This window comes from Corynebacterium sp. HMSC073H12, from assembly GCF_001837775.1.
Taxonomy (GTDB): domain Bacteria; phylum Actinomycetota; class Actinomycetes; order Mycobacteriales; family Mycobacteriaceae; genus Corynebacterium; species Corynebacterium amycolatum.
The window spans coordinates 88,282-145,952 of the sequence record NZ_KV834038.1 but is presented as its reverse complement, the minus strand read 5'-3'; the positions used below and the strand labels follow the sequence as shown (position 1 = coordinate 145,952).

Here is a 57,671-nt window from a genome sequence, read left to right as displayed (position 1 = left end):
CCGGTCACCGAGCTGACCCTGGACGATGTTGCTGCTGAGGCGGAGCAGGTTGGTCTCGAGAACGCTGCTACCGGCGTCACTGGCTCCACTCCGAAGCCGGCTAAGACCGCTGGTGAGCGCATTAACGATGAGGGTGACGGCGGCACCAAGCTGGCCGAGTACCTCAAGGCCCAGAAGTTCATCTAAGGCGCTTGACGCGAATAGAAGACTAATAGAGATACAAGTAGGAGAAAGATCACTATGACCGACGTCCTCGTTCTCGTCGAGCACGCAAATGGCGAGCTGAAGAACACCACCGCTGAACTGCTGACTGCTGCTTCCGCATTCGGCACCCCGGCTGCAGTTGTCGTGGGTACCCCGGGCACCGCTGCTGGCTTTGCAGACACCCTGGCTTCCTACGGCGCTGGCGAGATTCTCGCTGCTGAGTCCGACGATGCCGCTAAGTACCTGATCACCCCTGAGGTTGACGTTCTCGTCGGCCTGGCCTCCGAGCGTGAGGTTCCGGTGCTGGTTTCCGCTTCCGCAACCGGCAAGGAAATCGCTGGCCGCGTTGCAGCACTGACCGGTTCCGGTCTGCTGTCCGACGTTATTGCCATCAACGACGACGCTTCCGTTAAGTACTCCATCTTCGGTGGCGAGTACATCGTCGACGGTGTCGGCTACGGCGCATCCCCGGTCTACGCTCTGCGCCCGGGTTCCGTTGACCCGGAGGAGAAGTCCGGTTCCGCTGACGTTACCGAGATTGCATTCCCGGAGATTGGCAACAACGCTGTCGAGATTGTTTCCTTCGCACCGGCTGAGGGCGGCGACCGTCCGGAGCTGACCGAGGCTAAGCTGGTTGTTTCCGGTGGCCGCGGTGTCGCTTCGGAGGATGGCTTCAAGAACGTTGTGGAGCCGCTGGCAGACGTTCTCGGCGCGGCGGTTGGCGCATCTCGTGCCGCTGTTGACGCTGGCTACTACCCGGGTCAGTTCCAGGTCGGCCAGACCGGTAAGACCGTTTCCCCGGACCTCTACCTTGCTCTGGGTATCTCCGGTGCAATTCAGCACAAGGCTGGTATGCAGACCTCCAAGACCATCGTTGTGGTCAACAAGGACGAAGAGGCTCCGCTGTTCGAAATTGCTGACTTCGGTGTCGTCGGTGACCTGTTCGACGTTGTCCCGCAGGCTATCGAGAACCTGAAGTAATACGCACTTGTTGCAAGGCCGTAAGGCTGCTAGCAACTACCTGCTCGGGGTGGGCACAGATTTCCATGTCTGTTCCCGCCCCGAGCGTTTTTGTATGGGGCGGTTATTATTCGCCACTGATCTCACCCCATGTGGTGAGAGGACCTCGGTGATGGTGCGTAGTGAATTTTAGGCGTGCCCGGCGTTATACTGCCTGCATGTCTAATGACCGCAATGTAGCCGTTCCGCGTAAAAAGAGTGACGTGAAGTCTTCCGCGAAGCCACGCCACTTTGTGGATCATGCTGCGACTACGCCATTGCGTCCAGAAGCACGCACAGCGATGGTCGATAACCTAGATGTGGCCAACCCTTCGGGGCAGTACGCTACCGCTCGCGTTGCTAAGAAAGTTCTGGAGGAGTCTCGCGAGGAGATTGCGGAGCTGCTTGGTGCCGACCCCATCGAGGTAGTTTTTACCTCTGGTGGCACGGAGGCTGACAATCTGGCAGTTTCCGGTTTGTACTTCAAGGCGGCAGGTTCAGACATTGTGGTTCCGCCCATTGAACACGACGCCGTGTTGAAGACGTGTCGTCATTTGGAAAAGGAACACTGGGCTCGGATTGTCCCAGCCCCGGTGGATGCCTCTGGAAGAGTGGATTTAGAGGCCTTTCCCACGCTGGACAGGAGCTCCACTGCACTGGTCACTTGTATGTGGGCCAATAACGAAACGGGGGCTGTACAGCCAATCAGTGAAATTTCAGCACTCGCTAGAAAAGCGCGGGTTCCTTTCCATATTGACGCTGTGCAGGCCGCAGGTCATGTGCCCATCGATTTCCATGCCTCGGGTGCTGCGACGATGGCTATCTCAGCACATAAGTTTGGTGGACCTCGCGGTATCGGGGCGTTGTTAGTGCGTCGCGACATTACGCTTTGCCCACACAACAATGGTGGTGGACAGGAACGCGGTTTGCGGTCCGGTACTCAGGATGTCGCGTCGGCCGCGGGGATGGCGGCCGGTTTGCGCGCGGCGGTCTCGGACATGCAAGCCGAACATGACCGGGTTAAGAATCTCACTGAACAGCTGACTCATGCGATTGCCGGCATTGACGGTGCAATCGTGCACACAACTCAGCCGGCATTAGCGGGTCACGTATATGCCAGTTTCCCCGGTGCAGAAGCAGATAGCCTCATTATGCTTTTCGATGCCGCCGGTATTGATTGCTCGACTGGTTCGGCATGTAATGCGGGTGTTAATCGTCCTTCTCATGTGCTCTCTGCCATGGGCGTGGGCGAGCATGAGGCGCGTTCTGCTATCCGTTTTACCTTGGGGTGGACGTCGACACAGGATGATGTCGATGCAGTTATCGCAGCACTGCCCGAAACAGTGATGCGAGCACGCAAGGCCGGCATGGCGTAGTAGTTGTTTGGTCTCACGGGCGCGGGGCCACTACGGCGGATCACTACAGGTCCGCTCAACGATGGTACGGTGACACGAGCTTTCCAACAGTGGCAAAGCTAGGTGTACAGATCACAGAAAGGATTCACTATGCGTGTTTTGGCGGCTATGAGCGGTGGCGTCGATTCTTCGGTGGCAGCTGCTCGCGCATTGGCAGCAGGACACGAGGTTGTGGGTGTGCACTTAGCGCTGTCGAAGGATCCGCAGTCCGTCCGCGCGGGCTCACGAGGGTGCTGTTCCCTGGAAGACTCCGGTGATGCACGACGGGTATGTGATGAACTGGGAATTCCTTTCTATGTGTGGGATTTCTCCGAGCGCTTCAAAGAAGAAGTCATGGATGACTTCTACGACTCATACGAACGCGGCGAAACTCCCAACCCCTGTCTGCGCTGCAACGAACGGATTAAGTTCGCAGCCCTGTTGGAACGCGGTCTGGCGCTCGGCTTCGACGCGGTGGTGACTGGTCACTACGCTTTGCTTGGCGACGATGGTCTGTTGCGCCGTGGCCGCGATATGAAAAAGGATCAGTCCTACGTCCTTGGAGTGCTCGACCGTGAGCAACTCAACCACTCCCTTTTCCCGGTCGGCGATACCGAAAAGCCCGAGATCCGCGAAGAAGCGCGCGATATGGGGCTGGGCACGGCAAATAAGCCAGATTCTTACGATATTTGTTTCATTCCGGATGGGAATACCCAGGCTTTTCTGGGCGCTAAAATTGGGCGTCGGCCGGGCCTTATCGTTGATAAGGAGAGCGGCGATACCGTCGCTGAGCACGATGGTGTTTATGGGTTCACCATCGGCCAGCGCAAAGGCATTGGCCTGCCCGGGCCTATGGCTGACGGCAAGCCACGCTATGTCACTGGAATCGATGCGGATACCGCAACGGTGACCATTGGCACTGCCGAAGATCTGAAGGTCAATGTGCTGCAGGCGGACCGCGCTATTTGGTTGGTTGAGCCTTCGGAGGTTGTGGCAGCGGCTGAGGCAGGGAAACTGCAGGTGCAGGTGCGTGCGCACGGTCGACCTGTGGGCTGTACCATCGATGTGAAGGCCGGTCCCGAAGATGCTCTCACCGGCCGAGGTGGGTCTTTTGAGCTAAAGCTCTCCGAGCCGCTTCGCGGTATCGCTCCAGGCCAGGCGGCGGTGCTGTATCACGCTGATCCGGCTGGAGACTATGTGCTCGGTTCTGGCACGATTATTGCTACTGTTTAATCCCTCGTTATAGGAGACCGCGCTTTCCGTGACATCCTTTGTCGGCTTAGGCCCCATGCCGGGTACCAATCCCCGCGCGGCAGCAGAGATTATCATTGGCGAATGCCTCGATGGGCATGTAACACTGCCAACGCTTCCAGGGCGAGGCCTCGGTGCTGATTTAGTAGGCCGCACGGCTGTGCTCATGGCCGACCTAAACGTGGATAGGGGAGCGCGGAGCTGGAAGATAGCCGACAGAGCCGGCCGGCTTCAATCCCGGGCACGTGATTTTCTCGCCCGAGACATTGATGCCTGCGAAGAACTGTGGGAAACGGCGCCGCAGCTGGTTCGCCTGGTAGTAGCTGGTCCGTGGACTATGGCAGCTTCCGTGGAAACTGCCGGTGGCAGGTTAGTGGCAACAGACCCTGGCGCAGTTTCCTACTTCGCCGAATCTCTGGCTGCTGGCCTCATCGACCAGGCTGCCGATGTGCGACGTCGCTTTGATTGCGCCGTGGAAGTCCTTCTCGTTGAGCCGATGCTCAGTGCAGTTGCCAGCGGGACAGTGCACGCCCCTTCGATGATGCTTGGTGTCAACGGCTATCTCCCAGCTGTAGGTTCGCGTGAGATCGCCGAAGAGTACCGCCGTATCACGTCCGAATTGCTTAACGACGGAATTGAGACCGCAATCGCCGTGGAGAAAATTGAGGGTCTTGAGCTCAGCGCAATTGCAGACTCCGGTGTTACCGGGCTGTGGATTCCGCATACTGAACTCTCGACGAATCAGAACCTGGACTTTGTTGCTGCGGCGGTCGATAAGGGAATAGAGCTGCAGCTTGGCATCGTTCCCGTGCATGTAGCGGAGCGCGATGAATTTACCGGAGCAGCCATCGGTAGCTCTCCGCGTGGAGTAGCTGAGCAGGCTGCACGGTTGTGGGAGGAATTGGGGTATTCCCACCAGAACCGCGCAAGCAAGCTCTCCATTGCCCCTGTGTCGGGATTCGAACACAGCGACGTCGACGAAACTATTGCCCAGCTTCGCGCGGGGCGAGAAGCGGCTGAGTTGATGCGTCGCGCTGCGGGGGATTTGTAGCCCGAGTGGAGGCGGAGACCAATATCGCTTCCACGGCTTCTTCATGCCACGCAATGTAGGTATCCAACTGTTCGTCGTTAAGCGAAAGCGTCTCTACGGCGGTGACGGCAGAGTTGACGATGTTTTGAATCGTGCGTGCGACGAGATATCCCTGAGACTCTGCGAGGCTGTCGAGTTCCGTGATTGCGACGACGAGAATGTCGTGCAGTTCGGCGTGAATCGCACCGATTTCGCGCTGAGCATCGTGGTGAAAGTGGTAGGAAAAGACAGCCGTCCGCCAAGCGTGCTTCGAGTCGCTAGCCATGCAGATGTTGGCGCGGACGAATGCGCGAACTGCAGAAACAGGGTCTTTTGCCTCTTTCACCGACGTGGCGACGGAAGCTTTCCATTCGGGGAAGTCTCGCAGGACGAGCGCTGCAACCAGATCATCGACGGTGTTGTAGTAGCGATAAAAACTGGATCGAGCAATTCCGGCCTCCTTTGCGATCTCACCCACCTTAAGGGGTGCCTCGATGTCGCTAACTGTTTGACGTGCGAGCAGGCTGCTAGCGGCATCCATCAGCTTTTCATTGACTTGTCGACGGTGTTCGACAACGGTGGCTGCGGAAATTCTAGGCATGGCGAAATCCTTGGATTCTGAGAAAGAACGGAGCATTCGTTCCGCTGATTTTATAAGTCACGATGTTCTCATAATCTCAGGAACTGGAGATAATCCACAAGAAAAATGCAGATATCCACCTAGAAAGGACACCCGCGTCATGTATCGGCGATTCAACGCCGCTTTATTTGGCACAAAACGACGCATGTGGCTCACCATCGTTGTTTCGTTGCTGGTAGTGGGGCTTCTGTCAGCCATCGCGCCCTCCGTAGACGACGTTAAGACGAATTCCGGCGATGGTCCGTCGGAAACTGCTCAGTCTATGGAAGCGAAGAAGCGTCTCCAAGAGGCGTTTCCCACAGAACCAAATCTTCTGCCTGCCGTCGTAGTGTTGACGTCAGACTCTGCGAAGACCACTGAGAAGGCCGCGCACGATGTCCTCGCTGACCTGGCTGAGCGGGATGGCGGTTTTACGCGGGCACCGATTAGTCCCGTGTGTACCAGCCTGGAAAGCCAGGTGCTTCGTGACGGCAAGTGCATCCCGGGTTCACCGGAAGGAACCCGGAGCGAGGACGGAAAGACCGTAACCATCGTTGTTCCCATCGTGGGCGACGCTACAGAGAAGTCCTACCGCGATGACATTGATGCACTGCGCGAGGATATTGCCGCAATCGCTGATGATGCCGATAAAAACGGTAACGTGGAAACGCACCTCACCGGCCCAGCGGGCATCGTCACCGATACCGTCAAGGTCTTTTCCTCTGGTGACCGAGTGCTCATGCTCGGAACCATTCTTTTGGTACTGGTTATTCTGCTGCTGGTCTATCGCTCGCCAGTACTCGCCATCCTGCCACTGTTGGCCGTTGGCGTCGCAATGCGGCTGGCACAGAGCGTCGGCGCGTTGCTCGCAGATGCCGGTGCCATTGAGATCAGCTCGCAGACCGCATCGATTATGACAGTGTTGCTCTTCGGCGTCGGTACTGACTATGCACTGATTATCAATGCCCGCTACCGAGAAGCACTGGCTACCCAGCGAGAAAGGGGACAAGAGCTAGACCGTAATGCTGCCATGGTGGATGCAATGGGGCGTACTGGCGAGGTCCTCGCGAGCTCCGCAGGCACCATCATCCTGGCAATGATGGCGCTGCTGTTCACCAAGTCGCCAGCGTTGCAAGGCTTCGGTCCGTACCTCGCTATTGGTGTGGCCTCAATGGCCGTCGTCGCTGCCGTGTTCCTGCCGGCGTTGTTCATTGCGGTGGGCAAGGCTGCATTCTGGCCGGGCGGATATGACAAGGCACTCCAGCGGGTCGACTCGAAGATGTGGACGAAGGTCGCCAATACCGTCGATAAAAAGCCGAAGGCCGTTTTGGCCGCAGGACTGGCGCTGCTAATTGTGATGTCCCTGGGAGCCTTGAATTACAAGGAGTCTTTCAACTTCCTCACTGGCTTCCGCGTGGACACCGACTCGGCGGCAGGGCAGGAGATTGCTGCCCGCGATATTGGTGCGGGCGAAATCGCTCCGACTACCTTGCTTATCGAAGGCAAGGAGCTAAACCTGCCACAGGTGCAGCAAGCTGCTGAAGACGTGGCAAAGAAGGATTCTGCGGATATCGCCAGAATCAGCGTGACTTCCCGAGATGTCACCGATGACGGTGAGACAGCACGCATGACGGTTGTCCTCAACCAGGATCCATACGTCACAGAGTCCATGGAAGCTCTGGAACCCATCAGCAATGATGTGCGCGATGCGCTGAAGACAGCTGGCGCTTCCGCAGACACCGAAGTGACTGCCACGGGCGAAACCGCTGAGCTTAGCGACGTCCGCGCCGACCTCGATCGCGATATCAAGATGCTGGTACCAGTGATGATTGCCATCGTCGCAATCGTGCTGGCAGTGCTACTCAAATCCCTGCTGGCACCGCTGTACTTGGCGGCAACGCTGTTGCTGTCGTTTGCTGCCACGATGGGTCTGACTGTCCTCATTGCACTGAATATTCAGGGAGATGAGGGCATTGGTAACCGCGTGACTGCCTACATTCTGGTGTTCTTGATTGCGCTGGGGGTGGACTACACCATCTTTGTGATGAGCAGACTGCGGCAGGAGCTGAAGCACCACGATGTGCGTGCGGCAATGAAAATTGCTGTTGCCCGTACCGGTGGCGTGGTTTCTTCGGCGGGCCTGATTCTCGCGGCTACCTTCGCGGTACTCATGACTCAGCCAATCCGTGAGCTCTACCAGTTCGGTTTGGGCCTGGCACTTGGTATCTTGCTGGATACCTTCGTGGTTCGCCCTTTCATTGTCCCAGCCATTGTCCGACTGATTGGCGACAATGCACTGTGGCCGACAAAGCCGAGCAAGTTGCTCGCCGAATCAAAGGAACAGCCGCAGGAAGAAATAGTGTCAGCCGAACACTAGTGAGCAGTGGCTAACCAGCCCGTCCATGTGCAAGTACGGTGAGCCGACCTTACGCGTCAGTAACGTCGGTCGGCCATCCGAAAGTAAAGTCGGATACGTCACGGCCCTTATCCGCCAGATAGAGCTGCAGGTTCTTCTTGTACTGGTAGTACGCGACGGCCTGCAGCTCCATCAGCTCTTCTCCCGATTTTTCGGTTAGCTCCCGGTAGTGGCGCGCCATCACCCATGCGATGCGCGCGGCCGCCAGGGCATCTTCGGTGGCATCATGTGCCCCGTCCAGGCGTACCTGATAATGGCGGGAGACATCAGTCAAAGTGCGCTTTTCACGACGTTCCGGGTCGAAGTAATTATCCAGCACAAAGGGATCGACGACGAGGCCGTCAACAGTAAAACTGGGATCCTGCGAGCGCAGTACCGTCAGATCATAGGCCGCGTTATAGGCCACTACGGTCAGACCATCGCGCCAGGCAGCTTGAAGACCCGCAATGGTATCCGCTAGCACTTCATCATGCGGACGCCCCTCCGCGCGAGCTTTTTCAGTGGTGATGCCATGCACGTCAGACGCAGCTTGCGGAATTTCGACACCGGGATCAGCGAGCATGATGGTGGAATCTTTGCCCTGCTCAGTCAGCCGGACCAATGCGGAAGTGACAATCTTGCAGGTGCGAGGATCCGTGCCGGTAGTCTCCAGATCAAACGCGAGCATGCGTCGCGGATCGAAATTATGCATGTCTCAACTGTAGCGGAGAGCGCGGATTCTCTGACGTGACAGGAACGGATTAAGAGAATTTCAGTTCGACCGGCGCATCCGGGCAATGACATAGAATGAGCGACGTGACTTCCTCGACCGATGAGAACTCCGACCTGTCAACCTCCGATTTGTCTTCGTTTTCCAGCGCCCCCGCCTCCGAACCAGCGCCGGCGGACGTCCGGGAGAATTGGCAAGATCTAGCAACTCGCATTCGTGAAAACGCTGCGCTGTACTACACCGCACAGCCGGTTATCTCCGATGCTGAGTATGACGAGATGTTCCGTCAATTGCAGCACTTAGAGGAGAAGTGGCCCGACCTGGTGGTGCCGGACAGTCCCACCCAGCAGGTCGGCGCACAGGTCGAAGCGCCTGCCGACGGGGAAGTTTTCGAGCCCGTTGAGCACCTCGAGCGCCTCTACAGCTTGGACAATGTTTTCGATGAGCAGGAGTTGCGCGGCTGGCTGGCCCGCACCCCGGCCAGCACGTATCTGACCGAGCTGAAAATCGATGGCCTGTCAATCGATCTGGTCTATGAGAAAGGCCGCCTTGTCCGGGCGGCCACCCGCGGAGACGGCCGCGTGGGGGAGAACGTCACCGCTAATGCGCGCACCATCGAAGATATTCCGCATGAAATCAGCGGCGAGAGTATCCCCGACGTGCTCGAGGTACGTGGTGAAGTCTTTATCTCGTTGGAAGAGTTCGAACGCATCAACGCCGATCGCGTCGAAGCGGGTCAGAAACCGTTTGCCAACCCTCGTAACGCCGCCGCTGGTTCCCTGCGACAGAAGGACGTAGCAGAAGTGGCCAAGCGTCGCTTGTCCATGATTTGCCATGGAATTGGTCATATCGAGGGCTGGCGTCCACAGTCTCAGCACGAGGCCTACCGTGCTTTGGACGAGTGGGGTTTCCACGTGTCGCCGTATACAAAGCAGGTTCATTCCGCGGACGACGTCGTCAAGCAGATGCAGTACTGGGGCGAGCACCGCCACGATGCTATCCACGAGATGGACGGGCTTGTGGTCAAGGTTGACTCCCTTTCCGAGCAGCGCGCGCTGGGCGCGACCTCGCGGGCGCCGCGCTGGGCGATCGCGTATAAGTACCCGCCAGAAGAGGTCACGACAGACCTGCTGGACATTCGAGTCTCCATTGGCCGAACTGGTCGTGCGACGCCTTATGCCGTGATGAAGCCGGTCTTCGTGGCCGGGTCAACCGTCGAGATGGCGACGCTACACAACCCTTCCGAGGTGCACCGAAAGGGGGTGCTCATCGGGGACCGCGTGACCATCCGCAAGGCCGGTGACGTGATTCCAGAGGTGCTCGGCCCCGTGGCCGATCTCCGAGATGGCAGTGAGCGAAAGTACATTTACCCGACTCTCTGCCCCGAGTGCGGTACTCGTTTGGCTCCGGCAAAGGACAGCGATGCCGATTGGCGTTGCCCCAATACCCGCTACTGTCCAGGTCAGCTGCGTCGTCGAATTGAATTCCTCGCCTCCCGATCCGGGTTTGATATCGAAAACCTGGGGGAGAGGGGTGCTGCCGATTTAATTCATCGCGGCGTGCTTGACGACGAGTCCCGCCTCTTCGACCTCACCGAGGAAGATTTGCTCGGCACTGAGGTCTACACCACGGCTTCGCGCAAAACGCTGAATGCCAATGGTAAGAAGCTGTTGGCCAATATCGAGGCAGCCAAGGATAAAGAGCTGTGGCGTGTATTGGTCAGTCTGTCTATTCGCCATGTGGGCCCGACGGTGGCGCGGACCTTGGCGCAGAAGTTCGGCTCGATGGAGGCGCTGCGCGCTGCGAGCCGCGAAGAGATTTCGGCCATCGACGGTATCGGCGAGATTATCGGCGATTCCGTGGCTGACTGGTTCGAAGTGGACTGGCACCGCGAGGTTGTCGAGCGCTGGGAAGCTGCGGGTGTGCGCATGGCCGATGAGGTCACCAATCGCCCAGATCAGGTGCTAGAGGGATTGACCGTGGTAGTCACCGGCTCTTTGGAAGACTTCACACGCGATAGCGCGAAGGAGGCCATTATCTCCCGTGGTGGTAAGGCCGCGGGGTCGGTGTCGAAGAAGACCGACTACGTGGTGGTTGGCGAAAACGCCGGCTCCAAGGCCACAAAGGCCGAGGAACTGGGCTTGCCCATCCTCGATGAGGATGGGTTCAAGCGGTTGCTGGAAACTGGTCAGGCCTAAATCTTGGTCTCTTCCAGCTTCCAGACCTCATTGGCGTAATCGCGGATGGTGCGGTCGGAGGAGAAGCGACCCGAACGGATGATGTTCAGGAAGCACTTCTTGGCCCACGCCAGCTCGTCGCGGTAGTCCTCCGCCATGCGGTCGCGGGTTTCGCGGTAGTCAGCGAAGTCGCCGAGGACGTAGTAGACATCGGCCGGCTCGTACCCGTTGGACTCCAGTAGCGAGAAGTGCAGGTCGTGGAACATTCCGCTGCCACCGTCAGCAAAAGTGCCGTCGATAAGCGAATCGACAGCGCGCTTGAGCCCCGGCACCGTTTCGTAAGTTCCACGCGGGCTGTAGGTGCGGCGTAGCTCCGGCAGTTCCTCTTCCAGCGCACCGAAGATGTAGGCGTTCTCTTCGCCGGCGGCGTCGACGATTTCGACGTTTGCGCCGTCCATGGTGCCCAGCGTCAGTGCGCCGTTCATCATGAACTTCATGTTCGAGGTACCCGAAGCCTCCTTACCGGCAGTGGAAATCTGCTCGGAGATGTCGGTGGCTGGGATGATGTGCTCTGCCGGGGTGACGTTGTAGTTCTCAACGAAGGCGACCTGCAGGCGACCGTCCATGTCCGGATCGTTGTTGACCTTGTCCGCGATAGCGTTGATGAACTTAATGATGGCCTTCGCGCGAACGTAGCCTGGGGCGGCCTTGGCACCGAAGATGAACACGCGCGGTGGCACGTCCAGCGCTGGGTCTTCCTTGATGCGGTAGTAGAGATCCAGGATGTAGAGCGCGTTGAGAAGCTGGCGCTTGTACTCGTGCAGACGCTTAATCTGGGTATCGAAGATGGCGTCCGGGTTCACCGAAATACCCTGGCGGTGCTCCAGCCAGGTGGCGAAGTCCTTCTTGTTCTCGTGCTTGATGTCGAGAATCTCACGCAACACGGCCTCGTCGTCAGCAAACTTTTCGAGCTCAGTGAGCTTGTCCAGGTCGGTGACCCAGGCATCCGAACCCGACAGGCGAGTCAGCAGTGCGGACAGACGCGGATTGCACTGGTTGAGCCAGCGGCGCGGGGTGACTCCGTTGGTCTTGTTGTTGAAGCGCTCCGGCCAGATATCGTGCCAGTCCTTCAACGTTTCGCGCTTAATGATTTCCGTGTGCAGGGCAGCCACACCGTTGATGGAGTACGCGGCGTAGCAGGCGATCCACGCCATGTGGATGCGGCCGTGGGAAATCGGCGCCATGTAGTCAATCTTGCCCTGGTCGAAGCCGCGCTCCGCCAGATCTTCGCGGAAGCGGCGGTCGATCTCACGGGTGATCTCCAGAACGCGGCCGAAGAGACGGTCAAAAATGGAGTATTCCCAGGTCTCCAACGCTTCTGCCAGAACGGTGTGGTTGGTGTAGGCGAAGGTGTTGGACACGACGTTCCAGGCGTCGTCCCAGCTCATATCGTGCTCATCCAGGAGCAGACGCATCAGCTCTGGGATCGCGAGCACCGGGTGGGTGTCATTGAGCTGAATGGAGTTGTACTTGTGGAAATCGCGCAGGTCCTCGCCGTGATTCTCGATGTAAGAATCAATCATCGTCTGCAGCGAAGCCGAGACGAAGAAGTACTGCTGGCGAACGCGCAGCACCTTGCCGTCATAAGTCGAGTCATTCGGGTAGAGCACGCGGCACAGGTCATGGACGCGTTCGCGTTCGACAATGGCGTCGGTGAAACGCTGCGAGTTGAAGGCGTCATAGTCGAACTCACGCATTGGCTCCGAGTGCCACAGGCGCAGCGTGCCGACGTTATCGGTGCCGTAGCCGGTAATTGGCATGTCATATGGAACAGCGCGCACGACCAGGTCATCAAAGGTGACAATCTTGGACAGTTCCTCGCGACGAATGACGAAGGGGTAGCCCTCTTCCATCCACGGATCCGGGTGCTCATCCTGGAAACCATCTTCGAAGGTCTGCTTGAACAGGCCGTAGCGGTAGAGGATGCCATAACCGGTCACCGGCAGATTCTGCGTGGCACAGGAATCCAGGAAGCAGGCGGCCAGACGACCCAGGCCACCGTTACCGAGAGCCGCGTCGTGTTCGGCCTCGAGCACGTCTGTCAGATTCTTGCCGTACTTTTCCACCGCAGCGGAGGCCTCATCCACCAGGCCTGCATTGAGCAGGTTGTTCAGCAGGGCGCGACCCATGAGGAACTCCGCGGAGAAGTAGTGCTGCTGGCGGGTAGCAGCGTATGCCTCCGTGGTGCGCTGCCAGTTGTCCGCTAGGTCATCGACAACAACCCGTGACAGACCGGACCAGAATTCCATCTCAGTGGACGACTGGGGGACACGGCCGGATTCGGCACGAATGTGGGATCCGACGAGGTCACTCAAGTTCGACATCAAAGAAGCTCCTTATTGACTGGTATCATTTCCAGACTTTACCGCTAAGCGTGAATCACTGCGCTCCATAGGGGCGGAGCCATAGGGTGAGAGCTTCGAGCAGAAGGGGGCAGCCCGCAGAAGGGAGCAGCCCACTAGTCGCTGCTAGTCGATAATCGCCCCGACAATCGTGCCAATACGTCCCAAGTGCTCAACCTCACTTGGAAGGAAGTCCGGCCCGCCGGGCCGGCCAATAACGAGAACCAGACCCTCGCCCATTGGAGTAGCGGCAATGGATGAGTCCATAACCGTCCAGTCCTCCGGGAGCCACGTTTCTTCGTCCGGATCCAGGTTTCGCGGCGAGTTAATCGGGGCTTCCGGCAGAGTCCGGCCGTTATCCTCTGGAGCAGCGGTAGAGGAAGCGCGACGTACCCACCGGCCATCGCTCTGTTCGCCGAGGACGATAGCCCAGCCGGCAGTCATAGTCTGAGGCAGGCCGTCGACGACATCTCCGAGGGCACGATCCAAGTTCTTCGTGTGCTGTGAGAACTTGGCCAGCAGCGCAATCTGTCCGCGGCGGTCGACCGAGCCGGAAAAAGGCCTAATTGAATCGACTTCCACTCCGCTAATGGACTGAGCCGCCGTAATCAGTGTGTCTGGTAGCAGGCCCATGGGCAGATCAACCACGATGTCGTCGACAACAACGCCATTAGCGCCGTAATCTACGACATCGACACTGCGAATATCACCTTCTACTTCGCCCAGGGCAGCCGCGACGTAGCCAAGTGCGCCTGGTTCGTCGGGAAGCTGGATGCGAAGTAGGTAACTCATGGCTGTGTGCACAACCTTTCGAATAATTGATAGTGATTCTTGCGGTGTAACTATAGAAGTAGTGATTTAGGCTACAGGGTAAACCTTTGAAATGTAAGACCCTGCGGACAACTGCTTGGCGACAACGACTACTGTTGGCAAGTACAGCCCGCTCGCGCGGTTCAAAATCAGTTTCAACTAAACTTCTGTGCACTAGCTTCGTACGAAGAAATGAAAGGGGTACTAGCGTGCCAGCTATCTCACGCGATGAGGTCGCACACCTAGCGCGATTGTCCCGTCTGGCTCTGACTGACGCGGAACTCGACGAGTTCGCCGGTCAGATCGACGGCATTATTAACCACGTCCAGGCCGTTCAAAAGGTGGCTGCGGATGATGTGGAACCGATGAGTCACCCCTCTTCGCTGTCCGGTGTGATGCGCGAGGACGTCGTCAAGCCGACGCTGACTGCGGAGCAGGCGCTGGACCAGGCGCCGTCGCAGGACCGCCAGCGCTTTGAAGTTCCCCAGATTCTCGGCGAGTAGGAGTACGTGGAAGAAATGACTGCAGCTAACCCGAATCTGCATGCCGCTGTTGCTGAGGACCCGATTCTGGGGCTGAGCGCTTTCGAGCTCGCACAGAAGATTCACGCTCGTGAGCTGACCTCGGTAGAGGTCACCCAGGCGTTCCTCGACCGTATCGCGGCAATTGATGAGGACATTCACGCATTCCTGCACGTCGGTGCCGAAGAGGCCCTGGCTGCAGCTCGCAAGGTCGATGAGTCGCTGGATGCTGGCGAGGAGCCAGCCTCCGCGCTGGCCGGTGTTCCGCTGGCGCTGAAGGATGTCTTCACTACCACCGATGCGCCTACCACCTGCGCTTCCAAGATGCTCGAGGGTTACATGAGCCCTTACGACGCAACGGTTACTGCCAAGCTGCGTGCAGCTGGCATCCCAATCCTGGGTAAGACCAACATGGATGAGTTCGCCATGGGCTCGTCGACTGAAAACTCCGCTTACGGCCCGACTCACAACCCGTGGGATGTTGAGCGCACCGCAGGCGGTTCCGGCGGTGGCTCTTCTGCGGCGCTGGCCTCCGGTATGGCTCCGCTGGCTATCGGTACTGACACCGGTGGCTCGATTCGTCAGCCAGCAGCTCTGACCGCAACGGTCGGTGTGAAGCCGACCTATGGTACGGTATCCCGCTACGGCCTGGTCGCTTGTGCCTCCTCGTTGGACCAGGGTGGGCCGACCGCGCGAACCGTTCTGGACACCGCGCTGCTGCACGAAATCATTGCTGGTCACGACGAGAATGACTCGACTTCCACGGAGCAGCCGATTGCTGATGTGGTTGCTGCCGCCAAGGAAGGTGCTACCGGTGACCTCACGGGGGTTAAGGTCGGCATCGTCAAGCAGTTCGACCGCACCGAGGGGTACCAGGCCGGCGTACTGGACAGCTTCCACGAGGCCGTCGACAAGCTTAAGGAAGCTGGCGCAGAGGTGGTCGAGGTCGATTGCCCGAACTTCGACCACGCACTGAGCGCGTACTACCTGATTCTGCCGTGTGAGGTCAGCTCCAACCTGGCTCGTTTCGACGGCATGCGTTACGGCCAGCGTGTTGGTGATGACGGTTCGCACTCGGCCGATGAGGTCATGGCTATGACCCGTGCCGCTGGTTTCGGCGATGAGGTTAAGCGACGCATCATCATCGGTACCTACGCGCTATCGGTCGGTTACTACGACGCCTACTACATCCAGGCACAGCGCGTCCGTACCCTGATTCAGCAGGACTTCGAGCGGGCCTTCGAACAGGTGGATGTCCTGATCTCGCCGACCACTCCGACCACTGCGTTCAAGTTGGGCGAGAAGGTTGACGACCCGCTGAGCATGTACATGTTCGACCTGTGTACGCTGCCACTCAACCTGGCCGGCATGTGTGGCATGTCCGTGCCGTCGGGCCTGGCTGAAGACTCCGGCCTGCCGGTAGGCCTGCAGATTATGGCTCCGCGCCACGGTGATGATCGTCTGTACAAAGTCGGCGCTGCCTACGAAAAGGTTCGCGGCTCGATTGCATAAAAGCGCTCAATAAGCGTTAGTCGGTTTTCTTCAACCGCTGTTTTCTCACTGAAGTGGGAGAGCGGCGGTTGTTGTCATGCCGGGGGAAGTTTCATACATGCGCAGGAACGCAAACATGGAGAGAGTCAGAATTAAAAACCCACCGCGATTAATGCCTTGGATCTATGGGCTGGTCATTGTCATAGCCATTGCCGTCAGTCTGGTCGCTGCGGTGGTCTTCGGCTCGGCGGATATCACCTGGTCCACCACGACACAGGTCATTTCGCATCACATCTTCGGCACTGAGCTCGATGAATCTGTGCCCGCCAGTTCGGACACCATCATCTGGAACCTCCGCGCTCCCCGGGGAATTCTCGCAGCGATTGTAGGGGCGGGGCTAGCTGTCTCCGGTGTGGCTATGCAGACATTGGTCCGTAACCCGTTGGCAGACCCGTATCTGCTAGGTATTTCCGCCGGCGCCGGCGCCGGTGCGACCGCGGTGATCATCTTTGGTGCTTTCTCCGGTAGCCCCATCGCGCCGCTGACATTCGGCGCACTCCTCGGTGCAGCCATGGCGACCCTCGCAGTCGGTGCTTTCGCCACTGCAGGCGGTGGGCTGACTCCGCTGCGCTTGGTGCTCTCTGGCGTTGTGCTCTCCGCTGCGTTTTCCGCGCTGAGTAGCTTCATGGTCTTCGCTGGGCCAGACCCGAGGGCCGCGCAGTCCGTGATGTTTTGGATGCTGGGCTCTGTTGCCGGTGCGACATGGGTGAAGACACTCTTCCCGCTCGTCGTCCTCATCGCAGTCCTGTTGTTTTTCCTGGTCAAAGCCCGTCATCTGGATGCGCTGGCAACTGGTGAGAGCACCGCAGCGGCCGTAGGTATTGACGTTTCTCGGCTACGCACACAGGTATTTGTGCTCCAGGCTGTCCTCGTTGGCACGCTTGTTGCGGTCTCGGGCGGCATCGGGTTTGTCGGCCTGGTGATTCCACACTTGACCCGCATCTTGGTAGGGGCCACGCACCGCGTTGTCCTACCGGTTGCTGCACTCATGGGTGGACTGTTTCTCATCTGGGTGGACATCATCGCGCGCGTAGTGGGCGGAAGCCAGGAAATGCCGCTGGGAGTAGTCACGGGATTGGTTGGTGCACCACTTTTCCTCTACCTCATGAGCCGCTCGCACTACAGCTACGGAGGTGCCGAGTAAATGAGCGCCCCACAAAAATCTGTACTCGCCGCTAAAGATGTGCGCTGTGATATCGCTGGGCGCACCATTGTCAGCGGAGTCAACCTCAACTTCGGTGCAGAACCCATGACCGCCATCATTGGTGTTAACGGCGCGGGCAAATCTACGTTGCTGCGTGCGCTCGGTGGAATCACGAAACCGGCCACGGGCGAGGTTGAGATTAACGGCAAATCAATGAGCTCAATAAGCTCGAAGCACCGCGCCCGCGATCTGGCTTTCGTCGCGCAAAACGAGGTTCCACCCGCCGAAATGCGCGTGCGCGACTTTGTCTCCCTCGGTCGCTTGCCCTACCAGCGCCTTTTTGGTGGCAACACTGCCGAGGACAATTCCCACGTCGACCGTGCGCTGGAGCTCGTGGGGTTGGAAGCGGTTGCGCAACGCCTGTGTGGGCAACTCTCGGGTGGGCAACGTCGTCGCGTATGTTTGGCGCGCGCCATCGCCCAGGACTCGCCGATTATGCTTCTCGACGAGCCCACTAACCACCTCGACGTGCGCCATCAACAATCCGTCCTCCGACTGGCCCGCTCCAGCGGAGCGTGTGTCATTGCCGCGATCCACGACTTGGACCTGGTAATGAACCACTTCGACCGCGTCATCGTGGTCGCGGACGGCGGTATCGCGGCCGACGGCATTCCCGCAGAAGTGCTTACCCGCGACTTTGTCGCCCAAATCTTTCAGGTTGAATCCTGTCAGCTCAATTCCCCCTCTGGCCGCCGCCACCTCGCAATCGATAGCGAGCTGGATGCTGCCACCATCAACTAGGAGTACTCCCTTGAATAACGCACATGCTTTCCGACGTCCCCTGCGTGCCTCAGCAGCTGGTATCGCTGTGGCTGCACTGGCATTCGGAGCCGCCGCCTGTGGCTCTGATGAGGGAACGCAGGCCTCGTCGTCAGGCCTTACCCTCACCAACTGCGGTAAAGAAGTCAGCTACCCGGGTGTAGCTAAAAAGCTGCTGATTAATGACGGCAATATTGCTTCGCTGGCGCTGGCTGTCGGTGCTGCGGATGAGATCACAGCGGTGAGCTCTATGGCCTCGCATCTGCCGGTGTTGACCGCAGCTTATGGTGATGCAATTGCGCAGAAGCCAGAAGTTGCGAAGGAATACCCGAATCTGGAGCAGGTCATTGCGGCCGAACCGGATGTGATGCTGGCGGGCTGGGGCTATGGCTTTAGTGAAGACAAGGGCATTACCCCGGAATCGCTTTCCGAGCACGGTATCGGTGCCTACACCCTGACGGAATCTTGCCGCACTGGTGACGCAGCCTCGGCGGGCAAGGAAGGCAGTGGCGACCCGGGGCACACTCGTGGTCTGGTGGATCCGTGGGAAGCTGTCAAAATTGATTTGAAGAATATCGCTACCTTGACCGGACACGACGGTGAGGGCGACAAGGTTATTGCAGATATTGATAACCGACTGCAAGCCCTGGATGCCGCGCCAAAGGGAGATAAGAAGCCAGTGGGCTTCCTCTTTGATTCTGTCGGTGAAGCACCATTTACCTCGGGTTCCTTTGGCGCACCGCAGGGCATCCTGGAAAAGGCCGGTGCAATCAATGCGGCCGAGTCGATTAAGGACACTTGGACTACGACCTCCTGGGAGCATGTCGCGGAGATGAATCCTGACTTCATCGCGCTGGTGGACTACCCGGGCCAGACCTTCGAAGAGAAAATCAAGGTTCTGCGCACTAACCCGGCAACGAAGGATCTCGAGGCGGTCAAGGAGAACCGCTTTATTAACCTGCCGATTGCATTGTGGACGGAGTCTCCGCTGAACGTCGATGCCGCAGAGTACGTGCGCAAGGCGCTCGAGGAATATGGTCTTCTGCCGGCGTCGGAGGTGACGACGAAGATGGAGCTACCGTCTGAGCTACCAGGGCAGGAGTACCTGCAGAAGTAGTTTCGACCAAGGCCGTCAAGCACGAACTGACTAACGCGACTAAGGTAGGCATCATGCGAATTGCGACCCTTACTTCCGGTGGAGATTGCCCCGGTCTGAATGCCGTTATCCGTGCAATTGTCCGTACCAGCTCGAGCGAGTACGGCTCAACCGTCGTCGGTTTTGAGGACGGTTGGATTGGTCTTATGGAAGACCGTAGGGTTCAGCTTTACGACGATGAGCGGATTGACCGCATGCTGCTGCGTGGTGGCACGATGCTGGGCACCGGCCGCGTGCATCCGGACATTCTCATGTCTAACCTCGACCGCATCAAGGAAAATCTCGCTGATGCGGGCATCGATGCCCTGATCCCAATCGGTGGCGAGGGCACGCTGAAGGCCGGCAAGTGGCTTTCGGACAATGGGGTGCCGGTCGTCGGTGTTCCGAAGACTATTGATAATGACGTCAACGGTACGGACTACACCTTCGGTTTCGACACGGCTGTGGCTGTTGCCACCGACGCGGTTGACCGTCTGCACACCACTGCGGAATCCCACCAGCGCGTGATGATCGTTGAGGTCATGGGTCGACACGTGGGCTGGATTGCTTTGCATGCGGGTATGGCCGGCGGTGCTCACCACATTGTCATTCCGGAAAAGCCATTCGACATCAACGAGATTGTGAAGTCGATGGAGCGCCGTTTCCAGATGGGTGAGAAGTACGGCATTATCGTCGTCGCTGAGGGCGCCACCCCGAAGCCGGGCACCATGGAGTACGAAGAGGGCGGTGTTGACCAGTTCGGCCACCAAACCTTCAACGGCATTGGTCAGGTTATTGGTGCGGAGATTAAGAAGCGCACCGGGTACGACGTTCGCACCACGGTTCTGGGCCACATTCAGCGTGGCGGTACGCCGACTGCGTACGACCGCGTGCTGGCTACCCGCTACGGTATCCATGCGACCCGTGCAGTACACGAGGGGGACTTCGGCAAGATCGTCGCTCTGCACGGTGAGAACATCGAGCGTATCGACATCGACGATGCGGTTGCTGAGTTGAAGGTTGTGCCGGATGGCCGTTACCGTGCCGCTGCTGCGCTGTTTGGTTAAACGCGTCGGTTAAGCACGCGTTGCTAAACATTTAGGCACATCTTCGTAACAAAATAGGCATACTGCCCGAGCTGGTGCATCAATCACCAGCTCGGGCAGTATGCTTTATAAGGTTCCGGTTTTTGAAAAATAGACTTATATTTAGGATTTTCTCGTTATGTGGAAAAGAGCCACAACAATCGCGATGGCCTTTGTCGGCCTAACTGTCGGTGCCGGATTCGCATCCGGCCAGGAAATGATGCAGTACTTCGTGGCATTTGGCACTAACGGCTTGTGGGGCGTTGTACTCGCTTCCGTCGTGATGATTGCCAGTGGTTTGGCGGTACTGTCAATTGCCAGTTACTTGCAGGCTGATGAGCACTCCGAGGTCTTCGACGTAATCACCCGCAATTGGGTTTCGAAGATTCTGGACATCGCCGTGATGATCACGCTGTTCTGTACCGGCTTCGTCATGTTCGCCGGTGCCGGTGCGAACCTGAATCAGCAATTCGGACTTGAGGTGTGGATCGGCGCCGTCATCATGGTTGCCCTGACTTTGGGTGTCGGCATGCTGGACGCCGACAAGGTCAGCCGCGTGATTGGCATGATCACTCCATTCATTATCGTGTTCCTGCTCGGAGCCGGTATCTACACTTTGTTCACCACCGATACTTCGATGTCGGAGGCCGCGCAGTACACCACTGAACTGTCGACCTCGCTGCCGCACTGGTCTGTTTCTGCCCTGAACTATGTTGGTTTCTGCGTGATGGTGGCCGTATCGATGTCCATCGTCATTGGCGGTAGCTACCTGAACCCGCGTGAAGCTGGCATCGGTGGTCTCATGGGCGGCACCATTTACGCAGGTCTGCTGACGTTGGTGACCTTTGCCCTCTTCTTCAAGGTCGAGTCCGTTGGCCACGAGGATATGCCGACTCTGGCAATTGTCAATGAAATCCACCCGGTTCTGGGTACGGTGATGGCGATCATTATCTACGCGATGATCTTCAACACCGCCATCGGCATGTTTTACGCGCTGGGTCGCCGTCTGACGCGCAATACCCCGCACCGCTTCCGCCTGGTATTCATCGTGACGGTGCTGATTGGTTTTGGCCTGAGCTTTTTCGGATTCAAGGCCCTGGTTGGCTCCATCTACCCGGCTCTTGGCTACGTCGGTATCGCTCTTATCGTGATTCTGTGTGGTGCGTACTTGGCTGGACGTAACAAGCTGATGGAGGAGTCGAAGCGTCGCGGCCGTATCCGTAAGCTCGCACGCCGGAAGATGCATCCGAACAAGAAGTTCACCACCGCCGATCAGAAGAAGCTCGACCGCGCTTTGGCCAACTCCAACATTTCCAACGTCGATCTTCAGGAAAGCGTTCGCGACGACATCGTCGAGGAACTGGTTAGCGACGATAATGTTGAATTCACTGAGGATGATGCCGAGCGCATCGTAGAAAAGGATAATGAGCGCCTGGAGAAGCTCTCCGAAATTGAAGAAGCCTCCGATGATGACAATCCTCGCGAGACCGCGAAAGACTCCTTCCCAGGCGAGACCACGGCTACTGCGCCGAAGAAGCTTGCCGGACAGACTAAGAACGCATTGAAGCGTGTGGCTCGCCCTAAGCCGAAGAAAGAAAAGTAACTAGCGCGACTAGGCAGCTCGAAAATTTAGGCGGCTCGAAAATAGAAGGCATCGCACCGGTAGGGAAGGGCGATGCCTTCTTCGTATGTGTGCCCCAAGTGCTCGTGGAGATACCAATGCAAGTTCGCCTCCACCTTGGCGCGAGTGGAGGGCTTGGAACGAAGCCAATAAGAACGGGTTCGTGCCAGCAGCACGATGTCCTCGATGGTCAGTGTCTGCTCCCAGGCCAGACGTACCTCATCGATTAACTCCAACTCCGGGCCAACCTCGGGGTAGAAGCCGGGACGCAACACGTCGCCGGCGTGCATGATGCGGCTGAGCCGATGCACCCACGGTACGGAAACATCCAAGGTGTTCCACACCAACATAGCCACGCCATCCGCGCGTAGCACCCGAGCGAGTTCTTTACTGGCAGCTGTCGGGTCGACCCAGTGCCACGTCTGCGCACATGTGGCTACATCGACGCTGTCGGACTCCAGCCCCGTGCGCTCCGCAGTACCTTCCAGGCATTCCGCCGCTGGCACATTGTGCATCAGTGCTTGCCGCATAGCGGTGGAGGGATCGAGTGCCAGCAGGGTGGCATCGCGGTAGACGTCGGCAAGCGAGGCGGTGAGCTTTCCCGTGCCGGCGCCGATGTCGGCGACTACCTGTGGGCGCGGTGCAAGACGGGCAAGCGCTTCAATGACGGTCGGAGGATATCCGGGACGCACGCGGTGGTAGCCCGAGGCGCCGTCAGCGCTTTCTTGCAGGTCGTCGTCGAAAGTAGCGCCTGCGCGGTGGCGGTCAGCTGCATCGCGGAACGTTGGCGTTTCGCGTGCTGACGTCGGTGGAATCGGTGGGTGTTCGTTAACTCCGGGCACGACTTATACCCTAGGGCACGCGTGCGGGGCCATCGCTAGTAGACTCTACAAACATGACCGCTGCATACGCTGATGACTTGATGGACTTTGATGAGGTCCTCGAACGTTTTGACCCGGTAATGGGCATGGAGGTTCACGTCGAGCTCTCGACGAATACCAAGATGTTCTCCCCCTCCTCGGCGCACTTTGGTGCCGAGCCGAATAGCAACGTCGATCCCTGCAGCCTCGGCCTACCTGGCGCGCTGCCCGTGGTTAACCGTCAGGGCGTTGAGTGGGCCATCAAGATTGGCCTGGCGCTGAACTGCGAGATTGCTGAGTCCTCCCGCTTCGCGCGCAAGAACTACTTCTACCCGGACCAGCCGAAGAACTACCAGATTTCGCAGTACGACGAACCAATCGCCTACGACGGATATCTTGACGTTCAGCTTGACGACGGCACGGAGTTCCGTGTCGAAATCGAGCGCGCTCACATGGAAGAAGACACCGGCAAGCTGACGCACTTGGGCGGTGCCGATGGTCGTATTCACGGCGCCACGCGTTCGCTGGTGGACTGCAACCGCGCAGGTATTCCGCTGATTGAGATCGTTACTAAGCCGATTCTCGGTGCAGGGGAGCGTGCCCCAGAGGTTGCTCGTGCGTACGTTTCTGCGCTGCGTGACCTGGTGAAGTCCCTCGGTGTCTCCGATGCCCGCATGGACCAGGGCTCGATGCGTGTGGACTCCAACGTTTCCCTGCGCCCAATCGGCCAGGAGGAGTTCGGCACTCGTACCGAGACTAAGAACATCAACTCCCTGAAGTCGGTTGAACAGGCTGTTCGCTACGAGATGCAGCGCCAGGCTGCTGCGATTACTAATGGCGAGGAGATTGTTCAGGAAACCCGCCACTACCAGGAGACCGACGGCACGACCTCCAAGGGCCGCCCGAAGGAATCGCAGTCGGATTACCGCTACTTCAACGACCCGGATCTGCCACCGGTGATTGCTCCGCGTGAGTGGGTGGAGGAAATCCGCGCAACTCTGCCGGAGCTGCCGTGGGTGCGTCGTGCCCGTATTCAGGAAGAGTGGGGTCTGAAGGACGAGGAAATGCGCGACTTGGTTAACGCCGGCGCTCTCGACCTGATTGTCGACACCGTTGAGGCTGGTGCCGGTCCGGCTGAGGCTCGTTCCTGGTGGGTTGCTTACCTGGCGCAGAAGGCCAATGAGGCAGGCGTGGAGCTGGCTGAGCTCGCGATTACCCCGGCACAGGTTGCACGTGTGATTGCACTGATTGAAGAGGGCAAGCTGACCAACAAGCTGGCCCGTAAGGCCGTCGACGGCGTGCTCGCAGGCGAGGGCGATGTTGATGAGGTCGTTGCTGCCCGTGGCCTGGAGGTCGTTCGCGACGACGGTGCTATTGAGAAGGCCGTCGACGATGCACTGGCTGCTAACCCGGACATCGTCGAGAAGTACCGAGCTGGCAACAAGAAGGTTGTCGGTGCCATCGTGGGGCAGGTTATGAAGGCCACCCGCGGCAAGGCAGACCCGGCTCAGGTCAACCAGCTGATTGCGAAGAAGCTGAGCTAGCCTCCCTGAAAGCTAATCCGGGGAACCGCCGGCGGCACCATCGCTCGGCAGTCTGACGACGCGCTCGTCGGACTCCGACGGTTGTGCCCCGGCGGTTTTGTTGGTCGTGGCACCCCAAACTTCAATACCCTGATTCGCTGCGACAGCCGCTACATGCGAGATGTGGCCGAAGTCGCCGTCGACAAGCACTTCAGGGGAACCCTTGACCTCCCACGCCGCGTCGGGCCCACTTGACTTCGGACCCACCGGCATGGAGATGACCTTCTGCGCGTCTGGGATGGCAATGACCACGCGGTCACCCATCACTGCGCATCCACCGATGGAATCGTTCAGGTCCACACCGCCGAGGGGGTTGATCACAGGGCCGGTGAGCTGAACCAGCTGTGGGGTGCCGTCGAGAATGGCGGTTGCCAACGGCGGCATTCCGTCCGGACCATGGCAGAACTGCTGAAACTCAATGCCTGGATCTCCCACGAGCAATTTGCGCGGGGACAGGGTGTCCGAAGTTCGGTCAAAATAGATTCCAAGAATGCCGGGCTCGCTGAGGTCCGGAAGTTCGCGCACATCAGCGGTGCCGCCCTCCACGAGGGTGACGCGCGCAATGGTGTCGTCGTTACGCAAAACAAAGACCTGACGGTCCTCTTCAACCGAGGGACTGGGCAGCAGTTGTTTTGCAGGGGCGCCGAGCCGTGCGACCTCACGCGGTGTCTTACCCGGTGCGACAACGGTGAGCGCACCGTCGTCGGTGGCGACGAGAGCCTCCCCAGGGGCGGTTGAGGCTAGCGCGGTGGTAAGCGGTAGGCAGGCCGCGAGAGTGACATCGTCGAGGTCGCAGGGACCTTTGTCTTTGGCTTTGCTTTCCGTGGTTGGGACCGGGGTAGAGGGCAAATCAGGAGAGGAAAACTTCGGCATGGCAATGCCTGTCGGTTCTGACTTGTCTTCAGTAAACGGCAACTCAAGCGCGCTCGAGGCACTCATGCAGCCGGAAAGAGAGACCATCCCGACGACACCAGCAGCGAGCGCAGCACGACGATGCCGCCCGCGAGCGCGAGCCTGTGCACTGCTGGTGTGGACGAGGTGGAATCCCATAGGCATACACAATACAGCCTCGTTTCACGGCCACGCCTGCGACCAAAAGTGAGGCAGTAGTTTTAATGTGGACGATGTGAGCGACTCAGAGAAGTACCCGAACGACCGCGCCCTCGAGAATGTGGAGGACGGATTCGATGACGATCTCGACGTCCCGACCTACCGCAAGCTCGCTGAGCCAATGAACGAAGAAACCAACCGCGATGACAGCGACAACACCGCAACGCAGATTTTTCCGGGTGTGCCGGAAAAGCGCGTAAAGGAGGAGCCGGAGGCGGAGGCAGACCAAGAAAACCTGCCGCCGGAATCCGCCGCTGCATCAGAGACAGAGGCAGAGACAGAGGTTGAGCCGAGCTCGGAACCGGAGCCTGAAGTTCAGGAAGCCCCGAAGAAGCGCTACGACGCCTACGCCGCTGCAGGCCGCACGGCACCTCAGGTGATTAGCCCTGCCGGTAAGCCTTCGTCGCGGGATGAACAGGCCGAAACTGAATTGGCACCCGCAGCCGATAAAGAGTCGGAGGTAGCCCCGGAGTCGGAGGCGACCGAAATCTTTGAGCAGCCGGCTCGTAGCGAGCGCGTTGATTCAGATGAAGATTTCAGCCAGCCGACGCAAGCCTTCTCGGCTTCTGAAGCGGCAGCAGCGTCCGCAGCGGGAACTGCCGCAAATAAGTCGGAAGCACAGTCAGCATTCGACGATGAGGCGGAGTCAACCTATGGCTCTGCACGCAATTCCGCAGCTGAGACTCAGTATTTCGATGAATCGGATTTCGCTGAACCGGCTGGCTCTCGCGATACCGCTGGTGCAGCTGGTGCCGCTGGTGTTGCAGGAGCAGGCGTAGGAGCCGCCGGGGCAACCGCTGCTACGACTACCGCCGCTGCTGACGACGATGAAGACACGGACTTTTACGACGACAACGAACCGGAGCACCGTCGCGGCACCACTGATTTCGGCCTTCTGCTGCTGCGTCTTGGATTGGGTGCGCTGCTGTTGGTCCATGGCCTGACAACGCTGCTCGGCTGGGGCAACTCCGGTGGCACCACTGCGCTGGAGACGCAGTTTAGCCAGAACAACTTCGCCCTCGGCCCTGTGATGGCCACTGCCATCCCAACAGTTCAGCTCATCGCGGGTGCCCTGCTCATCTTGGGGCTTGCGACACCGCTGGCCGCAGCATTGGCGCTGGCATTGTCCGCCTACCTCAGCATGTTTGATGTAGCTACCTCTGCCAATGGCGTGAATATCGTCGGCCAGGATTCCAGCAACCTTCAGCTACAACTGTTGATGACCGCCATGGCACTTGGCTTGCAGTTCACCGGCCCAGGCCGCATCGGCATCGACTTCGGACGCGGCTGGGCTCGTCGCCCACTGGCATCGTCTTGGATCTTCGGAATTCTGTCCATCGCTGCAGCAATTGGCCTGTGGTGGCTGACGACCGGCACGCTGCCGTTTGTTGGCTAAGGCAGCTTGCAGCTACACAAACAGTCGAGCGACCTAAACTAGGTTCTCGGTTAGGGTCGGGGTACAATGCCCCCTATGCCAAAGTCGAGACACGCACTAAAGACCACCCTCGCGGTGGTCTTTTTCATGTCTTCGATGGGCGCGACAACGTCGATCCACTCACCGTCGACAGCTGCTGCCGACGAGCACAGTGAGGTTGCAGCCTCCGTCTCGTCGGCAAGCGCCTGGCCGACACATGAGGTGAGTCTGCCACGCATGAACCTCAACGCCGAAGGGTTGATTGAGACTGACCCACGCACGCAAATGGCGGTGAGCTACGAGCCGGTGGGCGTGGGGTACAGCAGCCAGGCACCGCAACGCCCGCTGCCGGCGCTATCCCTGATTAAGCTGTATATCGGTCAGTATGTGCTCGAACACGGCACTGCCGACGATGCCGAGCGCGTCGAAAAGATGATTTCGCGTTCCGACGACGATTTGGCAGCCGACTTCTACCGGAAGTACCCGGAATCGGTCGATTCCCTTGCGACCGAGTACGGCCTATTCAACACTTCCGGCGGAGAAAAGTGGGGAGTATCGAGGACCACCGCGGAAGATGTGGTGTCTTTTATTTCCCAGCTTCGTCTGAAGCATCCTAATTCTGAGGTGCTTGAGGCGATGCGACACTGGTCGCCGGTTGCTGCCGATGGCTATCGACAGAATTTTGGTCTTGCCGGCCTGCCCGGTTCTGAAGGTGCGAAGATGGGCTGGTCCAACCGGCGTTCGTGGCACTCTTCCGTTGTTTTTGGCCCCGGATATGTAATGGCGGCCATTACCGAGGGCGGCAAATATGCACACACCGAGGACGTCGCTGAGGGGATTGCCGACGTCGAGTACCGGGATTTGGTGATGCCCACGCGGAAGATTGGGCGCAAAGCTACCCTGGAAACGCCAAAGGCCCGTGCGGTAAGCACAGGCCTTTAAGCGGGTTTGATCTAGCTAGTCGACAATGCGGACCGCGCCCTTATCCGCACTGGACGCCATCTTGGCGTATGCGCGCAGCGCCTTGGATACCTTGCGCGGACGCGGCTTGTGCGGAGTAAACGGCTTGTCGCGCTTGAGCTCCTCATCGCGGCGAGCGGCCAGCTCCTCGTCGGACACCTGAATCTCGAGGCGTCGTTCAGCGACATCGATGTACACCGGGTCGCCGTTGCGGACGAGACCGATTGCACCGCCGGCAGCGGCCTCCGGGGAAACGTGGCCAATAGACAGTCCAGAGGAACCGCCGGAGAAGCGACCATCGGTGACCAGCGCACAGACCTTCCCCAGGCCAGCGCCCTTGATGAATGCGGTCGGGTGCAGCATCTCCTGCATGCCCGGGCCGCCGGAAGGACCCTCATAGATGACAAAGAGAACTTCGCCCGGCTGCAAGGTGCGGTTCAAGATGACCGAGACAGCCTCTTCCTGGCTCTCTACGACACGAGCGGTGCCTTCGAAGTGGAACTGATCCTCGCCGATACCCGCGGTCTTCAGAACAGCACCGTCTTCGGCGATGTTGCCGCGCAGGACACACAGACCGCCTTCCTTCGTGTAGGCGTGGTCGAAGTCGCGGATGCAACCATTTACGGAGTCCGTATCCAGGCTCTCCCAGCGGTTGGACGTGGAGAATGGCTCGGTGGTGCGGACACCGCCAGGGGCTGCGTGGAACAGCTCAATCGCCTCGTCAGTGGCCTTGCCGCCGCGAATATCCCAGTTGTCCAGGTGCTCCTCCAACGATGGGGAGTGAACGGAGCGGACATTCATTTGCAGCAAGCCCGCGCGGCGCAGTTCGCCGAGGATGGCTGGAATACCGCCGGCGCGGTGGACGTCCTCCATGTAGTAGTCCGAGTTCGGTGCCACCTTGGACAGACAAGGCACGCGGCGGGAAATGGCGTCGATGTCAGAGAGATCGAAGTCAATCTCGCCCTCCTGTGCGGCAGCGAGAATGTGCAGCACGGTGTTGGTGGAACCGCCCATGGCAACGTCCAGCGTCATTGCGTTGACAAAGGCATCGCGGTTGGCGATGTTGCGCGGCAGCACGGACTCGTCACCATCGTGGTAGTAGCTCTTCGCCAGGTCCACAATCAGTTCACCGGCGCGGGTGAACAAATCGCGACGGGCCTGCTGAGTTGCCAAGGTCGAACCGTTGCCCGGCAAGGACAGGCCGAGGGCCTCGGTCAGGCAGTTCATCGAGTTTGCGGTGAACATACCCGAGCACGATCCGCAGGTCGGGCACGCCGAGCGCTCGATGTCGAGCAGGTTCTTGTCATCGACCTTGTCGTTCGCGGATGCAGAAATAGCCGAGATGAGGTCAGAGCCGGGCTTGACGACGCCATCGATAACAACCGAAGATCCCGATTCCATCGGCCCGCCGGAAACGAAGACCACCGGGATATTCAGACGCAGAGCCGCATTGAGCATGCCCGGCGTGATCTTGTCACAGTTGGAAATACAGACCAATGCGTCAGCGGTGTGAGCGTTGACCATGTACTCCACAGAGTCAGCAATAATCTCACGGGACGGCAGCGAGTAGAGCATGCCGTCGTGGCCCATCGCAATTCCATCATCGACAGCAATGGTGTTGAACTCACGGGGGACACCACCGGCTGCGGTCACAGCTTCTGCGACGATGTCGCCAACGTCCTTCAGGTGCACGTGACCCGGAACGAACTGAGTGTAAGAGTTGGCAATTGCGATAATCGGCTTGCCGAAGTCGTTATCGGTCATGCCAGTTGCGCGCCATAGGGAACGCGCACCTGCAGCATTACGGCCGGCAGTGGTGACTTTAGAGCGAAGGGGAATCATGGGGGCTGCCCTTCCTAGATAGGGTGCAAGGTAATTAATTATCCATATTAATCACAAAAAGCCCCTAATTTCTCATTTCGCGGTCACTAGTGTCCGCATAATGAGATTTAGGGGCTTTGTGGACTGCTTATATGTTACTCGGCAGAGGTGTCACCTTTAGGCTTGGCATCTTTGGCTTTAGCGCTTTTAGCCTTGGCATCGGCCTCAACCTCACTGGCCTTCTTCATTACGGAGTAGCCATCGCGGTCGAAAACCTCGACCTTGTCATTTTCCGCCATGCGAGCCGAAGCAATCGGATCTGGAATCAGACCGCCGGTGGCTTCCTTCAACTCCGGTAGCGAATTAAAAGAGATGGCCGGCAGGGCGATGCGCTCATCGGACTTGGTCACGGCAAAGGCGCGACCGCCCTTGTTGAAGAATATGCCCGCAAATTCGCTCCAGGGCACCGAGCGGCGCTTGGCCAATAGGTACACCGCAGTGATACCGCGTGGCCCCACAGTGGTGCGTACTCGGAAAATCCAAAGCGTATAAATCAACGGTGCCAGGAAGGTAACGGCCAGCCACGGGGCAAAACCGGTGGCAATTACACACAGCACGAGCATGAACGCAACGATGAACAGATGCGTCTTCTGTGGGCGAAATCGCTGCGTCGCAATTTTTGGCTGTGGAGTCGAGTCAGTCATGGCCTTTGATTGTAGCGGGTAGTTCGGATTCGCTAATGCACGGTAGGCGGTTGCGCGTTATTGCGTATCAGCGGAGTTCGGTTCCGCGTTGTTAGTGGAGTCTGTCGACTGTGATCCGCCAGAGCGCTCGTTGTCGGTGTTGCTCTGGTCAGAGTCCGGCTCGGTGGAGGTGGCCGTCGAAGGTGCGCGGTTCTGCGTGCTCTGAGGCTGCTGGGAAGTCTCGGACGGCTGATTCTGTGGCGTCTGAGTCTGCTGCGAAGTCTCGGTGGGCTGCACACTCTGTGTGGTGTTAGTCGGCTGATTCGATGACTGCGGAGCTGACGACTCTTCCGGGTCCTCTTCCTGTGTCGTTACCCGATCGCTCCACCTGCTCGGTGCCAACCATCCAGATGGGCCGTCCTCAGTTTCGACTGTCATCAGGTTCAAAATGAAGAGAATCAGTAAGGTTACCAAGAGCACAATCGTCGAAACGCGAGCGCGTCCACCTGCGGAGAGGATGCGACGAACCTTCTGGCGCGTCGTGAGTGTCTTCCAATCGGGGTGGTTAATCAGCTTGCGGATCGCGTTGTTGTTTTCACTGTCTTCCTGCTCGCGTCGCGCATCGTCAAGATTGGCTCCCGCGTGCGGAAGATCGGATCGTTCATTCCCGTCTTGCTTGTCGACGGTCTGAGTTTCCATCAGCTTGGTTTCTGCGGTATCCGGCTGGACAGTAGTGTTCGCTACCGCTTCGACAACTTCGGTTGGAGCACTGTCGCCGTCGTCAAGCTGTTGTCTTTGTCCCTGCTTGGCATCGGCTCGCTTGAGCTGTTCTATCATAGTGTCATCGCGGACGTGGCCGGTGATTTCTTCGGCGGGAGCAAACGGGGTCTGTTGGGCGCGCTCGCCGTAGTCATCCCACCAAGTGTCGATGACTGCGGCGCGGATGGCGCGCTCGATGAGCCATTGGTCGCCCGGTTTGCAGTCGACAATCAAGCGCATAGTGACGGTCCACGGCAGGCCCATAACCGTTGGCGGATTGAGTTCCGTGGAGGACTGCAGCTTGATCTCGGAGAGAACTGCGTCCTTGACAGAGTCCAGTGCGATTGCACGCTTGGCGGCGGCGACAGTGCGCTCTTCCAAATCCTTAATGGAGCCACCGGCGGTCATCGGTACGGGAACTTCAACAACAGCACGGGACCACTGTGAGGAGTAGTTGATACACATGCGTGCCTCGGAGTTCGGCACGATGATTTCCTCGCCGTTAAGGGTTCGGACGGTGGTGGCGCGCAATGTCATATTGACCACGTCACCCTGCACGGTCCCCGAAGGGGCATGGAACTCAACCCAGTCGCCAATGCCGTACTGTTTCTCGGCAATGATGAACAGTCCGCCAAGGAAGTCGGCGATGACTCCCTGTGCGCCAAAACCAACAGCGGCGGAAACGACCGTCGCGGGGATAGCGGCGGCGGTCAGTGAGATTCCGAATTTCGACAGAATCGCGATGATTAAGACGAAGTATGCAATGACTTCGACGATGTAAACCACAGCGCCAATCAGTGCGCGCCGGCCCTTGGACTGCTCCTCTGAAGAGGAGATGTTTCCGTCCGCAATTGCCAGAACGAAACGTCGGATACGGGGAACAAGAATTAGCAGAATGGCCAGACACGCGATGGCAAGGCCGTTATTGGCCACCCATTGCCATGTCCGTAACAACATGTATTGCAAAAATTCCATGCCATCCACCGTAGGTCGTTCGCCTTAATATGCGCTGAGTTTAAAGGTAAAGAATCATGCATAAAGACGAGCTTTGGAATTGAGGTTTGCGGGGCTCGGGTGCGTAGGGCTCGGGTGCGCAGGTTTGGGTGTCCCCGGGGTCGTGGTCGGGGAGTTTCTGGGTAGAGTAATTCCCAAAGTTGGGGTGGGGTTCTCGTTGGAATCGGGTGGGTGCTCGGGGTGTTATACGGGCGGGGCGTCCAATTGGCGGGATTGACTTCTCACTATGTGGACGTTATGGTTGTAGCCAACGCCACATTCGTAGCTTCTTCGCGTGAATGTGAGTTGAGTAGTTGCCCACCATGACCCAGGAGCGAAATCGTGAACGCGCACGAGCAGCACACCCCATCGCCCGCCCAATTCGCAGCTAAGGCGCGCACCAGCGCCCCCGAGCGAATTTCTGGTGCACAAGCCATTGTCCGATCCCTTGAAGAGCTTGGTGTTGAGGTAGCCTTCGGCATTCCCGGTGGTGCAGTCCTTCCGCTCTACGATCCGATTTATGACTCGGAAAAGCTCCGCCATGTGCTCGTGCGCCACGAGCAAGGAGCTGGCCACGCTGCCACTGGTTACGCGCAGGTTTCCGGCAAGGTCGGTGTCTGTATCGCGACTTCCGGCCCGGGTGCTACTAACCTGGTGACCCCGCTCGCGGATGCTCAGATGGACTCTGTTCCGGTTGTCGCTATCACCGGTCAGGTCGGTCGCCCGCTGCTGGGTACCGACGCTTTCCAGGAAGCTGACATCCGCGGTGTGACCATGCCGATTACTAAGCACAACTTCATGGTCACCGAAGCTGAGGACATCCCGCGCGCGCTCGCCGAGGCATTCCACCTGGCTTCTTCTGGGCGTCCAGGCCCGGTTCTGGTTGATGTCCCGAAGGACCTCCAGAATACGATGATTGACTTCACCTGGCCGCCGGAGATTGACCTGCCGGGCTACCGTCCTGTGACGACTCCGCACCAGCGCCAGATTGACGAAGCCGCTGAGATGATTGCTGCAGCCAAGCGTCCGGTGTTCTACATCGGTGGTGGCGTCATTAAGGCTGATGCTTCAAAGGAACTGGTCGAGCTCGCCGAGCAGACTGGAGTTCCGGTTGTGACCACGCTGATGGCTCGCGGCGCATTCCCGGACTCGCACCCGCTGCACATGGGTATGCCGGGCATGCACGGCAAGGTGTCCGCCGTCGCTGCTCTACAGAAGTCAGACCTGCTCATCACTATCGGCGCGCGTTTCGACGACCGTGTTACCGGTGATCTGAATTCCTTCGCGCCGAACGCGAAGGTTATCCACGCCGACATTGACCCGGCAGAGATTGGCAAGCTCCGCGAAGTTGACGTTCCCATCGTCGGTGATGCACGCGCGGTCCTTGCCGCACTTAGCGAGTCCTACACCAAGCTCGGTCTTAGCCGCCCGCAGATTGCCGACTGGCTGAAGCTTCTCGACGGTCTCCGCGACGAGTTCCCCCTCGGGTGGGAAGAGCCCACTGATGGTGCAATCGCTCCGCAGTTTGTAATTCAGACTCTGTCCGACATCGTTGGCCCGGAGGCCATCTATGCCGCTGGCGTCGGCCAGCACCAGATGTGGGCAGCGCAGTTCGTCCAGTACGAGCACCCGCGCACCTGGCTTAACTCCGGTGGTGCCGGCACGATGGGCTACTCAATTCCGGCTGCGATGGGTGCCAAGGCGGCTGCTCCAGAAAAGGAAGTCTGGGCCATTGATGGTGACGGTTGCTTCCAGATGACCAATCAGGAGCTGACCACCTGTGCAATGGAAGGTTTCCCCATCAAGGTTGCCTTGATTAACAACGGTAACCTGGGCATGGTTCGTCAGTGGCAGACGCTGTTCTACGATCAGCGCTACTCCAACACCAAGCTGCGCCCGGAGGACAACTCCTACCTGCCGGACTTCGTCCAGCTCTCCGAGGGGCTTGGCTGCGTGGCGATTCGCGTGACCAAGAAGGAAGATGTCGCTGCCGCGATTAAGAAGGCACGCGAGATTAATGACCGACCGGTGGTTATTGACTTCATTGTCGGTGAGGATGCTCAGGTGTGGCCGATGGTGGCAGCTGGCAAATCCAATGATGAGGTTGAATACGCCCGTGGTCTGCGCCCGCTGTTCAACGATGAGAACTCAGCGGCCGAGACCCCGGCTGACATCCACGGCACTGTTGTGGACAACGCCGAGGACGCCGCGAAGCAGCCCGCCGCTAACCACCCGTCCATGAAGGCCCGCTAATCGGGATCCGAAGCAACAGGAAGTGAGTCCCAAAATGGCTGAACTGCACACTCTATCCGTGTTGACCCTCGATGAGCCGGGTATTCTGGTCCGCATTGCGGGCATGTTCACCCGCCGAGGTTTCAGCATCCAGTCGATTACCTCGGGTGAAACTGAGACCGAGGGAGTCAACCGCATCACTGTCGTGGTTGAGACGGAGACGCTGCCGATCGAACAGATTACTAAGCAGCTCAACAAGCTGGTGCCCGTGCTGAAGGTGGTCCGCCAGCCCCCGGAGACCATGGTGTCGCGCGGACTGCTAATGGTGAAGGTTTCCTGCGACAACACCAATCGTCCGCAGGTCGTCGATGCCGCCAATCTCTTCCGTGCCCGCGTGGTGGACGTCTCTCAAGAGTCTGTCATCATTGAGGCGACGGGTGAGCGCTCGAAGCTTGTAGCCCTGCTGGAGGTCCTCGAGCCGTTTGGTATCCGTGAGCTCATTCAGTCCGGTACCGTCGCAATGGCACGCGGGCCGAAGCCGATGCTCCAGACCCGCTAACAACTAAACGCTAAGATTTTTAACGAATCCGATTCGAAAAGAGGCTAATTCTAATGGCTATTGAACTGCTGTACGACGACGATGCTGATCTGTCCATCATCCAGGGACGTAAGGTTGCCATCCTGGGCTACGGTTCCCAGGGCCACGCTCACGCTCAGAACCTGCGCGAGTCCGGTGTCGAGGTTGTTATCGGTCTGCGTGAAGGCTCCAAGTCCGCTGTGAAGGCCCAGGAAGCTGGCTTCGAGGTTAAGTCCAACGCAGATGCCGCTGCATGGGCAGACGTCATTATGGTGCTGGTTCCGGACACCACCCAGGCAAAGGTTTACAGCGAGGACATCGAGCCGAACCTGAAGGACGGCGACGCGCTGTTCTTCGGACACGGTCTGAACATCCACTTCGACCTCATCAAGCCGGCTGACAACATCACCGTCGGTATGGTTGCTCCGAAGGGCCCGGGTCACCTGGTTCGTCGTCAGTTCGTCGATGGTAAGGGCGTTCCGTGCCTGATCGCCGTTGACCAGGACCCGAAGGGCGAGGGCCGCGACCTGGCTCTGTCCTACGCTGCAGCTATCGGTGGCGCCCGCGCTGGCGTTATCCCGACCACCTTCGAGGCGGAAACTGTGACCGACCTCTTCGGTGAGCAGGCTGTTCTCTGTGGTGGCACCGAGGAACTGGTCAAGGTTGGTTTCGAGGTTCTGGTTGAAGCTGGTTACGAGCCGGAGATGGCATACTTCGAGTGCCTGCACGAGCTGAAGCTGATTGTTGACCTGATGTTCGAGGGCGGTATTGCCAATATGAACTACTCGGTCTCCGACACCGCTGAGTTCGGTGGCTACCTGTCTGGCCCGCGCGTTATTACCGCTGATACCAAGCAGCACATGCGCGAGATTCTGTCTGACATTCAGGACGGCACCTTCACCAAGCGCCTGATTGCCAACGTCGAGGGCGGCAACAAGGAGCTCGAGGACCTGCGCGCTTCCTACAACAACCACCAGATTGAAGAGGTCGGCTCCAAGCTGCGCGACCTGATGAGCTGGGTTAAGGTCGACGCTCGCGCTGAGACTGCTTAAGTTTGTTGCTTAAGCGAATCCCTCGCTTGTTCGCGAAGTAGGGCTTCATCACTGAGCTTCACCGCCGTGATGAGGCCCTTTTTCGTATCTCTCTTACTCGTTTTCTTTTACTGAAACGTGTGGGGTAGGCGGGTGGGATAAACGTTTGAGATAAAAGCAACTACGGCCAAACGGGTGTGGCTCCAGCCGCATCCGGGGTTCTAATCTGGGTTTAAAGGTCTCCCTCAACAAAAACGTTCGATAGTCTAATCGTTGAAATCAAATCATTTCACGGAGGTAATTGTGCGAGTATCCGCAATGACGCGGCGCGTGACGGCAACCGTTGCCCTGACGGTCAGCCTGGCGTTGGGGTCAAGCGCCCTGGTCGCGTGTGGTAATTCCGACAGCGCTGTTTCTGCGAAGAAGGTGGACGGTGAGTCGACGGTGCTTAGCGACGACATCGCAGCGTCGGAAAGCCTGATCGACAGTTCGGAAGCAGTTGTCGTTTCCTCGGCTGGCGCCGCTGAGCAGCGTCGGGCGGCAGGCATTGCGGTTGCTGCTGGGCTGCCGATGCTGGTGGCTGGTTCTGCCGAAGATGCAGAAGATGATAGCACTGCCAAGAGTCCCAAGAAGGACGCTCGTGGCCACGATACTGGCGCTGATATCGCCGATGTGGAAAAAGAGATTGACCGCCTGGGCGCAAAGACAGTCCTTACAGTAGGGGCAGTTGACCTGACCGGGGGAGAGGAGCGTCAGGTTATTGCAGATCCGGGTACGACCGATGGCCTCAAGGAGCTTGTCGGTACTGAATTCAAGGTTCTCAAAGAGACGGAGTCGAAGCCGACTCGTGCTGTCGTTGAGATGGATCCGGAGAAGCCCACTGTCGTCAAGGGTGACGCAACGAAGGATGGGGGCGCCAACCAGGAGGCTCAGGATCGCGCCAGCGATGGGCAGGATGACAAGGGGCAGGAGAGCATCACGCTGCCGAAGGGATCGCCAAAGGAGGTCAAAGACAAATTGGCACTGGCCGCACCGGGTACTGGTTTGGCCTCCATTGCTACGGCCCGCGCCGCTGGTCTGAAGGTCAGTTGGTTGCCAGTGGGCGACGCGCGTGCTACCTCTGAGTCGATTTCGGCTGCTCGCGACGGCGAGTCCCTGATTGCTCTGGGTAAGGTTTTCGGCGATAAGGACAAGTTCGATCAGTCCATCGAGCTTGCCAAAAATGACAAGGTTAAGGAATTGCCGGGTGGAGGCACACTGCTGTTCCCCGGTCGTCATCTGATTGCAACGTATGGTCACCCAGGTGCCGCTCCATTGGGTGTGATGGGCGAGGATGATCCGGAGGATGCCGTCGCCCGCGCGAAGGACTACGTCAAGCAGTACGAGAAGTTCGCTGATGATCCGGTACTGCCGGCCTTCGAGATTATTGCTTCAGTCGCACAGGCAGACCCGGGCCCGCGCGGTGACTACTCTGAGCCAGCTCCGGTTGAGACTCTGAAGCCGTACGTCGAGGCCATGACCAAGGCCGGCGGCTACGTCATCATCGACTTGCAGCCGGGCAGTGCAGACTTCCTGGACCAGGCCAAGTTCTACGAAGAACTGCTGAAGATGCCAAACGTCGGTCTGGCGCTGGATCCGGAGTGGAAGATGGAACCGGGGCAGGTTCCGGCGACTCAGGTTGGTCACGTTAAGGCTGAAGAGGTCAACCGCGTTGCTGATTGGCTGGCTGAGCTGACTCGTAAGAACAACCTTCCGCAGAAGATGCTGATGCTGCACCAGTTCCAGCTACAGATGATTCGCGACCGCGAGACGCTGGATCTGTCGCACCCGGAGCTCGCATTCGTACTGCATGCCGACGGCCATGGCACCGCGCAGGAAAAGTTTGAGACCTGGAACGTCATGCTGCAGGATTTGCAGCCGGAGATTTTCGAGGCGTGGAAGAACTTCATCGACGAGGACCAGCCGATGTTTACTCCTGAGGAGACCATGAACATCGAACCGCGTCCATGGTTGGTTACGTACCAGTAGGTTATAGACCAGCAGAAATAAAAATATAACGCGAAGAATTTTGCCGACTTGAATGTCGGGGGCAACGGCGCTTACTCCCTAAACAAAGGGTAGTAAGCGCCGTTTTGCTTAGGTAAGTACCCCCGCGACTCACCCCCAGAGTTTATGATGAGACGTAATGCGCGTGCACGCTTTAGTAGTTTTCTTAAGTGACACCGCACATACTGCATAAATTTTTCGAGACAAACCAGGAGATGCTTGTGAGCCAGAACGCTCGCCCCGTTGTCCTCATCGCCGACAAGCTGGCACAGTCCACAGTGGACGCATTGGGGGATTCCGTTGAGGTCCGTTGGGTAGATGGTCCGAACCGCGCTGAGCTCCTGGCTGCGGTTGGTGACGCTGACGCACTGCTCGTCCGCTCCGCTACCACCGTGGATCAGGAAGTCCTCGAGGCGGCTCCGAATCTGAAGATCGTCGGCCGTGCCGGCGTTGGCCTGGATAACGTCGACATCGATACCGCTACCAAGCGCGGCGTCATGGTTGTTAACGCTCCGACCTCCAATATTCACTCTGCATGTGAGCACGCAATCGCGCTGCTGCTGGCCACCGCTCGCCAGCTGCCGGCTGCGGACGCGTCCCTGCGTGAGGGGGAGTGGAAGCGCTCTTCCTTCAAGGGTGTCGAAATCTTCGGCAAGACCGTCGGTATCGTCGGTTTCGGTCACATCGGCCAGCTGTTTGCGCAGCGTCTCGCTGCTTTTGAGACCAACATCATTGCGTACGATCCGTACGCGAACCCGGCCCGTGCTGCTCAGCTCGGTGTTGAGCTGGTTGAGCTGGAAGACCTGATGGCTCGTGCTGATTTCGTGACCATCCACCTGCCGAAGACCAAGGAAACCGCTGGCATGTTCGATGCTGAGCTCCTGGGCAAGGCCAAGAAGGGGCAGATCATCATCAACGCTGCCCGCGGCGGTCTCGTCGACGAGCAGGCGCTTGCCGACGCGATCAAGGCTGGCAACATCCGCGGTGCTGGCTTCGATGTGTACGCGACCGAGCCGTGCACGGATTCCCCGCTGTTTGGCCTGCCGGAAACTGTTTGTGCTCCGCACCTGGGCGCCTCCACCGTTGAGGCTCAGGACCGTGCCGGTACCGATGTCGCTAAGTCCGTACTGCTGGCACTGGCTGGCGAGTTCGTCCCGGATGCCGTCAACGTTTCCGGTGGCGCTGTTGGCGAAGAGGTGGCCCTGTGGCTCGAGCTGGCTCGTGAGCTGGGTCTGGTTGCTGGTGGTCTGCTGGAGGGCGCTCCGGCCGCTGTTGAGGTCACCGCTCGCGGTGAGCTGCACACTGAGGACGTTAACGTTCTGGGGATGGCAGCAATCCGTGGACTGTTCTCCCTCATGGTGGAAGAGCCTGTTACTTTCGTTAACGCTCCGCGTATTGCAGAAGAGCGGGGTGTGACCTTCACTGTCGAGACTGAGCCGGAGTCCGTCTCCCACCGCTCCGTCCTCGAGGTCAAGGTCATCGGCGCTGATGGCTCCACCGCTACCGTAGTTGGTGCTCTCACTGGCCTGAACCGCGTTGAGAAGATTGTTCGTATCAATGGCCGCGGCATCGACATGCGTGCTCAGGGGCGTAACCTGTTCCTGCTGTACAAGGACGTTCCGGGTGCTCTGGGTCGCGTAGCTACCACCCTGGGTGAGTCCGGCATCAACATCGAGGCTGCTGCTCTGTCTCCGCAGGAAGCAGATCAGACTGCCATCCTGGTGCTGCGTGTTTCCAAGGAGGTTCCGGAGGAGCTCGTCGAAAAGATTGCCGAGGAAATCTCCGCTACCCACGCTCTGCAGCTTGAGCTGGACTAGTTTTGAGCGCCTAGGCGTTTTAGAGCTACTTCCTAGCCTATGAAAAATCCCCTCCAACCGGAGGGGATTTTTTGTTTGCCTGCTGCTTCTTATAGCTGTTTTACAAGCCTTAGCCCTTCATCGAGCCCTTCTCAATCATGTTGACGTGGAAGTCGAAGGCAGTGCGCAGATCGTGCGGGGTAGACATGCCCGGAGCGGTCTTCAGCGCCCGCTCGTAGTACTCCTCCAGCAGTGGCTGGTACTCCGGGTGTGCAACGGAAATCATCTTAGCCACGCGGTCACGCGGTGCTAGGCCGCGCAGGTCAGCGAATCCGCGCTCGGTGATGATGACCATGGCGTCGTGCTCGGTGTGGTCAATGTGCGAAGCGAACGGAACGATAGTCGAAATCGCACCGTCCTTCGCCAGCGACGGCGAGATGAACGAGGAAACGAAGGCGTTACGGGTGAAGTCACCGGAACCGCCGATGCCGTTCATCATGCGGCTGCCGTTGATGTGGGTGGAGTTGACGTTGCCGTAGATGTCGGCCTCAATCATGCCGTTGGTGGCAATCAGACCAACACGGCGGACAACCTCCGGGTGGTTGGAGATCTGCTGCGGGCGCAGGATGATGTTCTTGCGGTAGCGAGCAGCCTCGTTGTTCATGCGCTCTGCCGCTTCCGGAGACAGGGAGAACGAAGTAGCCGAAGCGACGGTCATCTTACCTGCGTCAATCAGGTCAATCATGCCGTCCTGAATAACCTCGGTGTAGGCCTTGATGTTCTCAAACTTAGAGTCCAACAGACCCGCCATCACAGCGTTCGGCACGTTACCGACACCCGACTGCATGATGTACTGGTCGTAAGCCAGGCGACCCGCGCGAACTTCGCCCTCGAGGAAGTCGAGGAAGTGGCCAGCAATGGCCTTTGAGGTCTCATCCAACGGCTTGAACGGGGAGTTGCGGTCCGGCGCGTTGGTCTCGACAACTGCGACAACCTTGTCCAGGTTGATGTCGATGTAAGGGGTACCAATGCGATCACCCGGGGCGTTGATCGGCACCGGCGTGCGGTTAGGCAGGTGCTGAATGCGGTAGATGTCGTGCATGCCCTCGAGTTCCTCGGACTGCCACGAGTTGACCTCAATGATGATCTTGTCGGCGTTGTCCATCCACTCAACGTTGTTGCCAACGCTTGACGACGGAATGAGGTGTCCATCTTCCGTAATACGAGTGACCTCTACAATTGCGGCGTCAATCGGCAGGAAGCCCTGCTCGATGTACAGCGCGGAGTGGGAGAGATGGATGTCCTGGTACTTTGCCTTGCCGGAGTTGATGGACTTACGCAGTGCCGGATCTCCCTGGTACGGCATGCGGTAGCGGATGATGTCAGCTTCTGCCATCACGCCGTCACAGTCCGGGGCAGTGGAAGCGCCGGTGTAGATGTCGACAGCGAACTCTTCACCCTTGGCGTGGAGTTCCTTGCCGCGGTTTGCCAGCGCAGTCGGCAGAGCCTTCGGGTAGCCAGCACCGGTGAAGCCAGAGATGCCGAGGGCATCACCGTGATTGATAAACTGTGCCGCCTCGTCGGCGGTCATTACTTTGCCGCGCAAACCGGCATGTGCGATGCGATCAGACATGTCATCTCCTAAGTAGACTGTTCGACTTTAGTTTTGTCGCTTAACCTAGCATGCGCTAACAGTGTGTTGCCACACCCGCAGGTTGGGAAGTGATTTAGGGCACTCCAATCGCTTCAGTCGGTCGTTTATCGGCGCTCTTCCAGGGGCTTTGTTGCAGCAACTCCCGCACTTCTTCGTCGGTCAGCATGGCATCCTCGAACGCTTGCAGTGTGGCCTCTGGGTTAAATTTCACACCGATGAGTACGACCTCATTGGATGGTGGGACATCGGTCTGTGCCCACATGACAGCAGGGGTGATCTTCAGGTTCGGCCCCGCCTGACTCCACACGTGGGCGACTTCGAGGCGGTCGGAAATCCAGCAGTGTCCCTTGGATCGTACGAGGCCCTTTGTGCTGCGGAGGGCCTTGATTAGTCGTTCGCGGTCGAAGGGGCGGTTGCCTCGGAAAACAACCGAAGAAATGCCGTATTCTTCGGTCTCCGGTGTGTGGGGATTCGCAAGTTCTTCTGCATATCCGTGGAAAGTGGCCGCCGTGCCTTCGTCGTAAAGCGATGCGTCGAGAATGGCGGAGGTGGCGATTTCTCCGTTAGTCACGCGGACGATGCGTGCACGAGGGTTCATTGCGCGGATGGTTTCCTCGGTACCGCCGGTGAGCTTTTCGCCTGCGAGGTCGGATTTGGTGATGAGGATGAGATCGGCGAATTCCACCTGGTCGACAAGGAGGTCGGCGACCGTGCGTTCGTCGTCAGGCAGTGCACGTCCCTGGCGGAGGCTGTCGAGGAATGTGGAGGCGTCGACGAGCGTGACCATCGTGTCGATGGGGGCGATGTCGGCGAGGCGACGGCCGTCGTCGAATTCCCACTCGAAGGTAGCGGCGACTGGCATGGGCTCGGAGATGCCGGTGGATTCGATGACGATGTGCTCGAACTTGCCGCTGCGCGCGAGCTTGCCGACGTTTTCAACGAGGTCATCTCGAAGTGTGCAGCAGATGCAGCCGTTGGACATTTCGATGAAACGGTCTTCGCCGCGCTCGAGATATGTGCCCTGCTCAATCAGGGCGGCGTCGACGTTGACTTCCGAGAAGTCGTTGACGATAACCGCGATTTTGCGTCCCTGCGAGTTTGCCAGGAGGTTGTTCAGGAGGGTGGTCTTGCCGGCGCCTAGGAATCCGGACAGGACGGTGACGGGAGTGGTCGGGGTAGTGGTATCAGAAAATTCGGTAGAAGTCACCCAACAAGACTAGCGTACTGAAAATGATTATCAATAAAGTGTGCGTGAATTAAGGTGTGGGGGAGGTTGTAAAAGTGTCGTATGACTGATTGTTGGCCAGCTGTGACGTAGGGCATAAAACGGTGTTGTAGTCGGTTTTGGTGGCGCGTGGAGCGTGCCTAAAATGGGGGCGCTTTCGGACTTCTGAATGAAGGGCGCTAACCGCTTCGTTGATAGGGTTGGGGGTGTGCTTCGGTGTTCGAAGTGCTACCCCCGATAGTCGCGTTGGGGGATGCAGAAAGGTGAGTTCATGTCAGATCGTATTGCCCATGCCGGCCTCAAATCCAAGGTGATGACCGCGCAGGAGGCGGCACAGTTCATCAATCACGGAGATATGGTGGGCTTTGCCGGATTTACCGGCGCCGGCTATCCGAAGGTTGTTCCGCCGGCTCTCGCTGAGCGTATGGAGGCCGCTCACGAACGGGGTGATGAGTTCAAGATTAAGGTCTTGACCGGTGCTTCTACCGCTCCGGAGCTCGATGGTGTGTTGGCAAAGGCCAACGGTGTCGAGTGGCGCATGCCATACCAGTCTGATCCGACAATGCGTAGCCTCATTAATGCGGGCGACGCGTACTACAGTGATATTCACCTTTCGCACTCTGGTCCGATGACGGAGCAGGGCTTCTTTGGTCCGGTCAATGTTGCCGTCGTTGAAGCCGTTCGCATTAAGGCCGATGGCTCCCTGATTCTTTCCTCTTCGGTTGGTAATAGTGTTTCATATTTGAATGCCGCCGAGAAGATCATCATCGAGGTCAACTCCTGGCAATCTGAGGACCTCGAGGGCATGCATGATATCTACAGTGTCGGCCTGCCTCCGAACCGCAAGGAGATTCCGATTCTGACTCCGGGTGACCGTATTGGCACCCCGTATGTTCCGATTGATGTCGACAAGGTTGTTGCTGTCGTTGAGACTAACGCCGAGGACCGTAACTCGCCGTTCAAGCCGCTGGATGATGACTCTAAGGCCATTGCGGGCTACCTGCTCGACTTCCTCGATTGTGAGGTCAAGGCCGGACGTCTGCCGGAGAACCTGCTGCCGATGCAGTCGGGTGTCGGCAACATTCCAAACGCTGTGCTTGCGGGGCTGCTTGACTCCAAGTATGAGAACCTGACCTCCTTTACTGAGGTTATTCAGGATGGAATGATTAACCTGATGGATGCTGGCAAGCTGACCATGGCTTCCGGCACTGCTTTCTCGCTGTCTCCGGAATATGCAGCTCGAATGAATGAGAATGCTGCTGACTACCGTGACAAGATTGTGCTGCGTCCGCAGGACCTCTCCAATAACCCGGGGCTGACTCGCCGTATGGGGCTGATTGCCACCAACGGCATGATTGAGGCCGACATCTACGGTAATGTCAACTCCACTCACGTGGCTGGCTCGCGCTTGATGAACGGTATTGGTGGCTCCGGCGACTTCACCCGCAACGCCTACATTTCATCGTTCGTGTCTCCGTCGTTGGCTAAGAATGGCAATATTTCTGCTATCGTGCCCATGGTCTCCCATGTTGACCACACTGAGCACGACGTGATGGTTATCATCACTGAGCAGGGTCTGGCTGACCTCCGTGGTCTGGCTCCACGTCAGCGCTCCCGCCTTATTATCGAGAAGTGTGCTCACCCGATGTACAAGGAGGCGCTGCTCGAGTACGTTGAGCGTGCTGAGAAGGCCACTCCGTACCTGCACACTCCGCATGACCTGGGTACTTCTTACGACTTCCACCGTCGCTTCCTTGAGAACGGCTCGATGAAGCCGGTCGACTAAGGTTCTAGTGCGTTTCCCGCTTTACGACGAAGTTTGCGTCGTAGGGCGGGATTTGCTTTTAGTATCCGCTCGAAAGAGTGTTCGAATTTGGCGGTGATTCTTGGGTTTGGGCGGCGGTTTGAATCCGGGGTGGGGGATATGGTGTGGGCGAATTGATAAAGAACTGTTCGTTAGGGGACCTCGTTAGGGAGGGGACAGTGCAATGTCAGAGTTGGAATCGTGTGGGGAATTTCGCTTCAGTCATGAGGTGAGGGCTCATCCGCTCGCCGAAGTGATGCGGGAGATTAATCGTCTGCAGATGGTTATCGCTCAGCGGGTCGCACCACCAGATGATGGCGATGTTGAAGCTCATCTGGCTTATTGGTCGGTGGTGCTCGGAATCTCTCGTACCGAAGTTAATAAATATATGGAAATTGGCTACATGCTTGGGCGCATGCCGCAATTGGCGGAAATGTGCCAGGAGCGCGGGCACTTGTCAATGAAGCATTTGGCAATGCTCGGAAAACACACACGCCCTGTAGTCGATGAAAAAGTTGACGCAGTTGAGTCAGGTCTCGTGGCCGTCGTTAAGCCAAGGCGAGACGGGGAAGCGCTCCGTGGCGTGCGGGCGATGGCAACGCGCGTGCAGCGAGTGATTGGTGAGTGTGCTCCGGAAGTCCGGCCACGCGATGTGGATGTCGCTGGGTTGCACACTGATAGGGTCCTGGCCCGGAATGTGGAAGCGACCGTAGATGCTGCAATTGATGCGGCGGCATACCAAGTCGAGGAGGGTGGAGGGTCTGCGGATAGTCCTGAGGAGTCGAAAGAGGTGCAGGAGGTTCAAGCTGCGGCTCTCGACTACTTTGGCGATCGCATGACGGCTAAGGAGTTTATCGCGGTTGATGAACGTGGTGACGCTGGAGTGGTAACGCTGACTACTGTGCTCGAGCGACATCATGCGGTGGAAGCTCTTGCAATTATCGACGCAGTGGCTAAGAAGATGAAAGTGAGTCGCGCGGCAGCTTTCATGCATGCGCTACGCGGTACTTGTGAGGTGGAGGTGAATCTGGAGCTCTTCCGAGTGCTCTCTCCCGGGGAGGATGGCGAACCGGAAAACACTCCAGTGTGGCTCGCTGGTGCTGGTTGGCTTTCTACGCTGGTGGCCGAGTCTTGGCTGAAACGGGTATCGACATTGCGGGTGCTGGGGGATAGTGCAGTTGAGGGCTATCGGCCCTCCGAGTCGCAGCGTGCATTCGTGCGTGCCCGTGACGGTGTGTGTAGTTTTCCTGGATGCGATGTCCCTGCGGAAAAGTGCGATATCGACCATATTGTGGAATTTGATCACAGTCTTTCCGGTGGTGAGCGGCAAACGGAAGGGGCTACGCACACAGATAATCTCCATTGTCTCTGTCGACGGCACCACAACCTCAAAACTGCTGGTCTGTGGCGAGTTGTTCGAGGTGATGATGGGACTGAAGCCTGGACGTTCCTCTCTTGTGATGAGGGGCCGTTTGCGCAGTCGGACAAAGAGCATACTGGGCATGGTCGGTACACCTTTGCCTCGCAGACTGAAAAGAAGACCGCTGCGCTGGCTGAGCACAATGAGAAACGTCGCAAATTGCATGACAGTCTCCGCGGCCTAGTGGATAAGGTGCGGAGGGATTTGGAAAAGGGGAGGACAGTAGACGGGGTGGATTGTGAAAGCGATAGAGATTGTGAAAGCGATAGAGATGGTAAGAACCGCGGAGACAGTGATGGGGAGTGAGTGCTAGGTTCTGCTACACTCATTTGTGTCCATATAGTGAGAAGGGTATCTCAAAAAATGACTGAGGTAGGAAAGCTGAAGATCGCCGTCATCCCGGGGGATGGCATCGGCACGGAAGTTACGGCAGAGGCACTGAAGGTGCTGGAGGCTGCTATCGGCGAGTTCGACACCACCGAGTATGACCTCGGTTCGCGTCGCTACTTGCGCAATGGCGAACTGCTCACCGACGCCGACCTTGACTCTCTGCGCGAGCACGACGCTATTCTGCTCGGTGCCATCGGTGACCCGGCGAACGTTCCCCCGGGCGTTCTCGAACGCGGACTGCTGCTGAAGATGCGCTTCGCGCTGGATCACCACGTTAACCTGCGTCCTTCCAAGCTCTTCCCGGGTGTCGAGTCTCCGCTGAAGAACCCGGGCGAAATTGATTTCGTGGTCGTCCGCGAGGGAACCGAAGGTGCCTACACCGGTAACGGCGGTGCGATTCGCGTCGGCACGCCACACGAGGTTGCCAACGAGACCTCCGTCAATACCCGCTTCGGTGCTGAGCGCGTTGTTCGCTACGCCTTCGAGCTGGCTATGACCCGTCGCAAGAAGCTGACTCTCGTCCACAAGACCAATGTGCTGGTGCACGGCGGTGGTATGTGGCAGCGTACGGTCGACGAGGTCGCTAAGGAATACCCAGAGGTAGATGTCGATTACTCGCACATCGACGCTGCGACGATTTACCTCGTCACTAATCCTTCGCGTTTCGACGTCATCGTCACCGACAATCTCTTCGGCGACATCATTACTGATGAAGCTGGTGCGGTTTCGGGCGGTATCGGCCTGGCAGCGTCCGGCAACATTGACGCCTCCAATACCAACCCGTCCATGTTCGAGCCCGTTCACGGCTCCGCGCCCGACATTGCTGGCAAGGGGATCGCTGACCCGACGGCAGCCATTCTGTCGGGTGCCATGATGCTTCGCCATCTGGGTCGTGAGGAAGACGCTCAGCGCATTGAAGCTGCTGTGGAAGCTGACATGGCTACCCGCGGTAGTGGCCCGATCAAGACCAGTGAAGTTGGCGACCGCATTGCTGCTGCTTTGAAGTAGCGCATGCGGTAGTGCAAACAGTAGTGCAGTAAAATAGGGGAAGGGTTAGACAATCACAGTTTTGCCATCGACGGTAGTGATGTGAGTCTTACCGTCGGCGGTGTGCTCGATGAAGTCCGACGCATGTCCGACCTGGGCAAGCACATCGATGATGGTGTCGAGGGGGTGTGGGGATGAGCTTCCTGCGCCGCCATCGGAACCATTTCCTCCCAGCCCTGCCACCAGCGCATCCCTTGTGATCTCCGCATGTCCCAGGTGCTGAGCCGCCTCGTGGAAGACATGCACAATCACTCCTTCGATGCTGCCGCACCACCAACGGTCTTTATCGGTAGGAATCGCAGCAGGAGCACCAGCGCGGTCCACGCCTTGCAGCTCCACCAGCGCGGATTCAATAGCCGCGCGATCGCGGTGGTAAATCTCCAGCCCTTCCGAAACACTGCAATGAGCAGAAAACTCCCCATCGCGATCGCGGACATAATCGCGCCCAAGGCAGACGCGCTCGAGCCAGTACCTCGCAGATCCAGTCACATGCCGTAGCAGCACTGCCAGGGAGTTAATGGCTGGGATGGGGAGGGTTGCGTTGAAGGTGTCGTCGTCAAGCGTGGCGACGAGTGCCGCGAGCTTGTCCATCCTGCCGAGGATGTGGACATCGAGCGGCCATTCGGGATTCGTTGAAGCGCTGTGTGTGGAATTGGTCATAAGGTTAAGTATTCCAGGAAAACAACCCGGCAAAAACAGTCCCGCAAATCACTCCTATTGGGGCCAAAAATAGGGGATAATTGACCCCATGACCGTCGAGCTTGCGGAAATCGCAGACTTCCTCAGCCACACTCGCCCCTTTTCGGACCTCTCCGATGAAGAGCGGGCGACTATCCCACCGCTTTTGACCATGCGCTATGCCCGTCGTGGTACGGAGATTATCCGGGCGGGTGCGGATAATAACAGCTGTTTCATTATTCGCTCTGGCATGGTGGATGTTTTTGATCCTGCGGGCACTCTGCTGGACCGGCGCGATGTGGGTGATCATCTCGGCTATTCGACACTATTGAGTAGCGATCCCTCGCTGTACACGATGACGGCGGTGGAGGATTGCGTTTTACTGGTGATTTCCAAGGAGGTCTTTGACCAGCTCAATGACCAGTTTGCTGAAGTTCGGCGCTACTACGGCGGAGAAAACGCACGCATTCGTGCAGTGGCATCGAAGCTGCGGAGTACTGCCGCATCGGAATCGTTGCGTACGCGGGTTGCGGACCTGATGGAAACATCGCTGGTGACTTGCAGCGCTGACGCGACAGTGCAAGAGGCCGCGCAGATTATGACGGAGCGGAATGTCTCCAGTCTGCTGGTGATGGAGTCTGCAGGCGCCAACCAGAGCCCACTCGTTGGCATTATCACTGACCGCGATCTTCGGCGTCGGGTACTGGCAGAGGCTAAGCCAGCGGCGACGCTTGTAAGCGAAGTGATGACCGGAAACCCGGAAACCATCAGTCCCGATCTGTTGGTTTTTGAAGCCATGCTGCTGATGGCCGAGCGCGGCTACCACCACCTGCCGGTGCATGACGGGACACGAGTGGTCGGGATGATCGTCATTGGTGACCTTCTACGCAGTCTGCACACCGATCCCGTGTACGCTACGGCGACGCTGGCGCGGAAGAGTGATATTTCGGAGATTGCGGAGATCGCTCAGAACGCGCGGCGAATTGTCGGCCGGTTCATTGACCGGGGTGACTCGGGGGAGGAGGTCGCTAAGCTGCTGACTGCCGTGACCGATGCTGTCACTCGCCGTCTGGTCACGCTTGCTGAGGAAAAGCTCGGGCCCCCGCCGGTCAGCTACGCGTTTGCGGTACTGGGCTCGCATGGGCGCGGGGAGATGGGGCTCGCCTCCGATCAGGACAATGCGCTGGTTCTCGCCGACGACTACGACGTCGACGTTCACGCTGACTATTTCGCCGCGCTTAGCGACGAGATTTGCACCAACCTTGCCCGAGTTGGTTATCCGCTCTGTCCAGGGGACATGATGGCCAGCAACCCTGCGTGGCGGATGACCAAGTCGCAGTGGCTGCGCACTTTCCACGGGTGGATTACGGCACCGGAGGCGGAGGCGTTGCTACATGCACAGACCTTCTTCGACATGCGTGGGGTGGCGGGCGACGTGCAACTAGTGGAGGAACTGCGCGCCGCCTACCTGCCGCTGGCGCAGGGGGCGCAGCGCCTGCACGCGCACTTGGCCAAACTCGCGGCCTGGCGGGAGCCGCCGCTCGGCTTCTTCCGTGGCCTGGTGCTGGAAAAGGGCGGCGAGCACGCGGAAACCCTGGACATCAAGAAGGGGGGAACTGCTGCTGTGGTGCAGATGGCGCGTCTATTTGCTGTGGCAGCCGGTCTGCCACAGCTGTCGACACGTGAGCGTTTGGCAGCAAGTGCCGGAGCCGGAAGCGTGAGTCGCCAAGGTGCTCAGGACCTTGCGGATGCGTTCGAGTTCCTGTGCACGGTGCAGCTTCATCACCAGCAGGCCCAGTTCAACGCCGGCACCCAGCCGAATAACCACATCTACCCTAAGCGCCTATCAAGCCTGGAACGGGAGCATCTGCGCGATGCGTTTGGTGTTATCCGCAAGTTGCAGCAGAGTCTCGGGGCGAAGTATCCCATCCGGGCGATGTCGTAGTTTAGCTGTGTGAGTGAGCTGTGTGAGTTAGCTGTGGGAGCGCGCAATGTTGAAGTTTTTTAGACCCCGCAAGAAACTCCTGGACGCACCTATCCGCGACAATGCCTGGCTCGCGGTCGATGTGGAAACCACAGGTCTGGATCCTTCCAAAGATCAGCTGCTTTCCATCGGCTGGGTGGCAGTGGAAGGCCGCGACATCGTCCTGGAAGAGTCGGGTCATCTTCTCATCCGCCCAGAGCGCGAGGAGGTGAGCGTCGGCGAGTCGGCGACGGTGCATGGGCTTACCGACGACATGGTCGCAACCGGGGTAGAGGCAGAGGTAGCCGTCGGCAAGCTGTTAGAAGCTCTGCGCGGACGGAAGCTGCTGGCGCACTACGCGCGGATGGAAGTTGGTTTCCTGGATCCGTTGTGCCGGAAGTACTTTGATGCGCGCTTTGATGTGCCGGTGGCGGACACTATGACACGCGAGTACGACGCGATTTTGCGGGCCAACCGCGAGCCCGTCCGTGATGAGCTGCGGTTGTGGTCACTGTGCGACAAGTACGGCATTCCCCGTCTTAAGGCGCACCACGCGTTCAATGATGCACTGGCTTGTGCGCTGGTGTGGCTTGCGCAGGAATCGCGCGGAGTTTAAATCGTAAGTGTTTGAGAGTGGGGGTCGTTGCATAATTATCGCAATGTGACGTGTACCCTATTTTTATGCGTATTGCTCGAATCGCCCACCCAGAGGGCATGTGCTTCGCGCTCGTCGAGGGCGAAGGCAATGAAGTTACTTTGCACGAGATCGAAGGGCACCCTTTCGGTCAGCTGAATAAGACTGGTCGTTCCTGGCCGCTTGCCGACGTACGTCTGCTTGCCCCGATGCTGCCGTCGAAGGTCATCGCTATTGGTCGTAACTACGCTGACCACGTCGCCGAGGTGTTCAAGAAGTCGGCAGAATCGCTGCCGCCGACGATGTTCATCAAGCCGCCGACGGCCGTCATTGGCCCGGAAGCGCCGATTCGTATTCCGGAATTCGCCACCAACGTTGAGTTTGAGGGCGAGCTGGCACTGGTTATTGGTAAACCGTGCAAGAACGTCAAGAAGGAAAACGCTCACGATGTGATCTTCGGATACACCATCGTCAATGATGTTTCTTCCCGTGACCTGCAGTTCGCCGACGGTCAGTGGGCACGCGCAAAGGGCATCGATACCTTCTGCCCGCTGGGCCCGTGGATCCAGACGGAGCTGGACTACAACGAGCTGCCAATCAAGGCGCACCTGACTCACGAGGGCGTTACCGAGACTAAGCAGGACTCCAACTCCAACCAGATGATTATGTCCATCCCGGAGATCATCGAGTTCATCACCGCCTCGATTACGCTGCTGCCGGGTGACGTCATCTGCACCGGCTCCCCGGCCGGGACCGCTGCGATGTTCCCGGGCGACCGCATCGAAATCGAGATTCCGGGTATCGGCAAGCTGGCCAACCCGGTGGAGCGAGCTTAAGCTGCTAGGGGCTTAAGCGCCTTTAACTCCAAAAGCGCGGAGCACAGTGCCCATTTTGGCGCTGGTCTCCGTGACTTCTTCTTCTGGGTCGGAGTGCGACACAATGCCGCCTCCGGCCCATAGTCGTGCCACGGAGCCCTCAGTGTCAATCTCGGCGCAGCGTATGGAGACCACGAACTCGCCGTCGCCATTCTCATCGCACCAGCCGACAGCGCCCGAGTAGAAGCCGCGGTCGGTCTCTACGGCCTGAATGACGCCGAAGGCGGATTCCGTCGGTGTGCCACAAATGGCTGGTGTTGGGTGCACCACCAGTGCCAAATCCAGCGCGGACAGCGACGGATCCTTCAATCGACCGCGGATATGCGTGGCCAAGTGCCACATTTCGGCGGTGCTCATCAGCTCGGGGCTGTCCGGAACATCCAGCGAACTGCACAGCGGCGCCAGGTTGTCGGCGATGTCATCGACAACGAAGGCATGCTCATCCAAGTTTTTGCGTGAATCCGCTAAACGACGAGCCGACGCCCGGTCCACCTCTTCATTTCGCGACCTTGGCAACGACCCGGCCAAGGGAAATGCCTCAACGATGTCGCCTGTACGGCGGACCAGCATCTCCGGGGAAGAACCGATGAGCAACTTGCCCTCGTAATCGGAACCGGCGGGAGAGAGATCCACGACAAAGCCATCGCGGTTGGGGGATCCGTCGATAAGCCGCGATGCGAGTAGGAGCGGGTCAATCGGGGGATCGATTTCGAGTTCCACAGCGCGCGCGAGCACGACCTTTTCCAGCGCCGAGTACTCGATGGTGCGGATGGCTGCGGCGATGCGCTCAGCGTGCTCATCGAGCGGGGGATCGTAAGCGACGATGCTGGCGTGAGGCTTCGGTGCGTTCCAGCGGTAGTGCGCGGGTGGCTCCAGCGGCTGCGAGGAGCGGATGACTTCCCGGGGAACGGTCAGGGCAGCGGGCTTGTCCAAGTCGAAGGGCAGGGCGCCGACCACCATCTTGTGAATGCCCGAGTGCAGTCCCTCGGCCGCGAGCCAGGGGTCGGAAATCTGCTCTTCAATACCTTGCGTGCGGATGGAGCCGTGCGCACGGGAGAGCAAAAAATCAGGAGCGGTGGTTGGGCGGGACGTGTCCCAGCGCGTCGAACGCTTCGGAGTCGCTGCAGGCTCGTTCGACGGGTGAGACTTTTCCTGCTGCTCTTCCTCGTTTCCGCCGCCCAGAGAGGGGTGGTTTTCCATGGACATAGCCCTAACCCGCCTCCTCAATCTAAACCCAGTTGTGCTCCAGTTTAAGGGGCAGGCTAACCCCTGCCCAAAAAGGGCATACCCGCAGCGGTAATCGTAAGCTGATCGATGACGGCACCTGCCGGCAGATTCGCGGCGTAGAGGAAAGTTTCCGCAGCCTGCTTGGCATCGAACATCGGCTCGCTGCCTGTGAACGTCCCCAACAGGTCAGTCTGCGCATTGCCAATATCAATGCGCGTTGCCGTAATGCCGTACTCGCGTCCGTCGAGGGCAAGCACGTGGGTCATTCCGGCAAGGGCGCTTTTCGACGTCGCGTACGCCGCCGTGTGCGCTCTCGGCACCTGCGCCGCGATAGAACAATTGACCAGGATTCGGCCGCCCGCTTGCCCCGCCTTCCCCTCACACCCCGCCTTCATCCGCGAAAAAGCCTCGCGTGCACACAGGTACGAGCCGACCACATTCGTATCGATGACTGCGCGGAAGTCCTCAATGTCAGTCTCACCGAACTCTGCGGGCGTGCCGGGCAGCCCCGCATTGAGCACCGCAACATCAATGGTTCCCGTAGCCACCTGCGCGTCGTCAAACATCGCACGGACCTGCTCGGGGTCGGTGATGTCACACCTGGAGTAGGTGATGTTGTCCGCTTCGGCGGCAACAGTCTCGAGCGCGTCGATACGCCTGCCGCAGATATGCACGTGCCAGCCATCGGCGGCGAAAGCCAGAGCAATTTCGCGACCAATGCCCGCGCCGCCACCAGTTACTACTACCGTTTTGGTCATGAGCACCATTATTAACTGTTCTACGGTCTACGCACACATGTCCCCGCACGACGCCGTCAACGCCGCGCGTGACGACGGCTACGCGGCCGTGGAATTCTGGTGGCCATTTGACCTCGCAGTGCCCGCACCCGATGAGATTTCCGCTTTTTGTGACCTCTTTGACGACAGCTTTGGTCTTTATGCCATGAACTTGTGGGGTGGCGATATGGCAGCGGGGCAACGAGGAGTGCTCGATACTGATGGGTTGCCCGCGGGGCACCTGGAGGCAGTGAGCCAGATCGCGCGAGCCACGGGGCTGAAATGCTCTAACGTGCTGCTGGGGCGCTCGGGGGAGCTAACGGACTTGCAGTTGCAAAGGCTGACCGAGATCACTGCCCAGCTGGAGCTCAGTGGCGTTCGCGCATTGATTGAGCCACTGTCCGGGATGACCGATTATCCCATTACAGATCCCTGGCAGGCCGAGGAGTTAGCGCAACAGACTGGTGCTGGCCTGCTCGCGGACTTTTACCATTTTGCGGCCAATGGCATCGATGTGGATGCTTGGCTCGCTGATGTGGAGACCGGAAGAGTGAGTCTGCCGGCGCACGTCCAGATTGCCGATTTCCCAGGCCGCGGCGCGCCGGGCACCGGTGAGGCGCCACTGCGCAGCTGGGTTGAGCGGCTGCGCGCCGCCGGATACGCCGGTGAAGTGGCAGGGGAGTGGACTCTGTAACCCTATGTAAAACCCTATGCATGCCTGCAGGTGGGAGGGCGGGTATCGTGGGAAAGCATGTCAGATGTTCGCGTACGCTTTTGCCCGTCGCCAACCGGTACCCCGCACGTTGGCCTCATCCGCACCGCCCTGTTCAACTGGGCATATGCCCGTCACACTGGTGGCAAGCTGGTCTTCCGCATCGAAGATACCGATGCCGCTCGCGACTCCGAAGAGTCCTATCAGGCAATCATCGAGGCCCTGAATTGGCTCGGTATTGACTGGGACGAGGGCATCGACGTCGGCGGTCCGCACGGCCCGTACCGCCAGTCGCAGCGCAAGGACATCTACGCCGATGTGTTGCAGCGCCTCATTGACGCTGGAGAAGCTTACGAGGCCTTTTCCACCGCTGAAGAGGTTGAGGAGCGCCACAAGGCCGCCGGCCGTGACCCGAAGCTGGGCTACGACAACTACGACCGCAACCTGACCGAGGAGCAGAAGGAAGCCTTCCGTGCAGAGGGGCGCAAGCCGGTGATTCGCTTGCGCATGCCAGACGAAGACATTGTCTTCGAGGACCTCGTCCGCGGTCGTATCGAGTTCAAGGCCGGCCTGGTTCCGGACTTCGTTATTGCCCGCTCCAACGGTGATCCGCTCTACACCCTGGTTAACCCGGTCGATGACGCTCTGATGGAGATCACCCACGTCCTGCGTGGTGAGGATCTGCTGCCATCGACCCCGCGCCAGATTGCTCTCTACGAGTCGCTGAAGCGCATCGGTGTCGCCAAGTTCACCCCGGAGTTCGGTCACCTGCCGTTCGTTATGGGCGAGGGCAATAAGAAGCTGTCCAAGCGCGACCCACAGTCCAACCTCTTCATCCACCGCGATAACGGTTTCATCCGCGAGGGTCTGCTGAACTACCTGGCTCTGCTGGGTTGGTCTATGGACGGCGACCAGGACATCTTCACCATGGACGAGATGGTTAAGGCCTTCGATATCCACGATGTGCTGTCCAACCCGGCCCGCTTCGACCAGAAGAAGGCCGACGCTATCAACGCCGACCACATCCGCATGCTCGATCCGAAGGACTTCGAACAGCGTCTGCGCACGTATTTGGAAAGCCACTTTGACTTCCCGTCCGACTACCCGGCGGATAAGTTCGCTTTCCTGGCAACGCTGCTGCAGACTCGTGTGAAGACGCTTTCCGACGCCTGGGACCTCTCGAAGTTCCTGGTTGTGGAAGAGGACGAGTTCACCTTCGATGAGCGCTCGGCACGCCGTAACTTCAAGGAAGACGCCGTCGCTGTCCTGGAGGCCACCATTGCAGCTGTGGAGCCACTCAGCGAAGAGGACTTCGTCACCGAGAAGCTCGAAGCTGCACTTCAGAAGGCTCTCATCCAGGACCTGGAGCTGAAGCCACGCAAGGCCTTCGGCCCGGTGCGCGTGGCTGTAACTGGTGCTCAGGTATCGCCGCCGCTGTTCGAGTCCATGGAGCTGCTTGGCCGCAGCCGCAGCCTGAGTCGACTGCGCAAGGCTCTCGAGGTGACTCCTTTTACTGCTGCTCAGTAAAGAGCGCGAGCTGGGCTGAGCGAAGCAGGTTCGTGTAAGAGCCTAATTCCTTGCCCACCTTCTGCGGGTCGCGGTTCAGCATGTTCATGGAGGTTTCGCGGTAGTCCTTGACCAGCGACCCCATGTGGTTATTGAAGAACTCGTGCCAGTCGGTTCCCCAGTAGACCGTGCCGTCCTCGTTTCGCTTGAGCAGTGCGGCAAAGGCGTACACGAGTGGGTAGATGAACCCGTCCGGAATCGCGTAGCCGATGGGCTGGCGGTAGAACTTCGAGTACTTCTGTGGAGTTTTGCCAGTCCGCGGATTCTTCTTGTTGGCCTTGTCAACAGCATCAATGCCGCCGAATTTGCCGCCACTCTTGTTGTAGAGATCGGGTAGCTCCGCGTTGATGCGCTCGAAAATATCGATGAAGTCACGCGTGAGGTTCAAGGCACTGCGGACCTTCTCGTTGTAGAGAACGACCTCTTCGGTGCGCTCATTGATACTTTCAGTGCTGGGCTTAGTGACCTCCGGGGAACTCATGACATCCTCGAAGCGGTCAAGCAGCTTGGCCTTGCCGGAGTAGAGGCTGGTAGGGGTCGGTGCTTCAATCTGCTTGCCGTCGGCATCCTTCGGCAGGTCAATACAGGACAGTGGAATCCACGCCATAGCGATGACATCGCCCACCTTTAGTCGACCAGTATCGTTGGTGCGCCACTGCACGTTGTCGCTAATTCCCTGCGGCAGAGCATGCTTCAGATCGTCAAAGTAGCCGGCGCGATTGAGTTTTGCTTCCGCCTTGAGCTCCGCATTGTTGTTGCGGGCGGCACAGATATCGAGCAGAGCATCGGAGAAGTCCTGCACAGTGTCCTCGTCCCGAGCACCGGGAACGAGTACCTCTACCGGAACTCGGGCATCGAGCTCGGTGAGGCTTTCGTCGGCAAGCAATTCCGCGATTTCTTCGGAGCGCTCCATCCAGACCTCCTTCATTTCGGACCACGTCTTGATTTTGCGGCTAGGCGGTGGAGCGAGCTTGCCCAGGACGAACAGCGCGATAGCCAGCGAGTTGTGGCCGCCGTCGAGGATGCCTTCGATGCGACGGTTGCTGAAGGTGAAGCGGTAGAGATTGTCTTCACTGGTGAACTGAGTGGAGGCCAGGAGCACACCCTTGGACTTGTAGGCGAAGAGCTCCGGCGTGGTGTCGATGGTTTCCATGATGGCATCGGTGATGCGGCCGGTGCGGGACACGCGTGGGTTGGCATCGAGGTTGAGGCCCGAGATGATTTTCGCGAACTGACGGATAGCGACAGTGCCGATGACGCGGCCGATGGTGCCGTTCATTTGCTCCGTGATGTCGGAGAACTCCAGCTCGAGTGTGATGGGGGCGGTTGCTGTTGCCGTTGTTGAGGGGGAAGTCATGATGCTTGCCTTTCAGGGATGGTTTGTGGTGTGTGGCGGCTGTTTGCCAGCCGCTTCACCACGAAGTGTCTCCTGAAGGGCGGATCGACTTTGAGCTGCGATCGAATGGGCTTTCGATCTGGGATTGCGTTAGTTAGATGCACCGCATTGGTTATGCATTAGTTATGTGCACTGCTGAGGTGGGCTGTGGGGCCTCGCGAATTTAAACGAGCCTTTGACAACGAGCCTTTGACCAGGTGATTTGCTCTTGTTCACGCGAATTGGCTATATTATTCCTCGTTGCGTTCAGCAGCGATGGCCTATGGTGTAATTGGCAACACAACGGTTTCTGGTACCGTCATTCTAGGTTCGAGTCCTGGTAGGCCAGCGGAATTCGCTTGCTTAACTAACTTGATTAGTTGAGTTGAATTCAGTTCTAAGCCCCGTTCGTCTAGCGGCCTAGGACGCCGCCCTCTCACGGCGGTAACACGGGTTCAAATCCCGTACGGGGTACAAAGACAGCGCGAAAGCGCCAGTCTTTATTGGCCTATGGTGTAATTGGCAACACAACGG

45 protein-coding genes and 2 tRNA genes (1 of these 47 running past the window's edge) are annotated in these 57,671 nt (G+C 58.5%); 32 read left to right on the top strand and 15 right to left on the bottom strand.

Translation table 11 applies throughout. The features are described from left to right. The 5 genes from HMPREF2708_RS07355 to HMPREF2708_RS07335 form a co-directional block, all read left to right on the top strand. On the top strand, positions 1 to 186 hold the final stretch of the coding sequence (locus HMPREF2708_RS07355; protein ID WP_070833704.1) for an electron transfer flavoprotein subunit beta/FixA family protein. Its footprint begins 600 nt before the window's first position; the window shows 186 of its 786 coding nt (coding positions 601-786); its start codon lies beyond the left edge, outside the window; the stop codon is at positions 184 to 186. Positions 187 to 240: 54 nt separating this feature from the next. Further along, positions 241 to 1,185 (top strand): electron transfer flavoprotein subunit alpha/FixB family protein, encoded by a 945-nt coding sequence (locus HMPREF2708_RS07350; protein ID WP_070833703.1) that lies wholly within the window; start codon positions 241 to 243, stop codon positions 1,183 to 1,185. Positions 1,186 to 1,382: 197 nt separating this feature from the next. After that, positions 1,383 to 2,579 (top strand): cysteine desulfurase family protein, encoded by a 1,197-nt coding sequence (locus HMPREF2708_RS07345; protein WP_141762932.1) that lies wholly within the window; start codon positions 1,383 to 1,385, stop codon positions 2,577 to 2,579. Positions 2,580 to 2,708: 129 nt separating this feature from the next. Next, positions 2,709 to 3,830: a tRNA 2-thiouridine(34) synthase MnmA gene (mnmA, locus tag HMPREF2708_RS07340; RefSeq protein WP_070833702.1), complete on the top strand. Its 1,122-nt coding sequence runs from the start codon at positions 2,709 to 2,711 to the stop codon at positions 3,828 to 3,830. A gap of 28 nt (positions 3,831 to 3,858) precedes the next feature. After that, positions 3,859 to 4,899 (top strand): uroporphyrinogen decarboxylase/cobalamine-independent methonine synthase family protein, encoded by a 1,041-nt coding sequence (locus HMPREF2708_RS07335; protein WP_070833701.1) that lies wholly within the window; start codon positions 3,859 to 3,861, stop codon positions 4,897 to 4,899. On the opposite strand, the gene HMPREF2708_RS07330 is transcribed toward HMPREF2708_RS07335, so the two are convergent. Beyond that, positions 4,832 to 5,518, bottom strand: coding sequence for a TetR/AcrR family transcriptional regulator (locus HMPREF2708_RS07330; RefSeq protein ID WP_168168107.1), 687 nt, complete (start codon positions 5,516 to 5,518; stop codon positions 4,832 to 4,834). The two genes, HMPREF2708_RS07335 and HMPREF2708_RS07330, sit on opposite strands and share 68 nt — an antisense overlap. A gap of 184 nt (positions 5,519 to 5,702) precedes the next feature. On the opposite strand from HMPREF2708_RS07330, the gene HMPREF2708_RS07325 reads away from it, so the two are divergent. Further along, positions 5,703 to 7,913: an MMPL family transporter gene (locus HMPREF2708_RS07325; RefSeq protein WP_246840376.1), complete on the top strand. Its 2,211-nt coding sequence runs from the start codon at positions 5,703 to 5,705 to the stop codon at positions 7,911 to 7,913. Between the two features lie 49 nt (positions 7,914 to 7,962). Here the strand turns inward: HMPREF2708_RS07325 and HMPREF2708_RS07320 are convergent, their stop codons facing one another. Continuing rightward, complete coding sequence (locus HMPREF2708_RS07320; RefSeq protein ID WP_070833698.1) at positions 7,963 to 8,643, bottom strand: 3'-5' exonuclease; 681 nt, start codon at positions 8,641 to 8,643, stop codon at positions 7,963 to 7,965. Positions 8,644 to 8,738: 95 nt separating this feature from the next. On the opposite strand from HMPREF2708_RS07320, the gene ligA reads away from it, so the two are divergent. Next, positions 8,739 to 10,859, top strand: coding sequence for an NAD-dependent DNA ligase LigA (gene ligA, locus HMPREF2708_RS07315; protein ID WP_141762931.1), 2,121 nt, complete (start codon positions 8,739 to 8,741; stop codon positions 10,857 to 10,859). Here ligA and HMPREF2708_RS07310 read toward each other — a convergent pair. Then, positions 10,856 to 13,222, bottom strand: a complete 2,367-nt coding sequence (locus HMPREF2708_RS07310) for a glycogen/starch/alpha-glucan phosphorylase (RefSeq protein ID WP_070833697.1) — start codon at positions 13,220 to 13,222, stop codon at positions 10,856 to 10,858. The genes ligA and HMPREF2708_RS07310 overlap by 4 nt on opposite strands. Positions 13,223 to 13,366: 144 nt before the next feature. Continuing rightward, positions 13,367 to 14,032 carry an ACT domain-containing protein gene (locus tag HMPREF2708_RS07305; RefSeq protein WP_070833696.1) on the bottom strand — a complete coding sequence of 222 codons (666 nt, stop codon included), beginning with the start codon at positions 14,030 to 14,032 and terminating at the stop codon, positions 13,367 to 13,369. A gap of 227 nt (positions 14,033 to 14,259) precedes the next feature. On the opposite strand from HMPREF2708_RS07305, the gene gatC reads away from it, so the two are divergent. From gatC to HMPREF2708_RS07270, 7 genes are all read left to right on the top strand, one after another. Further along, complete coding sequence (gatC, locus tag HMPREF2708_RS07300) at positions 14,260 to 14,553, top strand: Asp-tRNA(Asn)/Glu-tRNA(Gln) amidotransferase subunit GatC (RefSeq protein WP_005509328.1); 294 nt, start codon at positions 14,260 to 14,262, stop codon at positions 14,551 to 14,553. Positions 14,554 to 14,568: 15 nt separating this feature from the next. Further along, complete coding sequence (gatA, locus tag HMPREF2708_RS07295) at positions 14,569 to 16,083, top strand: Asp-tRNA(Asn)/Glu-tRNA(Gln) amidotransferase subunit GatA (RefSeq protein WP_070833695.1); 1,515 nt, start codon at positions 14,569 to 14,571, stop codon at positions 16,081 to 16,083. Between the two features lie 115 nt (positions 16,084 to 16,198). After that, positions 16,199 to 17,266 carry a FecCD family ABC transporter permease gene (locus HMPREF2708_RS07290; protein WP_083321893.1) on the top strand — a complete coding sequence of 356 codons (1,068 nt, stop codon included), beginning with the start codon at positions 16,199 to 16,201 and terminating at the stop codon, positions 17,264 to 17,266. Next, entirely contained in the window at positions 17,267 to 18,067 is an 801-nt protein-coding gene (locus HMPREF2708_RS07285; RefSeq protein WP_070833693.1) for an ABC transporter ATP-binding protein, read from the top strand. It abuts the gene before it with no gap. Positions 18,068 to 18,077: 10 nt separating this feature from the next. Beyond that, positions 18,078 to 19,202, top strand: a complete 1,125-nt coding sequence (locus HMPREF2708_RS07280) for an ABC transporter substrate-binding protein (protein ID WP_070833692.1) — start codon at positions 18,078 to 18,080, stop codon at positions 19,200 to 19,202. A gap of 53 nt (positions 19,203 to 19,255) precedes the next feature. Further along, entirely contained in the window at positions 19,256 to 20,287 is a 1,032-nt protein-coding gene (locus tag HMPREF2708_RS07275; RefSeq protein ID WP_070833691.1) for an ATP-dependent 6-phosphofructokinase, read from the top strand. 157 nt (positions 20,288 to 20,444) lie between these two features. After that, a complete protein-coding gene (locus HMPREF2708_RS07270) occupies positions 20,445 to 21,908 on the top strand; it encodes a YkvI family membrane protein (protein WP_070833690.1) in 1,464 nt (487 codons plus the stop codon). 26 nt (positions 21,909 to 21,934) lie between these two features. Here HMPREF2708_RS07270 and HMPREF2708_RS07265 read toward each other — a convergent pair whose 3' ends face one another. Next, positions 21,935 to 22,768 carry a class I SAM-dependent methyltransferase gene (locus HMPREF2708_RS07265; RefSeq protein ID WP_070833689.1) on the bottom strand — a complete coding sequence of 278 codons (834 nt, stop codon included), beginning with the start codon at positions 22,766 to 22,768 and terminating at the stop codon, positions 21,935 to 21,937. 53 nt (positions 22,769 to 22,821) lie between these two features. Here HMPREF2708_RS07265 and gatB point away from each other — a divergent pair, with 53 nt between their 5' ends. Then, on the top strand, positions 22,822 to 24,330 hold the full coding sequence (gene gatB / locus HMPREF2708_RS07260) for an Asp-tRNA(Asn)/Glu-tRNA(Gln) amidotransferase subunit GatB (protein ID WP_049181176.1): 1,509 nt from the start codon (positions 22,822 to 22,824) through the stop codon (positions 24,328 to 24,330). Positions 24,331 to 24,342: 12 nt separating this feature from the next. Here the strand turns inward: gatB and HMPREF2708_RS07255 are convergent, their stop codons facing one another. Then, complete coding sequence (locus tag HMPREF2708_RS07255) at positions 24,343 to 25,419, bottom strand: glucose dehydrogenase (RefSeq protein WP_246840375.1); 1,077 nt, start codon at positions 25,417 to 25,419, stop codon at positions 24,343 to 24,345. Between the two features lie 76 nt (positions 25,420 to 25,495). On the opposite strand from HMPREF2708_RS07255, the gene HMPREF2708_RS07250 reads away from it, so the two are divergent. Then, a complete protein-coding gene (locus HMPREF2708_RS07250) occupies positions 25,496 to 26,875 on the top strand; it encodes a DoxX family membrane protein (RefSeq protein WP_246840374.1) in 1,380 nt (459 codons plus the stop codon). Between the two features lie 75 nt (positions 26,876 to 26,950). Next, positions 26,951 to 27,835, top strand: coding sequence for a hypothetical protein (locus HMPREF2708_RS07245; RefSeq protein ID WP_246840373.1), 885 nt, complete (start codon positions 26,951 to 26,953; stop codon positions 27,833 to 27,835). Positions 27,836 to 27,850: 15 nt separating this feature from the next. On the opposite strand, the gene ilvD is transcribed toward HMPREF2708_RS07245, so the two are convergent. The 3 genes from ilvD to HMPREF2708_RS07230 form a co-directional block, all read right to left on the bottom strand. Further along, a complete protein-coding gene (ilvD, locus tag HMPREF2708_RS07240) occupies positions 27,851 to 29,695 on the bottom strand; it encodes a dihydroxy-acid dehydratase (protein WP_070833685.1) in 1,845 nt (614 codons plus the stop codon). Positions 29,696 to 29,829: 134 nt separating this feature from the next. Beyond that, on the bottom strand, positions 29,830 to 30,378 hold the full coding sequence (locus tag HMPREF2708_RS07235) for a PH domain-containing protein (protein ID WP_070833684.1): 549 nt from the start codon (positions 30,376 to 30,378) through the stop codon (positions 29,830 to 29,832). Positions 30,379 to 30,435: 57 nt separating this feature from the next. Then, complete coding sequence (locus HMPREF2708_RS07230; RefSeq protein WP_070833916.1) at positions 30,436 to 32,091, bottom strand: mechanosensitive ion channel family protein; 1,656 nt, start codon at positions 32,089 to 32,091, stop codon at positions 30,436 to 30,438. A gap of 360 nt (positions 32,092 to 32,451) precedes the next feature. Here HMPREF2708_RS07230 and HMPREF2708_RS07225 point away from each other — a divergent pair, with 360 nt between their 5' ends. The 5 genes from HMPREF2708_RS07225 to serA all read left to right on the top strand — a co-directional run bounded on the left by HMPREF2708_RS07225 (position 32,452) and on the right by serA (position 39,812). Continuing rightward, positions 32,452 to 34,362, top strand: coding sequence for an acetolactate synthase large subunit (locus HMPREF2708_RS07225; protein WP_070833683.1), 1,911 nt, complete (start codon positions 32,452 to 32,454; stop codon positions 34,360 to 34,362). A 34-nt stretch (positions 34,363 to 34,396) separates the two neighbouring features. Further along, positions 34,397 to 34,900, top strand: a complete 504-nt coding sequence (ilvN, locus tag HMPREF2708_RS07220) for an acetolactate synthase small subunit (protein WP_005509600.1) — start codon at positions 34,397 to 34,399, stop codon at positions 34,898 to 34,900. 53 nt (positions 34,901 to 34,953) lie between these two features. Then, positions 34,954 to 35,970, top strand: coding sequence for a ketol-acid reductoisomerase (gene ilvC, locus HMPREF2708_RS07215; protein ID WP_038628558.1), 1,017 nt, complete (start codon positions 34,954 to 34,956; stop codon positions 35,968 to 35,970). A 252-nt stretch (positions 35,971 to 36,222) separates the two neighbouring features. Further along, positions 36,223 to 37,977 (top strand): hypothetical protein, encoded by a 1,755-nt coding sequence (locus tag HMPREF2708_RS07210; RefSeq protein WP_246840372.1) that lies wholly within the window; start codon positions 36,223 to 36,225, stop codon positions 37,975 to 37,977. Positions 37,978 to 38,216: 239 nt separating this feature from the next. Next, positions 38,217 to 39,812, top strand: a complete 1,596-nt coding sequence (gene serA, locus HMPREF2708_RS07205; protein WP_038629526.1) for a phosphoglycerate dehydrogenase — start codon at positions 38,217 to 38,219, stop codon at positions 39,810 to 39,812. 109 nt (positions 39,813 to 39,921) lie between these two features. On the opposite strand, the gene HMPREF2708_RS07200 is transcribed toward serA, so the two are convergent. Next, positions 39,922 to 41,424, bottom strand: coding sequence for an acetyl-CoA hydrolase/transferase family protein (locus tag HMPREF2708_RS07200; RefSeq protein ID WP_070833681.1), 1,503 nt, complete (start codon positions 41,422 to 41,424; stop codon positions 39,922 to 39,924). 94 nt (positions 41,425 to 41,518) lie between these two features. Next, positions 41,519 to 42,652 (bottom strand): GTP-binding protein, encoded by a 1,134-nt coding sequence (locus HMPREF2708_RS07195; RefSeq protein WP_070833680.1) that lies wholly within the window; start codon positions 42,650 to 42,652, stop codon positions 41,519 to 41,521. 289 nt (positions 42,653 to 42,941) lie between these two features. Here HMPREF2708_RS07195 and HMPREF2708_RS07190 point away from each other — a divergent pair, with 289 nt between their 5' ends. The 3 genes from HMPREF2708_RS07190 to HMPREF2708_RS07180 all read left to right on the top strand — a co-directional run bounded on the left by HMPREF2708_RS07190 (position 42,942) and on the right by HMPREF2708_RS07180 (position 47,292). Beyond that, positions 42,942 to 44,456 carry an acetyl-CoA hydrolase/transferase family protein gene (locus HMPREF2708_RS07190; protein ID WP_070833915.1) on the top strand — a complete coding sequence of 505 codons (1,515 nt, stop codon included), beginning with the start codon at positions 42,942 to 42,944 and terminating at the stop codon, positions 44,454 to 44,456. A 202-nt stretch (positions 44,457 to 44,658) separates the two neighbouring features. After that, positions 44,659 to 46,200 carry an HNH endonuclease signature motif containing protein gene (locus HMPREF2708_RS07185; RefSeq protein WP_070833679.1) on the top strand — a complete coding sequence of 514 codons (1,542 nt, stop codon included), beginning with the start codon at positions 44,659 to 44,661 and terminating at the stop codon, positions 46,198 to 46,200. A gap of 75 nt (positions 46,201 to 46,275) precedes the next feature. Beyond that, complete coding sequence (locus tag HMPREF2708_RS07180) at positions 46,276 to 47,292, top strand: 3-isopropylmalate dehydrogenase (RefSeq protein ID WP_141745476.1); 1,017 nt, start codon at positions 46,276 to 46,278, stop codon at positions 47,290 to 47,292. 45 nt (positions 47,293 to 47,337) lie between these two features. Here the strand turns inward: HMPREF2708_RS07180 and HMPREF2708_RS07175 are convergent, their stop codons facing one another. Further along, positions 47,338 to 47,991, bottom strand: a complete 654-nt coding sequence (locus HMPREF2708_RS07175; protein ID WP_070833678.1) for a mycothiol transferase — start codon at positions 47,989 to 47,991, stop codon at positions 47,338 to 47,340. Between the two features lie 88 nt (positions 47,992 to 48,079). Between HMPREF2708_RS07175 and HMPREF2708_RS07170 the strand changes: the two genes are divergently transcribed. The 3 genes from HMPREF2708_RS07170 to HMPREF2708_RS07160 all read left to right on the top strand — a co-directional run bounded on the left by HMPREF2708_RS07170 (position 48,080) and on the right by HMPREF2708_RS07160 (position 51,442). Then, on the top strand, positions 48,080 to 49,954 hold the full coding sequence (locus HMPREF2708_RS07170) for a DUF294 nucleotidyltransferase-like domain-containing protein (protein WP_070833677.1): 1,875 nt from the start codon (positions 48,080 to 48,082) through the stop codon (positions 49,952 to 49,954). Positions 49,955 to 50,000: 46 nt separating this feature from the next. Then, on the top strand, positions 50,001 to 50,588 hold the full coding sequence (locus HMPREF2708_RS07165) for a 3'-5' exonuclease (RefSeq protein WP_070833676.1): 588 nt from the start codon (positions 50,001 to 50,003) through the stop codon (positions 50,586 to 50,588). Between the two features lie 65 nt (positions 50,589 to 50,653). Beyond that, the gene (locus HMPREF2708_RS07160; protein WP_070833675.1) at positions 50,654 to 51,442 is read left to right on the top strand and encodes a fumarylacetoacetate hydrolase family protein; all 789 of its coding nucleotides are present in this window, start codon (positions 50,654 to 50,656) and stop codon (positions 51,440 to 51,442) included. A 12-nt stretch (positions 51,443 to 51,454) separates the two neighbouring features. On the opposite strand, the gene HMPREF2708_RS07155 is transcribed toward HMPREF2708_RS07160, so the two are convergent. After that, positions 51,455 to 52,687: an isochorismate synthase gene (locus HMPREF2708_RS07155; protein WP_070549661.1), complete on the bottom strand. Its 1,233-nt coding sequence runs from the start codon at positions 52,685 to 52,687 to the stop codon at positions 51,455 to 51,457. A 56-nt stretch (positions 52,688 to 52,743) separates the two neighbouring features. Beyond that, on the bottom strand, positions 52,744 to 53,466 hold the full coding sequence (locus HMPREF2708_RS07150; protein ID WP_070833914.1) for an SDR family oxidoreductase: 723 nt from the start codon (positions 53,464 to 53,466) through the stop codon (positions 52,744 to 52,746). Between HMPREF2708_RS07150 and HMPREF2708_RS07145 the strand changes: the two genes are divergently transcribed. Both HMPREF2708_RS07145 and gltX read left to right on the top strand, forming a co-directional pair. Beyond that, positions 53,465 to 54,178: a TIM barrel protein gene (locus HMPREF2708_RS07145; protein ID WP_246840371.1), complete on the top strand. Its 714-nt coding sequence runs from the start codon at positions 53,465 to 53,467 to the stop codon at positions 54,176 to 54,178. The genes HMPREF2708_RS07150 and HMPREF2708_RS07145 overlap by 2 nt on opposite strands. Positions 54,179 to 54,235: 57 nt before the next feature. Beyond that, positions 54,236 to 55,723, top strand: a complete 1,488-nt coding sequence (gltX, locus tag HMPREF2708_RS07140; RefSeq protein ID WP_070833673.1) for a glutamate--tRNA ligase — start codon at positions 54,236 to 54,238, stop codon at positions 55,721 to 55,723. On the opposite strand, the gene HMPREF2708_RS07135 is transcribed toward gltX, so the two are convergent. Then, positions 55,707 to 57,119, bottom strand: coding sequence for a hypothetical protein (locus HMPREF2708_RS07135; RefSeq protein ID WP_246840370.1), 1,413 nt, complete (start codon positions 57,117 to 57,119; stop codon positions 55,707 to 55,709). The two genes, gltX and HMPREF2708_RS07135, sit on opposite strands and share 17 nt — an antisense overlap. Positions 57,120 to 57,414: 295 nt before the next feature. Here HMPREF2708_RS07135 and HMPREF2708_RS07130 point away from each other — a divergent pair. Together HMPREF2708_RS07130 and HMPREF2708_RS07125 are read left to right on the top strand one after the other, a co-directional pair. Further along, positions 57,415 to 57,486, top strand: a tRNA-Gln gene (locus HMPREF2708_RS07130). Between the two features lie 52 nt (positions 57,487 to 57,538). Further along, positions 57,539 to 57,611: transfer RNA gene (locus HMPREF2708_RS07125), tRNA-Glu, on the top strand. Positions 57,612 to 57,671 lie beyond the last annotated feature (60 nt).

Coding starts and splice junctions, on each gene's coding strand:
- HMPREF2708_RS07175 (WP_070833678.1), bottom strand. CDS start 47,991: ATGACCAATTCCACACACAGCGCTTCAACGAATCCCGAATGGCCGCTC.
- HMPREF2708_RS07200 (WP_070833681.1), bottom strand. CDS start 41,424: ATGTCTGATCGCATCGCACATGCCGGTTTGCGCGGCAAAGTAATGACC.
- mnmA (WP_070833702.1), top strand. CDS start 2,709: ATGCGTGTTTTGGCGGCTATGAGCGGTGGCGTCGATTCTTCGGTGGCA.
- HMPREF2708_RS07150 (WP_070833914.1), bottom strand. CDS start 53,466: ATGACCAAAACGGTAGTAGTAACTGGTGGCGGCGCGGGCATTGGTCGC.
- HMPREF2708_RS07185 (WP_070833679.1), top strand. CDS start 44,659: ATGTCAGAGTTGGAATCGTGTGGGGAATTTCGCTTCAGTCATGAGGTG.
- gatB (WP_049181176.1), top strand. CDS start 22,822: ATGACCGCTGCATACGCTGATGACTTGATGGACTTTGATGAGGTCCTC.
- HMPREF2708_RS07245 (WP_246840373.1), top strand. CDS start 26,951: ATGCCAAAGTCGAGACACGCACTAAAGACCACCCTCGCGGTGGTCTTT.
- HMPREF2708_RS07290 (WP_083321893.1), top strand. CDS start 16,199: ATGGAGAGAGTCAGAATTAAAAACCCACCGCGATTAATGCCTTGGATC.
- HMPREF2708_RS07345 (WP_141762932.1), top strand. CDS start 1,383: ATGTCTAATGACCGCAATGTAGCCGTTCCGCGTAAAAAGAGTGACGTG.
- ilvN (WP_005509600.1), top strand. CDS start 34,397: ATGGCTGAACTGCACACTCTATCCGTGTTGACCCTCGATGAGCCGGGT.
- HMPREF2708_RS07170 (WP_070833677.1), top strand. CDS start 48,080: ATGACCGTCGAGCTTGCGGAAATCGCAGACTTCCTCAGCCACACTCGC.
- HMPREF2708_RS07325 (WP_246840376.1), top strand. CDS start 5,703: ATGTGGCTCACCATCGTTGTTTCGTTGCTGGTAGTGGGGCTTCTGTCA.
- HMPREF2708_RS07165 (WP_070833676.1), top strand. CDS start 50,001: ATGTTGAAGTTTTTTAGACCCCGCAAGAAACTCCTGGACGCACCTATC.
- HMPREF2708_RS07350 (WP_070833703.1), top strand. CDS start 241: ATGACCGACGTCCTCGTTCTCGTCGAGCACGCAAATGGCGAGCTGAAG.
- HMPREF2708_RS07310 (WP_070833697.1), bottom strand. CDS start 13,222: ATGTCGAACTTGAGTGACCTCGTCGGATCCCACATTCGTGCCGAATCC.
- HMPREF2708_RS07190 (WP_070833915.1), top strand. CDS start 42,942: ATGTCAGATCGTATTGCCCATGCCGGCCTCAAATCCAAGGTGATGACC.
- gatA (WP_070833695.1), top strand. CDS start 14,569: ATGACTGCAGCTAACCCGAATCTGCATGCCGCTGTTGCTGAGGACCCG.
- HMPREF2708_RS07330 (WP_168168107.1), bottom strand. CDS start 5,518: ATGCCTAGAATTTCCGCAGCCACCGTTGTCGAACACCGTCGACAAGTC.
- HMPREF2708_RS07285 (WP_070833693.1), top strand. CDS start 17,267: ATGAGCGCCCCACAAAAATCTGTACTCGCCGCTAAAGATGTGCGCTGT.
- HMPREF2708_RS07155 (WP_070549661.1), bottom strand. CDS start 52,687: ATGTCCATGGAAAACCACCCCTCTCTGGGCGGCGGAAACGAGGAAGAG.
- HMPREF2708_RS07160 (WP_070833675.1), top strand. CDS start 50,654: ATGCGTATTGCTCGAATCGCCCACCCAGAGGGCATGTGCTTCGCGCTC.
- ligA (WP_141762931.1), top strand. CDS start 8,739: ATGAGCGACGTGACTTCCTCGACCGATGAGAACTCCGACCTGTCAACC.
- ilvD (WP_070833685.1), bottom strand. CDS start 29,695: ATGATTCCCCTTCGCTCTAAAGTCACCACTGCCGGCCGTAATGCTGCA.
- HMPREF2708_RS07235 (WP_070833684.1), bottom strand. CDS start 30,378: ATGACTGACTCGACTCCACAGCCAAAAATTGCGACGCAGCGATTTCGC.
- HMPREF2708_RS07135 (WP_246840370.1), bottom strand. CDS start 57,119: ATGACTTCCCCCTCAACAACGGCAACAGCAACCGCCCCCATCACACTC.
- gltX (WP_070833673.1), top strand. CDS start 54,236: ATGTCAGATGTTCGCGTACGCTTTTGCCCGTCGCCAACCGGTACCCCG.
- HMPREF2708_RS07305 (WP_070833696.1), bottom strand. CDS start 14,032: ATGAGTTACCTACTTCGCATCCAGCTTCCCGACGAACCAGGCGCACTT.
- HMPREF2708_RS07230 (WP_070833916.1), bottom strand. CDS start 32,091: ATGGAATTTTTGCAATACATGTTGTTACGGACATGGCAATGGGTGGCC.
- HMPREF2708_RS07320 (WP_070833698.1), bottom strand. CDS start 8,643: ATGCATAATTTCGATCCGCGACGCATGCTCGCGTTTGATCTGGAGACT.
- HMPREF2708_RS07270 (WP_070833690.1), top strand. CDS start 20,445: ATGTGGAAAAGAGCCACAACAATCGCGATGGCCTTTGTCGGCCTAACT.
- HMPREF2708_RS07275 (WP_070833691.1), top strand. CDS start 19,256: ATGCGAATTGCGACCCTTACTTCCGGTGGAGATTGCCCCGGTCTGAAT.
- ilvC (WP_038628558.1), top strand. CDS start 34,954: ATGGCTATTGAACTGCTGTACGACGACGATGCTGATCTGTCCATCATC.
- HMPREF2708_RS07145 (WP_246840371.1), top strand. CDS start 53,465: ATGAGCACCATTATTAACTGTTCTACGGTCTACGCACACATGTCCCCG.
- HMPREF2708_RS07255 (WP_246840375.1), bottom strand. CDS start 25,419: ATGGGATTCCACCTCGTCCACACCAGCAGTGCACAGGCTCGCGCTCGC.